This is a genomic window from Sphingobium sp. TomMM7A (assembly GCF_055397305.1).
In genome coordinates this window covers 2,467,870-2,524,966 of the sequence record NZ_AP027311.1, presented here as the reverse complement: position 1 = coordinate 2,524,966, position 57,097 = coordinate 2,467,870, and the positions used below count along the sequence as shown (strand labels likewise).

The 57,097-nt window shown below is 63.0% G+C and carries 49 protein-coding genes and 1 tRNA gene (1 of these 50 cut by a window edge); 22 read left to right on the top strand and 28 right to left on the bottom strand.

The genetic code is table 11. The annotated features are described in order from the left end of the window. The first annotated feature begins 6 nt into the window (after positions 1 to 6). From ACZ5ZH_RS12590 to ACZ5ZH_RS12560, 7 genes are all read left to right on the top strand, one after another. Positions 7 to 297, top strand: coding sequence for a hypothetical protein (locus tag ACZ5ZH_RS12590; protein ID WP_464771718.1), 291 nt, complete (start codon positions 7 to 9; stop codon positions 295 to 297). Then, a complete protein-coding gene (locus ACZ5ZH_RS12585; protein WP_464771717.1) occupies positions 294 to 899 on the top strand; it encodes an alpha-ketoglutarate-dependent dioxygenase AlkB in 606 nt (201 codons plus the stop codon). Before ACZ5ZH_RS12590 ends, ACZ5ZH_RS12585 begins: the two co-directional genes overlap by 4 nt. A gap of 60 nt (positions 900 to 959) precedes the next feature. Next, complete coding sequence (gene xth, locus ACZ5ZH_RS12580) at positions 960 to 1,748, top strand: exodeoxyribonuclease III (RefSeq protein ID WP_464771716.1); 789 nt, start codon at positions 960 to 962, stop codon at positions 1,746 to 1,748. Beyond that, complete coding sequence (locus ACZ5ZH_RS12575; protein WP_464771715.1) at positions 1,745 to 2,785, top strand: ATP-dependent DNA ligase; 1,041 nt, start codon at positions 1,745 to 1,747, stop codon at positions 2,783 to 2,785. The genes xth and ACZ5ZH_RS12575 overlap by 4 nt, the downstream gene beginning before the upstream one ends. Before the next feature lie 135 nt (positions 2,786 to 2,920). Further along, complete coding sequence (locus ACZ5ZH_RS12570) at positions 2,921 to 3,817, top strand: iron-containing redox enzyme family protein (protein WP_464771714.1); 897 nt, start codon at positions 2,921 to 2,923, stop codon at positions 3,815 to 3,817. After that, the gene (locus ACZ5ZH_RS12565) at positions 3,817 to 4,128 is read left to right on the top strand and encodes a response regulator (RefSeq protein ID WP_464771713.1); all 312 of its coding nucleotides are present in this window, start codon (positions 3,817 to 3,819) and stop codon (positions 4,126 to 4,128) included. The genes ACZ5ZH_RS12570 and ACZ5ZH_RS12565 overlap by 1 nt, the downstream gene beginning before the upstream one ends. A gap of 78 nt (positions 4,129 to 4,206) precedes the next feature. Beyond that, on the top strand, positions 4,207 to 5,427 hold the full coding sequence (locus ACZ5ZH_RS12560) for an MBL fold metallo-hydrolase (RefSeq protein ID WP_464772655.1): 1,221 nt from the start codon (positions 4,207 to 4,209) through the stop codon (positions 5,425 to 5,427). Position 5,428: 1 nt separating this feature from the next. On the opposite strand, the gene ACZ5ZH_RS12555 is transcribed toward ACZ5ZH_RS12560, so the two are convergent. The 5 genes from ACZ5ZH_RS12555 to ACZ5ZH_RS12535 all read right to left on the bottom strand — a co-directional run bounded on the left by ACZ5ZH_RS12555 (position 5,429) and on the right by ACZ5ZH_RS12535 (position 8,359). Further along, a complete protein-coding gene (locus tag ACZ5ZH_RS12555) occupies positions 5,429 to 5,902 on the bottom strand; it encodes a hypothetical protein (RefSeq protein WP_464771712.1) in 474 nt (157 codons plus the stop codon). Positions 5,903 to 6,032: 130 nt separating this feature from the next. Beyond that, entirely contained in the window at positions 6,033 to 6,533 is a 501-nt protein-coding gene (locus tag ACZ5ZH_RS12550) for a DUF3617 domain-containing protein (RefSeq protein ID WP_460987249.1), read from the bottom strand. A gap of 78 nt (positions 6,534 to 6,611) precedes the next feature. Beyond that, positions 6,612 to 6,887 carry an HNH endonuclease gene (locus ACZ5ZH_RS12545; protein WP_464772654.1) on the bottom strand — a complete coding sequence of 92 codons (276 nt, stop codon included), beginning with the start codon at positions 6,885 to 6,887 and terminating at the stop codon, positions 6,612 to 6,614. 4 nt (positions 6,888 to 6,891) lie between these two features. After that, the gene (locus ACZ5ZH_RS12540) at positions 6,892 to 7,428 is read right to left on the bottom strand and encodes a DUF3617 domain-containing protein (protein ID WP_460987248.1); all 537 of its coding nucleotides are present in this window, start codon (positions 7,426 to 7,428) and stop codon (positions 6,892 to 6,894) included. Between the two features lie 88 nt (positions 7,429 to 7,516). Beyond that, positions 7,517 to 8,359, bottom strand: a complete 843-nt coding sequence (locus tag ACZ5ZH_RS12535; RefSeq protein WP_460987247.1) for an acid phosphatase — start codon at positions 8,357 to 8,359, stop codon at positions 7,517 to 7,519. A 55-nt stretch (positions 8,360 to 8,414) separates the two neighbouring features. Here ACZ5ZH_RS12535 and uvrB point away from each other — a divergent pair, with 55 nt between their 5' ends. The 5 genes from uvrB to ACZ5ZH_RS12510 all read left to right on the top strand — a co-directional run bounded on the left by uvrB (position 8,415) and on the right by ACZ5ZH_RS12510 (position 12,745). Beyond that, positions 8,415 to 10,598: an excinuclease ABC subunit UvrB gene (gene uvrB, locus ACZ5ZH_RS12530; RefSeq protein ID WP_464771710.1), complete on the top strand. Its 2,184-nt coding sequence runs from the start codon at positions 8,415 to 8,417 to the stop codon at positions 10,596 to 10,598. A 47-nt stretch (positions 10,599 to 10,645) separates the two neighbouring features. Next, entirely contained in the window at positions 10,646 to 11,131 is a 486-nt protein-coding gene (locus ACZ5ZH_RS12525; RefSeq protein ID WP_464771709.1) for a disulfide bond formation protein B, read from the top strand. Then, entirely contained in the window at positions 11,128 to 11,682 is a 555-nt protein-coding gene (locus ACZ5ZH_RS12520; protein WP_464771708.1) for a demethoxyubiquinone hydroxylase family protein, read from the top strand. The genes ACZ5ZH_RS12525 and ACZ5ZH_RS12520 overlap by 4 nt, the downstream gene beginning before the upstream one ends. Positions 11,683 to 11,695: 13 nt before the next feature. Next, entirely contained in the window at positions 11,696 to 12,262 is a 567-nt protein-coding gene (locus tag ACZ5ZH_RS12515) for a hypothetical protein (RefSeq protein ID WP_464771707.1), read from the top strand. 87 nt (positions 12,263 to 12,349) lie between these two features. Continuing rightward, positions 12,350 to 12,745 carry a hypothetical protein gene (locus tag ACZ5ZH_RS12510; RefSeq protein WP_464771706.1) on the top strand — a complete coding sequence of 132 codons (396 nt, stop codon included), beginning with the start codon at positions 12,350 to 12,352 and terminating at the stop codon, positions 12,743 to 12,745. A gap of 46 nt (positions 12,746 to 12,791) precedes the next feature. Here ACZ5ZH_RS12510 and pip read toward each other — a convergent pair whose 3' ends face one another. Beyond that, positions 12,792 to 13,733: a prolyl aminopeptidase gene (gene pip, locus ACZ5ZH_RS12505; protein ID WP_464771705.1), complete on the bottom strand. Its 942-nt coding sequence runs from the start codon at positions 13,731 to 13,733 to the stop codon at positions 12,792 to 12,794. A 155-nt stretch (positions 13,734 to 13,888) separates the two neighbouring features. Here pip and ACZ5ZH_RS12500 point away from each other — a divergent pair, with 155 nt between their 5' ends. Together ACZ5ZH_RS12500 and ACZ5ZH_RS12495 are read left to right on the top strand one after the other, a co-directional pair. Continuing rightward, positions 13,889 to 16,408 carry a TonB-dependent receptor gene (locus ACZ5ZH_RS12500; RefSeq protein ID WP_464771704.1) on the top strand — a complete coding sequence of 840 codons (2,520 nt, stop codon included), beginning with the start codon at positions 13,889 to 13,891 and terminating at the stop codon, positions 16,406 to 16,408. A gap of 65 nt (positions 16,409 to 16,473) precedes the next feature. After that, positions 16,474 to 16,893, top strand: a complete 420-nt coding sequence (locus ACZ5ZH_RS12495; protein ID WP_464771703.1) for a response regulator — start codon at positions 16,474 to 16,476, stop codon at positions 16,891 to 16,893. An 88-nt stretch (positions 16,894 to 16,981) separates the two neighbouring features. On the opposite strand, the gene ACZ5ZH_RS12490 is transcribed toward ACZ5ZH_RS12495, so the two are convergent. Next, the gene (locus tag ACZ5ZH_RS12490; RefSeq protein WP_464772653.1) at positions 16,982 to 19,591 is read right to left on the bottom strand and encodes an EAL domain-containing protein; all 2,610 of its coding nucleotides are present in this window, start codon (positions 19,589 to 19,591) and stop codon (positions 16,982 to 16,984) included. Positions 19,592 to 19,772: 181 nt separating this feature from the next. Next, complete coding sequence (gene dnaN / locus ACZ5ZH_RS12485; protein WP_449470860.1) at positions 19,773 to 20,885, bottom strand: DNA polymerase III subunit beta; 1,113 nt, start codon at positions 20,883 to 20,885, stop codon at positions 19,773 to 19,775. A 150-nt stretch (positions 20,886 to 21,035) separates the two neighbouring features. Here dnaN and ACZ5ZH_RS12480 point away from each other — a divergent pair, with 150 nt between their 5' ends. Together ACZ5ZH_RS12480 and rlmN are read left to right on the top strand one after the other, a co-directional pair. Beyond that, the gene (locus tag ACZ5ZH_RS12480) at positions 21,036 to 21,524 is read left to right on the top strand and encodes a hypothetical protein (RefSeq protein ID WP_464775221.1); all 489 of its coding nucleotides are present in this window, start codon (positions 21,036 to 21,038) and stop codon (positions 21,522 to 21,524) included. Between the two features lie 58 nt (positions 21,525 to 21,582). Further along, complete coding sequence (gene rlmN / locus ACZ5ZH_RS12475) at positions 21,583 to 22,842, top strand: dual-specificity RNA methyltransferase RlmN (RefSeq protein ID WP_464771702.1); 1,260 nt, start codon at positions 21,583 to 21,585, stop codon at positions 22,840 to 22,842. Positions 22,843 to 22,851: 9 nt separating this feature from the next. Here rlmN and ACZ5ZH_RS12470 read toward each other — a convergent pair whose 3' ends face one another. The 5 genes from ACZ5ZH_RS12470 to recJ form a co-directional block, all read right to left on the bottom strand. Continuing rightward, complete coding sequence (locus ACZ5ZH_RS12470) at positions 22,852 to 23,319, bottom strand: MgtC/SapB family protein (protein ID WP_464771701.1); 468 nt, start codon at positions 23,317 to 23,319, stop codon at positions 22,852 to 22,854. Between the two features lie 45 nt (positions 23,320 to 23,364). Then, complete coding sequence (locus ACZ5ZH_RS12465; RefSeq protein WP_464771700.1) at positions 23,365 to 24,255, bottom strand: NAD(P)H-hydrate dehydratase; 891 nt, start codon at positions 24,253 to 24,255, stop codon at positions 23,365 to 23,367. After that, the gene (locus tag ACZ5ZH_RS12460) at positions 24,252 to 25,019 is read right to left on the bottom strand and encodes a histidine phosphatase family protein (RefSeq protein WP_449470854.1); all 768 of its coding nucleotides are present in this window, start codon (positions 25,017 to 25,019) and stop codon (positions 24,252 to 24,254) included. The genes ACZ5ZH_RS12465 and ACZ5ZH_RS12460 overlap by 4 nt, the downstream gene beginning before the upstream one ends. Before the next feature lie 105 nt (positions 25,020 to 25,124). Beyond that, a tRNA-Glu gene (locus ACZ5ZH_RS12455) sits at positions 25,125 to 25,199 on the bottom strand. 100 nt (positions 25,200 to 25,299) lie between these two features. Then, on the bottom strand, positions 25,300 to 27,066 hold the full coding sequence (gene recJ / locus ACZ5ZH_RS12450) for a single-stranded-DNA-specific exonuclease RecJ (protein WP_464771699.1): 1,767 nt from the start codon (positions 27,064 to 27,066) through the stop codon (positions 25,300 to 25,302). A 129-nt stretch (positions 27,067 to 27,195) separates the two neighbouring features. Here recJ and ACZ5ZH_RS12445 point away from each other — a divergent pair, with 129 nt between their 5' ends. Next, positions 27,196 to 29,298: an autotransporter assembly complex protein TamA gene (locus tag ACZ5ZH_RS12445; protein WP_464771698.1), complete on the top strand. Its 2,103-nt coding sequence runs from the start codon at positions 27,196 to 27,198 to the stop codon at positions 29,296 to 29,298. Then, positions 29,298 to 33,512, top strand: a complete 4,215-nt coding sequence (locus ACZ5ZH_RS12440; RefSeq protein ID WP_464771697.1) for a translocation/assembly module TamB domain-containing protein — start codon at positions 29,298 to 29,300, stop codon at positions 33,510 to 33,512. Before ACZ5ZH_RS12445 ends, ACZ5ZH_RS12440 begins: the two co-directional genes overlap by 1 nt. Here ACZ5ZH_RS12440 and ACZ5ZH_RS12435 read toward each other — a convergent pair. The 4 genes from ACZ5ZH_RS12435 to ACZ5ZH_RS12420 all read right to left on the bottom strand — a co-directional run bounded on the left by ACZ5ZH_RS12435 (position 33,506) and on the right by ACZ5ZH_RS12420 (position 40,065). After that, entirely contained in the window at positions 33,506 to 33,967 is a 462-nt protein-coding gene (locus ACZ5ZH_RS12435) for a GFA family protein (protein WP_460987228.1), read from the bottom strand. The genes ACZ5ZH_RS12440 and ACZ5ZH_RS12435 overlap by 7 nt on opposite strands. A 191-nt stretch (positions 33,968 to 34,158) precedes the next feature. Then, the gene (locus ACZ5ZH_RS12430; protein ID WP_464771696.1) at positions 34,159 to 37,761 is read right to left on the bottom strand and encodes an error-prone DNA polymerase; all 3,603 of its coding nucleotides are present in this window, start codon (positions 37,759 to 37,761) and stop codon (positions 34,159 to 34,161) included. After that, positions 37,758 to 39,353, bottom strand: a complete 1,596-nt coding sequence (locus ACZ5ZH_RS12425) for a Y-family DNA polymerase (RefSeq protein WP_464772652.1) — start codon at positions 39,351 to 39,353, stop codon at positions 37,758 to 37,760. Before ACZ5ZH_RS12425 ends, ACZ5ZH_RS12430 begins: the two co-directional genes overlap by 4 nt. Next, the gene (locus tag ACZ5ZH_RS12420) at positions 39,250 to 40,065 is read right to left on the bottom strand and encodes an ImuA family protein (protein ID WP_464771695.1); all 816 of its coding nucleotides are present in this window, start codon (positions 40,063 to 40,065) and stop codon (positions 39,250 to 39,252) included. Before ACZ5ZH_RS12420 ends, ACZ5ZH_RS12425 begins: the two co-directional genes overlap by 104 nt. Positions 40,066 to 40,224: 159 nt before the next feature. On the opposite strand from ACZ5ZH_RS12420, the gene ACZ5ZH_RS12415 reads away from it, so the two are divergent. Next, positions 40,225 to 41,595: a sulfotransferase domain-containing protein gene (locus ACZ5ZH_RS12415; protein WP_460987223.1), complete on the top strand. Its 1,371-nt coding sequence runs from the start codon at positions 40,225 to 40,227 to the stop codon at positions 41,593 to 41,595. A 163-nt stretch (positions 41,596 to 41,758) separates the two neighbouring features. On the opposite strand, the gene recA is transcribed toward ACZ5ZH_RS12415, so the two are convergent. The 6 genes from recA to dapA form a co-directional block, all read right to left on the bottom strand. Beyond that, complete coding sequence (gene recA / locus ACZ5ZH_RS12410; protein ID WP_449470841.1) at positions 41,759 to 42,832, bottom strand: recombinase RecA; 1,074 nt, start codon at positions 42,830 to 42,832, stop codon at positions 41,759 to 41,761. A gap of 102 nt (positions 42,833 to 42,934) precedes the next feature. Then, positions 42,935 to 43,291 (bottom strand): response regulator, encoded by a 357-nt coding sequence (locus tag ACZ5ZH_RS12405; RefSeq protein ID WP_464771694.1) that lies wholly within the window; start codon positions 43,289 to 43,291, stop codon positions 42,935 to 42,937. 80 nt (positions 43,292 to 43,371) lie between these two features. Then, positions 43,372 to 45,795, bottom strand: a complete 2,424-nt coding sequence (locus ACZ5ZH_RS12400; protein WP_464771693.1) for a hybrid sensor histidine kinase/response regulator — start codon at positions 45,793 to 45,795, stop codon at positions 43,372 to 43,374. Between the two features lie 44 nt (positions 45,796 to 45,839). Continuing rightward, complete coding sequence (locus ACZ5ZH_RS12395; RefSeq protein WP_449470838.1) at positions 45,840 to 46,448, bottom strand: DUF2062 domain-containing protein; 609 nt, start codon at positions 46,446 to 46,448, stop codon at positions 45,840 to 45,842. After that, positions 46,448 to 46,930, bottom strand: a complete 483-nt coding sequence (gene smpB, locus ACZ5ZH_RS12390) for an SsrA-binding protein SmpB (protein WP_196225111.1) — start codon at positions 46,928 to 46,930, stop codon at positions 46,448 to 46,450. Before smpB ends, ACZ5ZH_RS12395 begins: the two co-directional genes overlap by 1 nt. A gap of 45 nt (positions 46,931 to 46,975) precedes the next feature. After that, on the bottom strand, positions 46,976 to 47,854 hold the full coding sequence (gene dapA / locus ACZ5ZH_RS12385; protein WP_464771692.1) for a 4-hydroxy-tetrahydrodipicolinate synthase: 879 nt from the start codon (positions 47,852 to 47,854) through the stop codon (positions 46,976 to 46,978). Positions 47,855 to 48,008: 154 nt separating this feature from the next. Here dapA and ACZ5ZH_RS12380 point away from each other — a divergent pair, with 154 nt between their 5' ends. Both ACZ5ZH_RS12380 and greB read left to right on the top strand, forming a co-directional pair. Next, entirely contained in the window at positions 48,009 to 50,048 is a 2,040-nt protein-coding gene (locus tag ACZ5ZH_RS12380) for a lytic transglycosylase domain-containing protein (protein ID WP_464771691.1), read from the top strand. Between the two features lie 105 nt (positions 50,049 to 50,153). Next, a complete protein-coding gene (greB, locus tag ACZ5ZH_RS12375) occupies positions 50,154 to 50,636 on the top strand; it encodes a transcription elongation factor GreB (protein ID WP_464771690.1) in 483 nt (160 codons plus the stop codon). A gap of 234 nt (positions 50,637 to 50,870) precedes the next feature. Here greB and ACZ5ZH_RS12370 read toward each other — a convergent pair whose 3' ends face one another. From ACZ5ZH_RS12370 to aspS, 5 genes are all read right to left on the bottom strand, one after another. Continuing rightward, positions 50,871 to 52,220 carry a S41 family peptidase gene (locus tag ACZ5ZH_RS12370; RefSeq protein WP_464771689.1) on the bottom strand — a complete coding sequence of 450 codons (1,350 nt, stop codon included), beginning with the start codon at positions 52,218 to 52,220 and terminating at the stop codon, positions 50,871 to 50,873. 92 nt (positions 52,221 to 52,312) lie between these two features. Then, positions 52,313 to 52,498, bottom strand: a complete 186-nt coding sequence (locus ACZ5ZH_RS12365; RefSeq protein ID WP_196225106.1) for a hypothetical protein — start codon at positions 52,496 to 52,498, stop codon at positions 52,313 to 52,315. Between the two features lie 80 nt (positions 52,499 to 52,578). Next, positions 52,579 to 53,898, bottom strand: a complete 1,320-nt coding sequence (locus ACZ5ZH_RS12360; RefSeq protein ID WP_464771688.1) for a methyl-accepting chemotaxis protein — start codon at positions 53,896 to 53,898, stop codon at positions 52,579 to 52,581. Positions 53,899 to 53,983: 85 nt separating this feature from the next. Next, positions 53,984 to 54,766: a polyphosphate kinase 2 family protein gene (locus tag ACZ5ZH_RS12355; protein WP_464771687.1), complete on the bottom strand. Its 783-nt coding sequence runs from the start codon at positions 54,764 to 54,766 to the stop codon at positions 53,984 to 53,986. 164 nt (positions 54,767 to 54,930) lie between these two features. Then, positions 54,931 to 56,715, bottom strand: a complete 1,785-nt coding sequence (gene aspS / locus ACZ5ZH_RS12350) for an aspartate--tRNA ligase (protein ID WP_464771686.1) — start codon at positions 56,713 to 56,715, stop codon at positions 54,931 to 54,933. Between the two features lie 128 nt (positions 56,716 to 56,843). Between aspS and rnd the strand changes: the two genes are divergently transcribed. Next, positions 56,844 to 57,097: the 5' portion of a ribonuclease D gene (gene rnd / locus ACZ5ZH_RS12345; RefSeq protein WP_464771685.1), read on the top strand. The gene runs 913 nt beyond the window's last position; the window shows 254 of its 1,167 coding nt (coding positions 1-254); its start codon is at positions 56,844 to 56,846; its stop codon lies off the right edge, out of view.

Below are 57,097 nucleotides of genomic sequence, written 5' to 3'. Positions count from 1 at the left end.
CCCGTCATGCAGAAGATAAATCCGTTCGGCCTTATCATGGACAGCTGGCAACTGGGGCTGGAGGCCTGGACGGTGATCGGCCTCAGGATACCCAGGCTGCTGGCAGGCAACCCAGCCGCAGCGCGCGAAGCGCATCTCATGATCGCGGAGAAGATCGAAGCGATAGGCGTGCTGCAATGGAGGGCGATGACCGGCGATCTGGGCACCAGCCCCGATGCCGCGATGCGCGGTTCCATTGCCCATTATCGCAAAGCCGTTGGCCGCAATCGACGACGTCTCGCCCGGCGGAGAAAATGACCCAGCCGAGCCTGTTCGACGCGCCCCTGATTCCCGGACTGGATTATCGCGAAGATATGCTGACCCGCGATGAGGAAGCGATGCTCATCATGAAGATGGACGCGCTGCCTCTGTCGCCGTTCCGCTTTCAAGGATGGACCGGCAAGCGGCTAACGCTATCGCTCGGGTGGACTTATGATTTTGACAATGGCCGCTTCGGCCCAAGCGACCCTATTCCGCCATGGCTTCAACCAATCAAGGCGCGCGCTGCCCCGTTTGCGGGCGTGGCAGATGCCGACCTGGTGCAGGCATTGTTGATCCGATACGATCCAGGGGCGGGCATAGGCTGGCACAGGGACCGGCCGGTCTTCGAACATGTTGTCGGGATTTCATTGGGCAGTCCCACGACATTGCGCTTTCGCAGACGCACGGCGAAGGGGTTCGACCGCCTGTCCGTCCCCGTTGCCGCTCGATCCATCTATCATCTGTCCGGCGAAGCCCGGCATGAATGGGAGCATAGCATCGCGGACGTGGACGCACCCCGCTGGTCAATCACCTTCCGTTCGCTGTCCGCCAAGGGCGCTGAGATGGCGCGCGCCGGAACCACCCGGGCGGCCTTTTGATTGGACGAGTTTTTGGAAACCCTCGAACCAATCGGGTCGCGAAACGTCTTGTGAAAAGCCATGAGGATCGCGACCTATAATGTGAATGGCGTGAACGGGCGCCTACCGGTGCTGCTGCGGTGGCTGGAGCAGGCTGAGCCCGACATTATATGCTTGCAGGAGTTGAAGGCTCCGCAGGAGAATTTTCCCGAGCGCGCCATCCGGGACGCGGGATATGACGCCGTTTGGCACGGGCAGAGCCGGTGGAATGGCGTCGCTATCCTGAGCCGGGTTGGCGCCATCCATGAAACCCGGCGAGCACTGCCCGGCGATCCGGATGATGTGCAGAGCCGCTATATCGAAGCGGCGGTGAACGGGATCCTGATAGCCTGCCTCTACCTTCCCAACGGCAATCCCCGTCCCGGTCCCAAGTTCGACTTCAAGCTCCGCTGGTTCGATCGGCTGCACGCGCATATGGCCTCGCTCATCGACGTGGACGCGCCGGTGATCGTCGCGGGCGACTATAATGTGATGCCGACCGACCTTGACGTGTATGCGCCCGACCGGTGGCGCGACGATGCCCTGTTCGCGCCCGAGGTTCGCGCCGCCTACCAGCGCCTCCTCGATCAGGGATGGAGCGACGCGATCCGGCAGCTGCATCCCGATGAGGTGATCTACAGCTTCTGGAAATATTGGCGTGGCGCCTTTGAGCGCAATGCCGGTCTACGGATCGATCATGCGCTGCTGAACCCGGTTGCCGCCGCCAAGCTGGTCAGCGCGGAGGTCGATACCCGGCCCCGCGCCTGGGAAAAGACGAGCGATCATGCACCGGTCGTAATCACGCTCGACCTGGGCGGAGCGGAGCCATGACGCAGGCCAAGGACCCCAAGGGATTAGCCCTGCCGCTGCCGATGGAGGCTCGGCTTGTGTCCGAACTGCCCAAACCGCCGGGATGGCAATATGAGCCCAAATGGGATGGCTTCCGCGCGGTCGTGGGCCGCGATGGCCCGCAGGCCGACATCCGATCCAAATCCGGCAAGTCGCTCGCGCGTTTCTTTCCGGAAATCATGGATGCACTGCTCGCAACGACCGAGCGCCGCTATCTGCTGGACGGCGAGTTGATCCTGCCGCTGAACGGCGCGCTGTCCTTCGATGCGTTGCAGCAGCGGCTGCATCCGGCGGAGAGCAGAATAGCGCGCCTGTCCCGCGAAACCCCGGCGCACCTAATGCTGTTCGACTGTCTGGCGCTTGGCAGCAGCGACCTCATGCACGCACTGTTGCGCGAACGGCGAAAGGCGCTGGAACGCTTTCACGCGAAGAATGGGACCGAGACGCTGCTCCTGTCCCCTGCCAGCGAGCGGATAGAGGATGCCGACCGCTGGCTGGAAGGCAGCGGCGGCGCACTCGACGGGATCATCGCCAAACAACTGGACCTTCCCTATCGATCCGGCGAGCGCGCAATGATGAAGATGAAGAATTATCGCAGCGCCGACTGCGTGGTCGGCGGGTTCCGCCGCACGGCTGATGGGCATGGCGCTGCATCCTTGCTGCTTGGCCTCTATGATGAGGATGGCAAGCTCAACCATGTGGGCTTCACCTCCGGATTCAAGGCGGATGAGCGTCCTCTTCTGTTGCAACACCTTGAGCCGATTGCGGGAGGCTCCGGCTTCACCGGCAAGGCGCCGGGTGGGCCAAGCCGCTGGAACAAGGGCGAGGAAAGCGTCTGGGAGCCTCTAGCTCCGGAACTGGTTGTAGAAGTGATCTATGATCAGGTGACCGGCGGGCGCTTTCGCCATGGCACGCGCTTTTTGCGCTGGCGGCCCGACAAGGCGCCGCACCAATGCACATGTGATCAGTTGCAGATAGAGCTGCGCCCGGCCGAGATCGATCAATTGCTTGGCGGTTGAGTGAACTGCCAAAACCCCGGTCGACCCGCTTTTGTCCCAGTAAACGCTCTCATACTGATCCCTGTTAGGCATTTTTAAGGGAACGCCGCGCTCTCCCCCGAATTGAACAGGGGTACAATCAGGAGAGTATTTTCCGTGGCTACCCGTTTCGTCGCACCCGAGTGCGCATCGCAATTTCTTCAACAAAGTTTTCAGGAACGCCTCAGTCATTGGAACCGGCAACGTCTTGCCCCCTCCTATCCGGAGGATTGGGAAAGCCGGTTCCGTCAGGATGAAGCCATGCTGCGGTTGGAACATGGCTTCATGGAAGAGCTGCGCGCAACGGTGCGCGACCGCGCGGCAGAGGTGCCGCCCGATCCCGAAGGCTTCATCCAATGGTTCGAGGCGCTGGAGCGGACTGGCCCCGGCCAGCATGACGCGCTGTTTCCCTGGCTCGCCGACCATGCGTCGCGGGACGAAATACGCTGGTTCCTGACGCAGGAAGCGGCCGGTGAAGCTGGCTTTGACGATCTCGTCGCCCTGACGCAGGTGAAGCTCCCCGAGTCCGCCAAGCTGGAACTTGCGCGCAACTATTGGGACGAGATGGGGCGCGGCCAGGAAAAGGGCATGCATGGCCCCATGCTGGCGCAATTGGTCACGACGTTGGAACTGACGCCGACTATCGAGACGACTGTCTGGGAAAGCCTGGCGCTGGCTAACGCGATGACCGCGATGGCGACGCAGCGTTGCTATGCCTGGCACAGCGTCGGCGCGTTGGGCGCGATCGAACTGACCGCGCCGGGCCGATCGGCGCACACCGCGCGCGCCTTGCGACGAATTGGACTCAGCCAGTCGGAGCGACGATATTTTGATCTGCATGCGGTGCTGGACGTCAAACATAGCCGCGACTGGAACGAGCTGGCGATCAAGCCGCTGGTGGCGGAAGACCCTCGCCGCGCCGTCGCAATCGCGGAAGGCGCGCTGATGCGCCTTAGCTGTGGCGAGCGCTGCTTCAACCGCTACCGTAGCCATTTTGGCTTGGAGCAAGGGTGATGGCGCGATCCAACGGCCGCATCCTGATTGTTGAGGACGACCCGCTGCTGGCTGGCATGATGGTCGATTTGCTGCTGGCGGAGGATTATGAAGTGGACGGCCCCCACGCCAGCGTCGGCGACGGCATGGCCGCGCTAGCCACACATATGCCCGATGGCGCGGTGGTAGATTTGCATCATCCCAGCCGTAGCGTGAGCCTCTTGAAGGACGATCTTGAGACCTATGCCATCCCCTTGCTGGAAGGAGAGGATGGCGAGGTGCAGGACCTTCAAGGACGCTTGCTCCCTTGGCTTCGGCATATGCGGCATTGAGGCGCGCGGGATAAGCAACTCTTGTCCCGCGCCATATCGCGGCTATGACCCTGCATCGTGATCGAAGCAGGAGACGGCATGGGCCGCATCATCGGAAAAGTCTTTCGCGGAGCGGGCATCGGGCTACTGTTTCTCGTAATCGCCTTGTGTCTGGCGATCACGATCATCCCGCCCTTTCTCGACCGCATCTATTATGACGGGCCGGTCAGCGGCCATTATGACGGCGAGCACTTCTTCAATCCCGATGGCGAGATCGAGTTTTCCGGTCCTCCGGGGACGAACCGCCGGGGCTTTCTCCTTCGCTGGCTGACGGGACAGGACGAGCGCCCCGAATGGCCGCTGACGGTCGCAGTAAAGCCGACGCGCCCGCCAGCCTTCGCCGCGCCGCGCGGCATGGTGGCGACATGGGTCGGCCATGCCACGGTGCTGGTGCAGGCAGCGGGGGTCAATATCCTTACCGACCCCACCTGGTCCGACTATGCGAGCCCCTTCCCACCTTTAGGACCAAAGCGGGTCGCGCAGCCGGGAATCCGGATGGATGATCTGCCGAAGATCGACCTGATCATCGTCAGCCACAATCATTATGACCATATGGACATACCCACGCTCAAGAAGCTGTGGGAACGAGATCGGCCCAACATCATCGTCAGCCTGGGCAATGAGCGCATCCTGAAGGACAATGGCATTCCGGCGATCGCGCTGGATTGGGGCCAATCCGTGACGGGGGCTGCCCTCAACAATCTGGGGACGCAAACGGTCATCCAGTGTGAAAATTACGAACATTGCCCAGACTATCGCGTCCATGTGCTGCGCAATCATCATTGGAGCAGCCGGTGGGGCACTGATCGCAACCGCGCATTATGGTCGAGTTTCCTCATCGAAACGCGCGCGGGCAACATCTTCTTCGCGGGCGACACGGGGGCTGGCGACATGGCATGGCCCACTGAAGCGGCGCGGTTCGGCCCGATCCGCCTCGCGATGATCCCGATCGGCGCCTTCCGCTTCTGGCCGGGGCAGATGGAGGCGGACTCCCACATCGGGCCGCAGCGCGCGGTCGAGGTGTTCGAAAAGCTCAAGGCATCGACTGCCATTCCCATCCATTGGGGCACATTCCGGCTGTCTTATGAAAAATGGGACACGCCGCCCCGCATGCTGGAGCTTTTCCTGAAATGCGAAGGCATAGAGCGGCAGCGCTTTGCGCCGTTGCGGATCGGCCAGTCCATCCAGGTGCCCGCCTATTCCGCCGTGTCGCATAGTCCAAAACGATGCGACCAACGCGCCATCCGGGCATTGCAATAGGTCAGGCGGGAGGGCCTGCTTTCAGCATCGCGCGCCAATTTTCCGTCGTCATCGCCGTCAGATATTCGGCCTGCATCTCGGCCGTCAGCATCTCCACCATCTGCCGCCCTTCGATCCACAATTCGATCACGCCGAACACGCCGCCACGCTTGCGATATTTGGCGGGCCAGCCTTCGCGCTCCGCGATTGCCATGATCTCTTCGCGGGACAGGGGCGTGGCCAGCGCGGCATGTGTTGCGGTGTAACGGGTTTCGCCAGTCCGCTCCCCGAAGCTATCGGCGTCGCCTTCCTCTTCGCGCAAGACGGTGTCGATCGGATAGACCTCTATGGCGGTGCCCCGGTCATCGCCAGCCATGGCGATCCAACTTCCCGGCGTCACGGGCGGGAAATAGAGCGCCTCGCCGCGCCACATTTCAGCGATAACCTCCGCAACATGCTTTGGATCATGCGCGGCAATCGAAAGATGAAAGAGCATGTCTCGACTCTCCGACATTCTGATGGATGCCGGGCGCGACAATGGCACAGAATCCCGTCGTCAGCATTGGAGATTCCGGACAGGAGACCCTCCGCTGGCAGGCAGCGGAGGGTTTCTTAAGACAGGCTGTTCAGGCCTTGCTGCACTCTCCGGTGCGTTTGCCGGTTACGTCATGGGTGGTGCGCAATACGGGGCTACCTGCGGCGGTCTTCGTCATGGTGCTGCCCAGCGTCAGCGTATCGGCGGTGTAGTTGCCCTCCAGCACGATTTCCGATGTCGCCCCGCCTGACTTGCAGGCCAAGGTCGCGATCAACCGCCCTTTGCGCAGCAGCTTGTCCTTATAGGTGCAATCCTTGCCCTCATCCCCTGCCAGAGCATCGGCATCGGGTGTCCCCTTGGCATCGACGGCGATGCACAGCTTTTCCTCGTCAACCTGCTTCAGCGCGACCTGATATTGTTCGGGCGTGACAGTCGGCGTGTTGTAGCCCGTGGTCTTGCGGGTGATCGTCCATTCCCCCCCCTTGATCACGATGGGCGCTTCGACCGCTTCGGGTGCAGGCGCCTCATTGCCGCATCCGGCCAAGCCAAGCGTCATCGCCAGCGGCAACGCCGCGATTATCGTCTTTCGCATATCCTCTTCCCCTGTTCTCTTACGGAACGGGCAGAGGCTCGCTTGGCGCGCGGCGAAGCGCAAGAGAAAAAAGCGACGCTAGCGTTTCCTGTAGGTCGGCGCGTGGAAGTCGGGCGGCTTGGCCGCGACCCAGCCGAGAAAGCGGGCGATGCCGGGATGCGCGCGAAGGGCGGCGGGATCGCCCCGCGTTCGGGCAAGCTCAACGCTGAGCTGCGCATGGATGGCGCGATGGCAGATTGGATGGACGGGCACCGTTTCGCGCCCGCCTCGGCTTTTCGGCACCGGATGATGCCATTCAACCCGATTGCTTAACGGGCGCGCGCAGAGCCAGCAAAAGCCCTCCACGCCCTCCATCATATCAGGATGCTACGCAGTCCGCGCCAATCCACTTGCCCGTGGTCTTCGCCTTCATGCTCATGTTCATGCCGTTGGGCGCGCCGCTCATCTTCATGTCCATGTGCATTTCATAGCTTTCCGGCGCGTAGTCGCCAGACATGACGGCATTCATCGTGCCATTTTCCGACTTGCAGGCGATCTCGCCCTTCACCGACCCGCCGCTGACGTCGAAGCCCTTGTATGTGCAATCCTTGTTTTCCTGGCCCGAGAACATCTTGCCGCTGGGGTTCGCCGCTTCTTCGGGAGAGACGCAATATTTGATCAAGGTGCGGCTCATCATCTTCTTCATCTGCTCTTTCATCTGATCGCCACCGCCGGGCATGTTCGGCATGTCGATATCCTCGAGCGTATAGGCGCCTTCCCACTGGCCGGGCTTCAGCTGCACCTTCTGAACTTGGGCTTTCACTTCCTCGCGCGTCTGCGGTTCGCCAGAAGGCTTGTCGCCGCAGCTGGCGAGCAACAGCGTGGCAGGAATAATGACGGCCAAGGCTTTAAGCATGATCTTCCCCCGTTGATGCCGGAATGACCCGGCCTGTCTAACCATCAGCATATCAGGACAGGCATAGAATGAAAAATGGTCCTGCGGGCTATTGAGCCAGCGCCGCAGCTTCCTGCGCGCAATCGGGCGCGGTTTCCGAGGGTTTACCGCGCAACGCGGCGACTTCCTTGCGCGCGGCGGCGAGGTCTGCGGCAAATGCGGGTTCGGCGTTGAGACGCATCACGGTGGCGGAGGCGATAACGCGTCCTTCCTCGATATCGCTCAGCCAGTGCACATTGCAAATGCGGCGGCTGTCCCCAAAGGCTCGACCGCGCGCCACCAGCCTTGCCGCGCGATCGGGCATCACTTCTGCCAGGATAAGGCCATAGCCATAGCCGATGGCGCTGTGACCCGAGGGATAGGAGCCATCACGGCGCAGAAACTTTTCCCAATCCGGCGTACAGCTTGGCTTGCCATTATCCATGAAGGGGCGCGGACGCATGTATCGCTTCTTGACGTCGGCGGTGGACATGCCGAGGTCCCCCATCGCACGGGTCAGGAGGCGCGTCAGCGCGGGTGCATGGGCCTGATCGATCAGGAAGCCCGCCGCGCAGGAAAAGGCGGTCGCCGCATGGCCGGGGCGCAGGTCGGCATCGGCCTTGGCGAAATCCCAACGTGCGCTACCCTGCATCGCGACCGCTGCGGCTGCCCCTTCCCTATCGCGCGCCTCGGCCACTGATCCTGCGGCTGGCGGTGGCGGGGAGAGCAACAGGCTGTCAGGAAGCGCGCCGCCGCCAAGATAACCGCTGCCCAGTGGGTTCTTTCCCTGCATGGCCGATGGCGGCGTCTGCGCCGAACCGGCTCCACCGGTCGTCGTCGCGCATGCCTGCAACATGGCCAGCGTGGTAAACAGGAAAATGGCCTTGCGCATCGGGTCCTCCACTATCGTCATGTGGGATGCCTGCCCCACATTGCTGTGGTGCGGGACCATGCCCATATTGCCCCGCATGTCCATTCAGATTCGCACCACGCTGGACGAGCCCGAGACCGGCGAAGGCTTCGTCCCCCACCGTCCTGCACGCCCGGAAAAGAGCGAGGGCGGCAGGCCGTTCAAGCTGGTTTCCGACTATGAACCATCGGGCGACCAGCCCACCGCCATCGCCGAACTGGTCGAACAGGCAAGGGCGGGTGAAAAGGATCAGGTGCTGTTGGGTGTCACCGGCTCTGGCAAGACCTTCACCATGGCCAAGGTGATCGAGGCGATGCAGCGGCCCGCGCTGATCCTTGCTCCCAACAAGATTCTCGCAGCGCAGCTTTACGGTGAGTTCAAGAGCTTCTTCCCGGAGAATGCGGTCGAATATTTCGTCAGCTATTACGACTATTATCAGCCCGAAGCCTATGTGGCGCGATCCGACACCTATATCGAGAAGGAGTCGAGCGTTAACGAGGCGATCGACCGGATGCGCCACTCCGCCACCCGTGCGCTGCTGGAGCGGGACGATGTGATCATCGTCGCGTCGGTATCCTGCCTCTATGGCATCGGCTCGGTCGAGACTTATTCGGCCATGACCTTCTCGATGAAGAAGGGCGGGATCGAGGATCAGCGGGAGATTATCCGCAAGCTGGTGGCGCTCCAGTACAAGCGCAACGATGCCGCCTTCGCGCGCGGCAATTTCCGGGTGAAGGGGGATAATCTGGAGATTTTCCCTTCCCACTATGAGGATACCGCCTGGCGCGTCAGCTTCTTTGGCAATGAGATCGAGGAGATTGTCGAATTCGATCCGCTGACGGGGAAGAAGATCGCGACCCTCGAATATGTGAAGGTCTTCCCCAACAGCCACCATGTCACGCCGGGGCCAACGCTAAAGCAGGCGATGGAAGCAATCCGCTTCGAGCTGACCGAACGGCTGAAAGAGTTGCAGGCAGAGGGCAAGCTGCTGGAGGCGCAGCGGCTGGAGCAGCGGACCAACTTCGATCTGGAGATGATCGCCGCGACCGGCTCCTGCGCGGGGATCGAAAATTACAGCCGCTTCCTGACCGGCCGCCTGCCCGGCGAGCCGCCGCCGACCTTGTTCGAATATCTCCCGGAAAACGCGCTGCTGTTCGTAGACGAAAGCCACCAGACCGTGCCGCAAATTGGCGCGATGGCGCGGGGTGATCATCGGCGCAAGATCACACTCGCCGAATATGGCTTCCGTCTGCCTAGCTGCATCGACAATCGCCCGCTGCGCTTCAACGAATGGGACGCGATGCGGCCGCAGACGGTGAGCGTGTCCGCGACGCCGGGGCCGTGGGAAATGGAACAGACCGGCGGCGCCTTCTCCGAACAGGTCATTCGCCCCACCGGCCTCATCGACCCGCCGGTCGAGATCAAGCCGGTGGAGGATCAGGTGGACGACCTGATCAACGAATGCCGCAAGGTCGCCGCGCAGGGCTATCGCACCCTCGTCACCACGCTGACCAAGCGCATGGCCGAGGATTTGACCGAGTTCATGCATGAGGCGGGGATCAAGGTCCGCTACATGCATAGCGACGTAGAGACGCTGGAGCGTATCGAGCTGATCCGCGACCTGCGGCTGGGCGTCTATGACGTGCTGATCGGCATCAACCTGCTGCGCGAAGGTCTCGACATTCCGGAATGTGGCCTGGTCGCGATCCTCGATGCGGACAAGGAAGGCTTCCTGCGATCGGAAACATCGCTGATCCAGACCATTGGCCGCGCCGCGCGCAACGTGGATGGGCGTGTCATCCTCTACGCCGATCGCATCACCGGCAGCATGGAGCGCGCGCTCAACGAGACCAGCCGTCGCCGTGAAAAGCAGCAGGCGTATAATCTGGAACATGGCATCACGCCGACCACGATCAAGCGCAACATCGGCGACATCATCGCCCATGTCGCGAGCAAGGATCAGGTCACGGTCGATACCGGGCTGGACGACCGCCCACACCTCGTCGGCCATAACCTCCGCGCCTATATCGAGGATCTGGAAAAGAAGATGCGCGCGGCCGCAGCCGACCTCGAATTCGAGGAAGCAGGCCGCATCCGCGACGAAATCCGCAAGCTGGAGGCCGAGGAGTTGGGTCTGCCCGCCGACGAGCAGGTCGCGGCGCCGCGTGGGCGGGCGACCGAAGGCAAGCCGGGCACGCGCAAGCTGCGCTACGGCAAGACCCAGCGGAAGTTCGGGCGCTGACGCAAGTTCAGCATGACGAAAGGTTCGGGGCCGTTTAAGCGGGCATCATGAAGAACTTGCCTGTCGCCCGCGCTATCGCCCTTGCCATGCCGCTGCTGCTGCTGGGCGGCGCCTACGCTTCGCAATATGTAGGCGGCCTGCATCCGTGCGAGATGTGCTGGTGGCAGCGTTATCCGCATATGGCGGCGATCCCGCTCGCGCTGATCGCCTACGCCGTGAAAAGGCGGCCCTGCGTCAGTGCGCTGTTCGCGGGGCTGGCCGGGCTGGCGATCGGAATCAGCGGCGGCATTGGCCTCTTTCATGCGGGGGTCGAATATGGCTGGTGGCAGGGGCTGACCGCCTGCTCGACCACTCCCGCGGCGGGCAACCCTGCGGACATATTGAACCAGATCATGGCGACCCCGATCACCCGTTGCGACGTCGCGCCCTGGACACTCTTCGGCATTTCGCTCGCAGGCTTCAATGGGCTCTTGTCCGGAGCCAGCGCGCTCGCCATCTTGGCCCTGCTGATCAAGTCGAGGAAAGAGGCATGAACGCGCCCAGGGATTTCCCCCGCCCCGGCCGGAAAGTGACGGCCGATGATCGCGCGGCGATGCTGCGCGTCGATCAGGCGGGTGAGTTCGGCGCGACGCGCATTTATGCAGGGCAACTTGCCGTCCTTGGCGATCGCCACCCCGACGCGCGCGTCATCGCGGGCATGGCGGCGCAGGAAGAACGGCATCGCAAGATATTTGACGCGATGATAACGCGGCGCGGCGTAAGACCGACCGCGCTTCGGCCGATCTGGAACGTCGCAGGCTTTGCGCTGGGTGCTGTCACCGCCGCGATCGGCCCACGCGCCGCCATGGCCTGCACCGCCGCGATCGAAACGGAGATCGACCGCCATTATGGCGAACAGCTGGCGGAATTGGCGGGCGATGACCCGGAACTTGCCGCCACCATCACGGATTTTCAGGCGGAAGAAGTCGAACATCGCGAAACCGCGATCGCCCGTGGAGCGGAGCAGGCCCCCGCCTATCCGCTGCTTTCGGGCGTCATTCGCCTGGGGTGCCGGGCTGCAATCGCGCTGTCGAAGCGGATCTGAGGAGATAAGAACGATGATGAAGACCGCGACAGCCGCTATGCTGCTGATGGCCGCGAGCACCCTGCCCGCCATGGCGCAGCAGCAGGCCGGACCCGCGCAGGAGCAGGCACCGACCGCCGCCGCCGGCACGACGGGATCGGAGCGCGTCAATCTGGTCATCGTCTATGGCGACGACGCGTGCCCGCAAAGCGCTGGCACCGACATTGTCGTTTGCGCGCGCAAGGGCGAGGAAGAACGCTACCGCATCCCAGAACCGCTGCGCGGCGATCCCAACAAGCCGAGCAATCAGGCATGGGGCGAGCGCGTACGGTCCATGGAATATGTCGGCCGCACCGGCACGGAAAGCTGCTCGGCCACTGGCCCCGGCGGTTTCACCGGCTGCTTCAACCAGTTGGCAAGGCTTGCCAAGGCGGAACGGCAGGCGGCGGACAATGCCAGCTGGAAGGACTTGGTCGCCGCAGAGCGGGCGCGGCGGCTTTCCACCATCGATGCTGATAGCAAGGCGATCGAAGCGCGAGCCGTAGCGGAGGAAAAGGCGCAGGCCAGCCAACCGCAGCAGACTACACCGACGCAGCCCTGACGGTTGCTCCGGGCGCTTGGCGTCTGGGTAAGGCTGGCGGAATTGGGCACTCCGCCGGTGGACAGGGGCGAAAAGAGGATATCACCTATGCGCTTCCCGGTTCATGCCTTCCTCGCCATGGCCGCGCTTGCACCCATAGCCTTACTCGCCCCAGCCTGGGCCGAGCCGCCACAGCGCGTGTTCAACCTGATCGTCTATGGGAACGACCCCTGTCCCAAAGGCGAAGGCGACGAGATCGTCGTTTGCGCGCGCAAGCCTGAGTCCGAACGCTACCGCATCCCGAAGAAATTGCGCGAAAAGCCCGCCCCGTCCGGTGGGCCGGGCTGGGGTAGCCAAGTGGCCACCATGGAAGAGGTACAGCGCCAGAATCTGCCCGGCAGCTGCTCGGCGATCGGGAGCAACGGTTTTACCGGCTGCACCGCCAAGATGCTGGAACAATGGTTTGCCGAACGGCGGATGCAGGAGTCCAAGGGCGAGCCCTGAGCTTTTGATGCTCGACGATCGCCCATCCCCCTTCACCATCTGAATTTCAGATTGCGAAACTATCCGTAGCGCGGATCAGGGCGTCGAGGATGCCGGGTTCATTATAGGCGTGCCCAGCGCCATCGATCATCTCGAACCGTGCTTCAGGCCATGCCTTGTGCAGCGCCCAGGCGGTCTCGGCGGGACAGGCCATGTCGTAGCGACCCTGAACGATCACGCCGGGAATGTCGCGGAGCTTGCCCGCATCACGGATGAGCTGGCCTTCCTCCAGCCAGCCGCGATGCACGAAATAATGATTTTCGATCCGCGCGAAGGCGAGTGCGAACGCATCATCCTCATGCGTGGCTGACAGTGCAGCGTCTGGCAGCAAACGGATGGTTTCGCCTTCCCATACGCTCCACGCCTTGGCCGCCGCGACTTGCGCCGCACGATCCTCACCCGTCAGGATGCGGTGATAGGCATGAAGCAAGTCGCCACGATCCTCCTCCGCTATGGGCGCAAGGAAGCGTTCCCACTTATCTGGATAGATGCGGCTGGCACCTTCCTGATAATACCAGTCGACCTCCTGCTGGCGGAGCGTGAAGATGCCGCGCAGGATCAATTCGCTGACATTGGCGGGATGGCTCTGTGCATAGGCAAGCGCCAGCGCCGATCCCCAGCTACCGCCGAAGACAAGCCATTGATCAACGCCAATCAACTCCCGCAAGCGCTCTATGTCCGCCACGAGATGCCAGGTCGTATTCGCTTCCAGCGAAGCATGCGGCGTCGAACGGCCGCAACCGCGCTGGTCGAAGAGTAAAATGTCGTAGCGATCCGGATCGAACAGGCGGCGGTGATCGGGCGAGATGCCGCCGCCCGGCCCGCCGTGGAGAAAGACCGCAGGCTTTGCCCCCGGCGTGCCGACGCGCTCCCAATAGACGGAATGATCATCGCCAACGTCGAGGTGGCCGTGAGCGTATGGGTCGATGGCAGGGTACAAAGTGCGCATGCCCTCAGCCTAGGCGAGCCGATGAGCGAAGGGAACCGCAGCGCGTGAAGGCGTCTGCTACATTTTGCGACAAATTAGCCTTGGCCTTGCCAAGATTTTGAGACAGTTCGCCCCTAGTGACGGACCATCAAGAGTTCGCTTTTTCCAAAAGGGGTATGTTCGTGCGCCGACCGGCTTCGCTGATGCTGTTTTTCATGATGGGCGCATCGCCCGCTGCGCTGATGGCGCAGACTTCAGCCCAGGAGCCGCCTGCGCAGATGGACGAAGGCGACGAGATCATCGTCACCGGCCAGCCGCAGCGGGGCGCGGTGCTGGGCAATATCAAGCCTGAGCAGCAGCTTTCCTCCGCCGACATCCGCGCTCTGGGCGTCACCTCCATTTCGGAAATGATCACCGAATTGTCGGCACAGACGAACGGGACCCCGGTCGTGCTGCTGAACGGGAAGCGCATTTCCAGCTTTTCCGAAATCCAGGATATCCCGTCCGAGGCCGTGGCGCGCGTCGATATCCTGCCGGAACAGGTCGCCCTGTCCTATGGCTATGCACCAACGCAGAAGGTGGCGAACATCGTCCTGCGCCAGCGTTTTCGGGCGGAACTGGCCGATCTGCGCGCGGCCACGACCACCGATGGCGGACGGGAAAGCGGGTCGGCCGAGGCGGGCCTGCTGCGCATCCGGGGCGACAATCGCTTTACGTTGAACGTCAAATATAATGCCGCTGCTTCACTACTGGAAAGCGAACGCGGGATCGAACGGACGGCGATCAGTCCGGCGATGATCGACATCACCCGCTTTCGCACGTTGAGCCCGGCGACCGAGAGCGTGTCCGCGAACGCCACCTATGCGCGCGCGCTCGGCGGCGTATCGATGACCGTGAACGGCCGGGTGGAGCTGTCGGACAATGACTCGCTGCAAGGACTGTCTGCCGCCGCACTTGCCGCGCCTATCGGCAACGGGCCGCTCTATGCCGAATTTCTGCGGGACAACCGGCTCGATCAGCAGATTCGCGGAACGACCGGCCATCTGGGCCTGACCTTCAACGGGCTGCTCGGCAAGGGGTGGCAATGGTCCTTCACTGGCAATGGCGACCTGTCGGATACGCGCACGCGAACCGACCGATCGGCGTCGACCGACCGGGCGAGCGCGCGGTCGCAGGCGGTGACGGGCGACCTGCTATTGTCAGGCCCTGTGTTCGACCTGCCTGCGGGCGCCGCTACAAGCTCCGTCCGGGTGGGGGCGTCGGCCAATGGATTTGAGGGCTGGTCGATCCGCAACGGGTTCGAGCAGGACATCGACTATGATCGACAGATCGCCAGCGGACAGGTCACTCTGGACTTGCCGATCACCAGCAAGGTGAGAGGCGTGCTGGGCGCGGTCGGCGATATCGGCGTCAATGTGAATGCGGCGGCGCAAGAGCTTTCGGACTTCGGCACGCTCTCCACCCTTGGTTATGGCCTGCGCTGGCGGCCGATCCCTGCGGTGCAACTGCTGGTGTCCGCGAACCAGGATCGAGCTGCGCCGACGGGGAACCAGCTAAGCGATCCCGAAGTCAGGACGGAGAATGTACCCGTCTTCGATTATCAAAGCGGCCAGACCGTCTTCGTCACGCGGGTAACCGGAGGCAACGCCCAATTGAAGGAAAGCGTGCGCGACCAGTTCCGGCTGAGCGCAACGGTGAAGCCTTTCGACAAGCCCAACCTGACCCTGACAGCGACCTACCTCAACAGCCGGACAAGCAATCCGATCGCGGCATTCCCCGAGCCTACGCCAGCAATCTTGGATGCTTTCGAGGGCCGCTTCACTCGCGTTGGCGGTTTGCTGACCGAAATCGATGCGACGCCGATCAATTATCTGCGCTCGCAAAGCGAACAACTGCGCTGGGGCTTCGACCTCTCCTTCCCGCTGAAGTCGCGCATCCAGAAGTTGGCAGAGGCCTGGCGCGCCGCCGGTGCAAAGCCTGAGGATCGGCCCAAGGAACTGCAGGATATGCGCGCACTGTTCGGCAATCGCGGCGGACGGGGCGGAGAGCGTGGCGCGCAAGCGGGTCAGGATAGCGCTCCGCCGCCTCACGGACAGGAGGGCGGAGACCGACCGCGCGGCGAAGGCGGCTTTGGCGGCCCCGGAGGCGGCGGACGGCCAGGCGGCGGTTTTGGCGGGCCGGGCGGCATGGGTGGCGGACGTGGAGGCGGAGGCGGGCGCCTCAGCTTCAGCCTCTACCACACATGGCATTTTACCGAGAGCATCCTGATCGCACCGGGCGTGCCGGAACTCGATCTGTTGCGTGGCGACGCGACAGGATCATCGGGCGGCCAGCCACGGCATGAGGTGGAGGCGCGCGTCGGCTACACCAACAATGGCCTTGGTGCGCGGCTGGGCATCGATTGGGAAAGCGGCACCCATGTCGATGGCGCGCTGGGCGGCACTTCCCGGCTCAATTTCGACAGTCTGGCGACCGCTAACCTGCGACTATTCGCCAATCTGGGGCAGATGCCGTCGCTTGTGAAGAATCATCCCTTTCTGCGCGGATCGCGGGTATCGATCGGCATCAACAACATCTTCAACACGCGCCGCGATGTGACGGACGCGACCGGAGGAACCCCGCTGCGCTACCAGCAGGGCTATCTCGATCCGCTGGGCCGCACGATCAGCATTTCCTTCCGCAAGCTGTTCTTCTGACTCCTGCCTAAAACTCTCCATTTTCCGTCCGTTATGACCTTTGAAAACAAGGGTCGGAGGAATGCATGGCAAAGCCGATACGGATCGTGGTGGTCGATGACTCGCTGACCATTCGCGCCATGATCGAAACGCTGCTGGAACGCGATTGCCGGTTCGATGTCGTGGGCATCGCCCGCAACGGCGAAGAGGCGATCGACCTCATCCGCATGGAAAAGCCCGATGTGGTGACGATGGACGTCGCCATGCCGGGCCGGGATGGGCTCAGCATCCTTGACGAGATCATGGACATCGATCCCTGCCCCGTCATCATGCTGTCCAGCCTGATGCGCGACGGAGCGCCGATCATGGCCGAAGCGCTCGACCGGGGTGCGGCCGCCTGCTTCAACAAGGCGATGATCGCAAGGGAAGCGGGACGTTTCATCGCATTGGTCAAGGACGTCGCGCGTGGCCTCGTTCAGGCCGAACGGGTAGCGATCGCCGCCTGAAACATCCGCCCCGTACAACAAAAGGAGCTGTCATCCGACAGCTCCTTTTTTATGCGCTTTCGGGCGCCACCGCCCGAACCGGGTCAGGTCAGGATGCCAATGACCGAGGCAGGGCGCAGGCGGCGGCAATATCGATGGCGCTGGTAAATTCAACGCCCATCCGATCCTCGCGGGACCAGCGAACCACGGCGCTCACATTCTGACTGTCACTGAACTCGATCGACAACTGGGTGCCCTGGGGCACATGCCACAGCCCCTCGATCATCGCGCCAGTCGAGGAGATATTGCGGATGCGCCCGGTATAGGCGTGACCATCGGCACGCACCGTGATCGTCCGCAGCATCGTCTTGCGCTCTGGGCGGCTGGACTGGAAACCCTCCACCAGCGCCACCGTGCCGTGTGCACGGTGCCGGGCCAGCACATCGCTGACAATAAGCGGGCGGCCATAGACATAGCCTTGTATATGGCTGCACCCCAGATCGCGGATCAGCGCCAGTTCGTCCTGCGTCTCCGCGCCCTCCGCCGTGGTGTCCATGCCCAGCGCCTCGGCCAGACTGACGATTGCCTTGATGATCGCGCTGTTGCGGCTGCCGGTCATCACCGCGCCGCGCACAAAGCTCTGGTCGATCTTGATCTTGTCGAAGGGCGCCTTCTTCAAATAACCGAGCGAGGAGTATCCGGTGCCGAAATCGTCGAGCGCCAGACGGACGCCAATCCCCTTGAGCCGGGCGAACATCGAATCCGTTCCGTCATTGTCATTCAGGAACACGCTTTCGGTGATCTCCAACTCCAGCCGCTGGGGCGCGAGTTGGGAAGCGGCAAGCGCACTCATGACCGTCGCGGGCAATCCTGGATTGGCGAACTGGATCGGCGAGACATTGACGGCGACGCGAATATCTTCGTCCCAATCCGAAGCGTCGCGGCAGGCGGTGCGCAGTACCCAGTCACCGATCGGGCCGATAAGTCCTGTCTCCTCGGCGATGGGCACGAAAATGGATGGCGAAATCTCGCCACGTACGGGATGAGTCCAGCGAAGCAGCGCTTCATAGCCGGTGACCCGCTCCGTCCTTGAAGACACGACCGGTTGGTAGACAAGGTGCAGCCCATCCGAAGCCAGCGCGTGGCGAAGATCCTCCTCCAACTGCCGACGCCCCTCTGCATCGGCGTGCATTTCGGACGAATAGAAACGATGGACGCCGCGCCCGTCGCCTTTTGCAGCATAGAGCGCGAGATCAGCGTTGCGGATCAGCGCATCGGCCGTGTCGCCATCATGCGGGCAACAGGAAATCCCGATGGACACGCCGATGACGACCGCCTTCCCCTCAATCATATAAGGTTGCGACAGCGTGTTGATGATCATCGTAGATAGTTGGGACAGCAGCGCACGATCATGTCTGCCGGGCAGCAGCACCTTGAATTCGTCACCGCCCTGCCGCCCTACAAGCCCGCGATCGCCCGCGACACGTTGAAGACGCTGGCTCACCTGCCGCAGCAGCGCGTCCCCGGCGGGGTGGCCGAGCGTATCGTTGACGGTCTTGAAGCGATCCAGGTCCAGCATCAGCAGCGCGCAATCGCCCGACTTGCCGGGGGAGCCAGCCAGGGCATCTTCCAGCGCCCGCAGCATCTGTACGCGATTGGCAAGGCCAGTCAGCGAATCGAACTGGGCAAGCCGCTTCACCTCCGCCTGGCTCCGGCGGATTTCGGTAAGGTCGGCGCCGCTCCCGCGGAAGCCGTGGAACTGGCCAAATTCGTTGAAAACCGGCTGGCCGGATATCGACCACCAGCGCTCGTCGCGGGTAGCCGCGGCTCGAACATGGATGTCCGAAAAGCCGGTGCGGGTCGATAAATGGAAGCCGAGCGTGCGCTCACCCCCGCCATTTTTATGATCACCCGCAGAGACAATCTCGGTGATCAACTGGCCGACAAGTTCATCCTCCGCGATATCCAGTGTTCGCGCGAGCGTTTCTGATAGGTAGGTTAAGCAGCCTTGCCGGTCGGTTTCCCAGAACCAGCCCTGCCCCGACTGTTCATATTCCTGCAACAGGCGGTCGGATCGTTGCGCGCGAAGGTCCTGTTGATGTTGCGCGATTGCCCGTTCGAAATCAGACGTTGCCTGGCGCACTGCGGCGATCATCATGACCGCGATGCAACTCACCAACAAACCCAGTTGCGCAAAGCCCGCTTCCTGAAACGCTGAAACGATCAATGTGCCCAGAAAATAACTGACGCCCAGCAACCGCCGGTCGCCGAATATCGACACGGCGATCAACGCCATCGCGACTTCTGCCGCGAGAGAAATCGACAATGGTCCTGCAAATTGCGCTGGTCCCAGCAACATGCTGAAGCTCATGCTCGACAGCAATACCATCGGCAACATCAGCCATTTCTGCACATGCGGCCGTAGATTCTGAAATCGTTCCGCGCGCGGAGCGGCGATCAGCATGCCATCTATCAACAACATCGCCAGGAATGTGATGAAATGGAGAATGTTGTCAAAGGTGAACAGTGGCACATGGAGCAGCGTGATGGTGCACAGCTTGCCCAGCAGCACCAGCGGCCAGAGGCGGGCGATATGGGCGAAGGCTCCGGATATCCAGAAGGCCGACGCCTGCGTCCCGCCCTCAGCCAGACCCAGCGCGACCGCAAGATCGGCGGGTCGATACGATGTATCGTTCAGCTTGGTGCGCGACGGGGCCATATGCCGTGCGTAACGCACAGATGTTGAAAGAAACTTACCCGGTCGGCTGGCAAAGCGTGACGGGAGAGGGAAGGCCCCTCTCGCGACGCCAATACTGCCTCAATATTCGTTCAACAGAGGCCAAAACAGACTGAGCAGGATGAGGCATGCGGTCCCGCAGGACCGCTCACCCCGTTCCCGACTAAACGCGCATCGGCATCAGGACATAGAGCGCAGGACTGCGATCATTTTCCCGAATGAGCGTTGGCGCTGCCGCGTCGGCAAGGTGCAGTTCGACCGTCTCGCTGTCAATCTGGCCCAGAATGTCGAGCAGATAGCGCGCGTTGAAGCCAATATCGAAGCCCTCGCCCTGAAACGCACCCGGCACTTCTTCGGCCGCCGTGCCGTTTTCGGGGCTGGTGACCGACAGGGTGATCTTGTCGCGATCGAGCGTCATCTTGACCGCCCGAGTCTTTTCCGTCGCGATCGTGGCGACGCGGTCCACACCCTCCTCGAAGCTGCGCGGGTCGATCTTGAGCAGCTTGTCGTTCGCGGTGGGAATGACGCGGCTATAATCGGGGAAGGTGCCGTCGATCAGTTTGCTGGTCAGGATCGCGCTGCCAAGCCCGAAACGGATCTTGCTCGCCGAGAGGGTGATCTGCACCGAACCTTCGACCTCGTCGAGCAGCTTGCGCAGCTCGCCGATGCACTTGCGTGGAATGATGATGCCCGGCATGCCATCGGCGCCATCGGGACGCGGCACGGTGACGCGAGCGAGGCGGTGCCCATCGGTGGCCGCGGCCTTCAGGACCGGCTGACCATCATCCGACACGTGGAAATAAATACCGTTCAGATAATAGCGCGTCTCTTCGGTCGAGATGGCAAAGCGCGTCTTGTCGATGATTTGCTTCAGCGTCTCTGCGGGCAGTTCGAAGCTGGTCGGCAGGTCGCCTTCCGCGATCACCGGGAAGTCATCGCGCGGCAGGGTCGACAGGTTGAATCGCGCGCGGCCCGCCTGGATCAGCATCTTGCCTTCCGCCGCTTGCAGCGACACCTGCGACCCTTCGGGCAGCTTGCGGGCGATGTCGAACAGGGTGTGGGCCGAAATGGTCGTCGCGCCGGGCTGTTCCACCTGCGCGGACACGCTTTCGACGATCTGGAGGTCGAGGTCGGTCGCCATCAGCTTGATCGCGCCATCGGCAGACGCTTCGATCAGCACGTTGGACAGGATCGGAATCGTATTGCGCCGCTCGACCACCGACTGGACGTGGCTGAGGCTCTTGAGGAGCGTGGCGCGTTCGATGGTGGCCTTCATGTCCCTGTTTGTCCGTTTCTTTTCTGCGCAAAGCCCGGATGCGGTCGAATCCGGGCGACAATGATGGATGATCCTTCATAACCACTGTTGCGGCGGCGGCAAGCACCTGCTGATCGTTTCGTGACGGCAAGGGTTGCAAAAGAGGACATGATGGGCTTTGCCAGCGTCATGAAGCACGCCTTGCTCCTGCTCCTGCTGATCGCGACGCCGGCATTCGCAAGGGACTCGCTCGGCATGTTCGAGGCTTGGGGGGCGTTCCGTGACCCGGCGGCACCGCGTTGCTATGCCATCTCCAAACCCGTGAGCCGCGCTGGCAATGGTTTCGCCGCCGTTGGCAACTGGCCCCGCCAGCGCGTACGCGGACAGGTACATTTCCGGCTGAGCCGGGTGCGGGCAGACGATTCTCCCGTTATCCTGAATGTTGGGGACAGGCGCTTCCCGCTGGTCGCGGGACAGGCTGACGCGTGGGCGCCCGATCCTCGCGCGGACGCGGCCATCATTGCGGCCATGCGATCAGCAGGCAGCATGAGCGTACAGACGCAGGGCGCAAATGGGCGCGGTTTCGCGGACACCTACACACTGCGCGGCGCCGCAACAGCGATCGACGCGGCGGCTCTGGGCTGCGCACGGCTGCGGTGACAGGCGGGCGCTCGACGCTCCCTTTATAATTTTCGAAAAATCCGCTATGGGCGCTGCCATGCATTCATCCGCCAGCCCCCTGATGCCGATTCCCGGCGCTATCGACCCTGTGCCCGTGCCCCGCGCCGTGACGCCCCGTGAAGATGGGCGCACCGACCTGATGGGCCTGTCGCGCCCGCAGATTAAAAGCGCGCTGGAGGAAGCGGGGCTGGATGCCAAGCAGGCAAAGCTGCGGTCGAAGCAGCTGTTCCACTGGCTCTATCATCGCGGCGAGACCGATTTCGACGCCATGACCGACCTTGCCAAGCCGATGCGCGGCTGGATGACGGAACGCTTCATCGTGGGGCGTCCCGAGGTCGTCGAAGCGCAGGTGTCGAGCGACGGCACCCGCAAATGGCTGCTCCGGTCGGACGACGGGCAGGATTATGAGATGGTGTTCATCCCGGACGCCGATCGCGGAACCCTCTGCGTATCGAGCCAGGTGGGCTGCACGCTCAACTGCCGTTTCTGCCATACGGGCACGATGCGCCTCGTGCGCAACCTGACGCCTGGTGAGATCGTCGGGCAGGTCATGCTGGCCCGCGATGCGCTGGGCGAATGGCCCAAGGGCAGCATGGCGTCCGCCAATGATGACGAAGCGGACGATAGCTCGCAATATAGCCCCGATGGGCGGATGCTGACCAACATCGTGATGATGGGCATGGGCGAGCCGCTCTATAATTTCGACCATGTGCGCGATGCGCTGAAGGTCGTCATGGACGGCGACGGCCTCGCTCTGTCGAAGCGGCGGATCACGCTCTCCACCTCCGGCGTAGTGCCGATGATGGCGCGCGCGGGGGAAGAGATTGGCGTCAACCTTGCCGTGTCACTCCATGGCGTGACCAAGGATGTGCGTGACGAACTGGTGCCGCTCAACAAGAAATTCGGGATCGAACAGCTGCTGCAAGCCTGCGCCGACTATCCGAACGCGAATAATGCGCGCCGCATCACGTTCGAATATGTGATGATCAAGGACAAGAATGACAGCGATGAAGATGCGCGCGAACTGGTTCGCCTGCTGCGTCACTACAAGCTGCCTGCCAAGGTCAACCTGATCCCCTTCAACCCATGGCCGGGCACCGACTATGAATGTTCGACGCCCGAGCGGATCAAGCGCTTCTCCGAGATCGTGTTCGAAGGCGGCATCTCCGCCCCGGTACGCACGCCGCGCGGACGGGACATCATGGCCGCCTGCGGGCAACTCAAGTCGGCGAGCGAGAAGAAGAGTCGGGCGGAACTGGACCGGCTGGCGGCGGAAAAGCAGGCGGCACTGGGGTAACCCCGCGTCTCAGCGCGGCGCGCCGGGCTCGCTGATCTTTTCTTCCGCGTTCCGTTCATTCTCCTCGGGCTTGAGCGGCGCCATGACCCAGAAAGTCAGTAGCGTGAAGCCGGTGAGAACCACCGCCACATCATAGGCGCCAAGCCCCGCCGCAACGCCAATCGCCCCCGTGATCCACAGGCTTGCGGCGGTCGCGGTGCCCTTGACAGCATGTCTCTGCTGCAGGATCGCACCACCGCCCAGAAATCCGATGCCCGCGATCACGCCTTCCAGCACCCGGGCAAGCGCCGCCGGGTCCTGCGCCATCATTCCTTCCACCGTCTGGACAAAGCCACAGCTCGCGACGGCGACCAGCGGAAAGGTGCGCAGGCCAGCGCTGCGTTCCGCTCGCTCCCGGTTCCAGCCGATAGGCAAAGCCAGGCAATAGGCGATGACGATAGGGACCAGATGCGGCAGCACCGAAAAATTGTCGCTCATCCACCCGAAACGCACAAAGATGAATTCGGATGCGCAACGATGCAGTTAGCTGTTGCCGGGCGCTTCCAGCAGGCCGGGAATCAGCGGCAGCAATTCGCGCGCCAGAAATCCGACAGGCCCCATGGTGCGGGCGAGTTCGCGCCCTGCCTGGCCGTGCAACCAGCTGCCCCAGGCAGCCGCCCGCAAAGGGTCCGCGCCGCGCGCCGCCAAACCGCCGACGATCCCGGCCAGCACATCGCCCGAACCGCCGGTGGCCAGGCCGACGCAACCGCCCTCATGCAACAGGCAGGCGCCGTCCGGAGCCGCGACCACGCTGCGGTCGCCCTTCAGGATGACCACCGCCTGAAATTCCGCCGCCACTTGCAGCGCAATCTTCAGGGGATCGGCCGAAACGGCCTCGACGCTTTGCCCGGTCAGGATAGCCATCTCGCCATGATGAGGCGTCAGGATGATATGTCCCTCATGCCCGGCGACGGTGGATCGCAACTCGCGTGCGGATGTCAGCGCCGCCGCGTCGAGGACGATGGTAACCGGCGGATCGGTGGCGGCCAATATGGCCGCGACCAGTTCATCCGTCTGGGAACTCACGCTCATGCCCGGCCCCAGAACCAGCGCGTCACAGCGGGCGAGCTGCGGCGCCAGACGCTCAGCTGCTCCGGCGGCGATCTCGCCATTCTCCTCCGCAGGCAGCGCCGTCATCGCGGCTTCGGGAACCAGCACGCCCAGCGACATGGCGGCAGAACGGACAGTCGCCATCTGCAACTTGCCAGCACCTGCCCGCAGTGCCGCCTCGCCCGTCAGGCGCAGCGCACCGGGCACGAATTCCGCGCCACCGACGACCAACACACGACCCCGCCCATCCTTGTCGGAGTCATGGTCGGGAATCGGGAGGGGGTGCGTCCGCAACCATGCGCTATCGAGAGTCTCTGGCGTCATCCCCGTGCTCCGGCGATGGCATCGGGTTCGCGTGTGACAGGGGTTTCCTCTTCCTCCATCGGCGCGGTCACATTGTAACGGCGCAGTACCAGCCCGCCATTGCGCCCGTGGGAAGGGTCATAAACATAGTCGCTGATCGCGCAGTTCGCGACATCGCCAGCCCGGTCGATCGCCAGTATTTCCGCTTCATTCAACCCTTCGATGATATAGCGAAGGCACAGAACCACGACCTGATGCGTGAAGATCATCACGCGCCGTCCGGCATAGTGCAATGATATGGTGTCCATCACCGATCGGAGCCGCAGGATGACGTCGCACCAGCTCTCTCCGCCCGGCGGCCGGTGATAGAATTTTCCGAGCATCTGGCGGAATTCATACTGGTCGGCCTCCAGATTGCGGATGCCCGTCGTCGTCAGCCCGTCCAAAATGCCGAATTCCTTTTCGCGCAGCCGTTCATCGAAGCAGATCGGTTCCTCGGCGGCGGCTCCGCCAACCTCGCGGAAAATCTGCGCGGTCTGAAACGCCCGCAGATAGGGGGACGACAACAGAACCTCCGGCCTTTGATCTTCCTCCTCGCTGCCGAACCAATGGCCTAGCGCCTGCGCCTGCTCACGGCCCAATCCACTTAACGGAACGTCCGCATCCCGCACGGACAAGGCTATGCGATCGGACTGGGCTTCGGTGGCGGCGTCGCGCGCCACATTTCCGGCGCTCTGGCCATGACGTACGATGATGAGCTGGCTCGGCCAATGAAGTGACGCCACGAGTCCTGCTGCCTTCCATGCCGGTTGCTAAGGCATGAAGAACGGCCGCGTCGCCGCTTTGATCCCGGCGGAACGCGGCTTATGATGAAGGCTGCGCTTGGAAAATGGTGACCCCTACGGGAATCGAACCCGTGTTTCAGCCGTGAAAGGGCCGCGTCCTAACCGCTAGACGAAGGGGCCACATGCAGAACCGCTTGGGCGGCGCTGCGAAGCGAGGGCGGCTTTAGGGGGGGAGCTTGCGGCGGTCAACCCCTTTGGGGCAGGAAAACGACCACTTCTTTCAATCGACCCAGGCGGCATCTTCCAGATGCAGTTCAGCGGCGGGCCGGCTGCCCCAATCGTCGATCTTTGCACGACCCGCGACCCACAGGCGGCGGTCGCGCGGTGCGCCCAGGATAGCTTGCCCCAACTCACTCTCCGCCTGGCGGAAGGCGATGGTTTTGATGGAGCGGCCATCGTCCCCCGCCATAACGGCGCGCAGATGACCATTGCCGACGACATCGGCCTTGATGACGCGCATCGGCCCGGCCGCGATGAGCGGAGAGGGCCAGCCAGCGCCATAGGGGCCGCCTGCCTCGATCGCGGCCACGAAGTCCGGATTGACGCCCGCGGGGGCAAGCACGGCGTCGATCAGCAATGCTCGATCATCGCGGGCGCGGGCGACGGCGGGGGCAAGCCTTTCGTCCAGAAAATCAGCCAGCGCGTCCAGCTTGTCAGCCGCGACGGTCAGCCCTGCCGCCATGGCGTGGCCGCCACCGGCAACCAGCAGCCCGCTGTCCTTGGCCGCCAGCACGGCCGCGCCCAGATCAACGCCGGAGATCGAACGGCCCGATCCCTTGCCCGTGCCCGCATCATCAATCGCCACCACGATCGCCGGGCGGCCCGCCTTTTCCTTGATGCGTCCGGCGACGATGCCGATCACGCCCGGATGCCAGCCAGACCCGGCTATGAGCGCCACGGCCCGGTTGCCCTGCGCCGCCAGCAGTTCCTCCGCCTCGGCCTGTACCGCCGCCTCGATCACGCGACGTTCCTCGTTGAACTGGTCCAACTCGGCAGCGATGCTCGCGGCCTCGATCGGGTCTTCCGTAGTCAGCAGGCGCACGCCCAGATCAGCCTTGCCTACCCGCCCGCCCGCGTTGATGCGGGGACCGAGCGCAAATCCCAGGTCGTGGCAAAGCGGCGCGCGGCTAAGGCGGCTGGCGTCGATCAGCGCGGCGATGCCGATGTTGCGGCGCTTGGCCATGACCTTGAGGCCCTGTGCGACAAAGGCGCGGTTAAGCCCCTTGAGTTGTGCCACGTCTGCCACGGTGCCCAGCGCCACGATGTCGAGCAATTCCATCAGGGCAGGCTCGGCACGCTGCGCGAACCATCCCCGCTTGCGCAACACGCGGATAAGCGCGGCGCCCAACAGGAAGGCAACCCCCACCGCCGCCAGATGGCCATGAGCGGCCGCCTCCTCAACCTCGTCAAGCCGATTGGGGTTCACCAGTGCAAAGGCTTCGGGAAGCGCGGCGGCGCATTTATGATGATCGACCACCACGACATCGACGCCCACAGCCTTCGCCATGGTAAGCGCCTCGAACGCCTGGGCGCCGCAATCGACGGTGACGATCAGCGTTGCCCCCTCCCCGGCCAGCCGCACCAGCGCTTCGCCAGACGGCCCATAGCCTTCCATCAGCCGATCCGGGATGTAGGGCCGGGCGGACAGGCCAAGATCACGCAGCAGGCGGATCAGCAAGGCCGCGCTGGTTGCGCCGTCCACGTCATAGTCGCCGAAGATACGGACATGCTCGCCGCTCTGCACCGCATCCGCCAGCCGTTCGGCAGCGCTGTCCATGTCGCGGAACAAGCTGGGATCGGGCATGAAGTGTCGGATGGTCGGATTACGATGCGCTTCCACGGCTTCGCGCGGACAGCCACGGGCCAGCAGCAACTGCGTAACCAGGTCGTCGGGCAGATAGCCCCGCTCGCGCGCATCCGCGCCTGCGCCCCGCCAGCGCCACGGTTGTCCAAGGATAGAGCGGGATACATTCAGCGCTATGGTCATTTCTGATCCCTAAACCGGGCCGACGCTCGAGGGAAGCGGTTCGCGGCCAGCGGCGGAACCGAAACAAGGCCTTGCGCGTATTCGTCTTCCCCGCGTGCACGGCGGACGGAAAGGGGCAGCTGAATTTACATGGGTTTCAGGCAGGCGAAACGCGCCCGGCGTGCCTTGGGCGTTCTGATGATCGCTGCGTCACCCTTGCCGCTGCAGGCCCAGACATCCGCAGGCACGGTTGCTGCCGGGCAGGAGCCGCCAATACTGCCCGACGACGAATTCGAAGCGCGATTGCCCAAGGCTGGCGAAAGCGACCCTGCCAACCCTTCTACTCCGCTACCGTCGATAGACAGCTGGATCGATCAGCAAATGCCGCAGGCCAGCGCGCCCGCCGAACTGCCGCCCGCCACCGAACCAGCGGCGGAAGCGGAGTTGGCACAGCCCCTGGCCCCGCTCGACAGCGTGACCGTGCCTGCGCAAGTGGCAAACGACAGCCCTCACGAGAAGACGCCGGAGATCCGCTATGCGGTCGAAATCGAAGGCTTCGGCAAGACCGGCCTTGAAGATGAGTTCCGGGGTGAGTCAGCGCTAGTTGATGGCAAGGGACGCGCCGACACTGCCGCCATGGTGCAGGCCCGCGCGCATGAGGATGAAGCGCTCGCCGTGCGGCTGCTGTATTCGGAGGGTTATTATGACGCGACCGCGCTCGCCTCGCTCGACCAGACGGGCGACGGAACGCTGAAGGCGGTGCTGTCGGTCACGCCGGGCAAACGGTACAAGATCGGCGACATCGTCATCAACGCTGGCCCAACGGTGCCGCCCAGCCTTGTCCGCGACAGCCTTCCGCTCAAGACCGGCGACTATATCGTGGCCGCCGATGTCGAAAGCGCGGAGGCCAATGTCGGGGTGAAGCTGCCCGAAAATGGCTACCCCTTCGCCAAGGTCGGGGAACGGGACATATTGCTCGACCCCGCGACGATCACGGGCGACTACACCCTGCCTGTCGAAGTCGGCCCGCGCGGGTCGTTCCGGGGGATCACCACCTCGGGCCGCAAGCAGGCCTTTGGCGCTGATCATATGAAGGTCATCAGCCGCTTCAAGCAGGGCGAGCTTTACGACAGCCGCAAGGTGGATGACCTGCGCCGCGCCCTCGTCACGACGGGCCTCTTCTCCAGCGTCGCGGTCGATCCGGTGCGCACGAACGAGCCCGGCCCCGATGGCGCCGAATATGTCGACCTGCATGTCGATCAGGAGGCGGGTCCGCCCCGCACGCTGGCGGGCGAGCTTGGCTATGGCACGGGGCAAGGCTTCCGCGCCGAGGGCACATGGACGCACCGCAACCTCTTCCCGCCAGAAGGCGCGCTGATCGCGAAGGTGATCGCCGGCACGCAGGAACAGGGCGTTTCCGGCACCTTCCGCCGCTCCAACGCGGGCAAGCGGGACAAGACCTTCCAGGCTGGCGCCCTGCTCAACCACCAAAATTATGATGCCTATGAAGCCTTCACTGCGGGCCTCAACATCAGCTGGTCGCGCCAGTCGACGCCCATCTTCCAAAAGCGCTGGACCTACACCTATGGCGCAGAAATCCTGCTGTCGAACGAGCAGACGACGATCGACCCCGCTACGGCGGAAAAGCGGCGGCTGACATATTTCATCGGCTCGCTGCCGGTGCAGCTTGGCTATGATCGGTCGGACGATCTGCTCAATCCCACCAAAGGCTTCCGCGCCAATCTGCGCCTGTCGCCCGAAGCATCGTTCCAGGGCAATCTGTCACCCTATGTCCGCGGGACCTTCGACCTTAGCGGCTATTATCCCGTTTCCGATGCGCTGGTGATCGCGGCTCGGACCCGGCTCGGCACGATCAGCGGTGCATCACGCGACCAGATCGCACCCTCCCGCCGCGTCTATGCAGGCGGCGGCGGATCGGTGCGCGGCTTTGGCTATCAGGAATTGGGACCAAAGGACGTCAATGACGATCCGGTCGGCGGCCGATCCGTCAACGAGTTCGCCGTCGAAGGTCGCTACCGCTTCGGCAATTATGGCGTGGTCGCCTTCGTCGATGCGGGACAGGTCTATGAAAGCGCCATCCCGAAATTCTCCGACATTCGCTATGGCGTAGGCTTGGGCGGCCGCTTCTATACCGACTTCGGCCCCTTCCGGGCGGACATCGCGATGCCGATCAACCGGCAGCCCGGCGAGTCCAAATTCACCCTCTATATCGGCATTGGACAGGCATTCTAATGGCCGAAGACCCGTCTCCACCCGCTCCCAAAAGCCAGACGATCATTGTCCGCGAAGGACGGCCGCTCTGGCAGAAGATCGTGCTGGGCGTTGCGGCCTTGATCCTCGGCTTGGTCGTGCTTGCCGCCGGATTGCTGCTTTCCCTGAACACGCAGCCGGGCAAGAAATTCCTCATCCGCCAGATCGCGGCGCTGAAGTTGGAATCCGGCATGGCGATCGAGGTCGGCCGTATCGAGGGGTCAGTCTATAGCGACATGGTCATCCATGACCTCGTCCTGCGCGACCCCAAAGGCCCGTTCGCGGCGTCCCCACGCGTCCATGTCGTTTGGCGTCCCTTCCGCTACCTCAACAATCATATTTCCGTGCGGCTGCTGGAAAGCCCGCTGGTCGTGCTGGCCCGCAGCCCCCAATTCAACGTCACGAAAAGCGACCCCAACGCGCCAATCCTGCCCGACCTCAACATCGACGTCGATCGCCTGAAGATCGCCAAGTTCGTGCTGGCGAAACCCGTGATCGGCCAAAAGCGCGAGATTGCCATCGACGGCGTGACCCACATCGCCGATGGCCGCGCGCAGCTTAGCGCCAATGCCGTCGTGGACAGCGGCGACCGGCTCCAGGCCTCGATTGACGCCGTACCCGCACAGAACCGCCTCGCCATGAAGGGCACGCTGACCGCTCCAAAGGGTGGCGTCATCGCAAAGATGAGCGGGCTCACGGATGGCCTGACCGCAACGCTCGATGGTCGCGGCACATGGCAGGCGTGGAACGGCCGCATCGTTGCGACCTCGCCCAAGGGGCAGCTTGCGAACATCGCGCTCGCCGCGCGAGACGGCAACTTCACCGCCAAAGGTCCGGTGCGCCCCGGCCTCGTCTTTGCCGGAACCGTGGACCGGCTGACTGCTCCGGCCCCCGATTTCGATCTCTTCGCCGGGCTTAACGAGCGGCGCGTGAAGCTGAAGGGCACGCTGCGCTCCAGAGCACTCGCCGCCACCGCGCAAGGCCTCATCGACCTCGGCAAGAGCCAGTTCAGCGGCCTCAAGATCGACGCCGCGCTACTGACCCCCGGCGCGATCATGGAAAAGGTGCGGGGAAAGGATGTACGCGCCTCGATCATCCTTGACGGCCCGATGGCGACGCCGTTCATCGATTATGATCTGAGCGCCGCAATGCTCGCCTTCGACCAGACCGGCATTGAAGGGCTGAAAGCCAGTGGCCGGGCGGTGATTGACGCCGATCGCATCCGCATCCCCGTCAACGCGACCGCGCGGCGGGTCACCGGCCTTAACGCCGCAGCGGGCGGGCTCCTTCAGAACCTGCGCGTCAAGGGCGACTTCGCCTATGCTTCTGGCAAGCTGATCAGCGACAACCTCAAGATCGACAGCGACCGGGTGGACGCCACCGCCATCGTGCTCGCCGACCTGGACAACGCCATCTACCGGGGGGCGCTCAAGGGGCGAGTAAACGACTACAAGATCGACGGCGTAGGCATCGTCAACCTCAACACCGATGTGAAGCTAGTGCCCGGACCGAAGGGCGGCTGGGGCTTTGCGGGCAAGTTCGGCGTCCGCACGGCGCGCTGGGAAAGCGCCTCCGTGCGCGATTTCCTGGGCGGCAATGCCGTCGCATCGGGCCGCATCGGCATGACGCCGGAAGGCAAGTTCACCCTTGCGGACCTGAAGGGCGCGGCACCCAATTTCCGCGTCCATTCCGGATCGGGCAGCTACGACACCAATGGCGCCATCACCTTCGACGCCTCCGCCACGTCGAACCAATATGGCCCGCTGGCGCTCAGCGTGCGCGGAACAATGGAGAGGCCTCAAGCGGTCCTGCGCGCCGCCCGGCCCAATGTCGGCGTGCAGCTCTCCAATGTCGTCGCAAAACTGAATGGCGAGGCTGGCGGCTACCGGCTGGAGGCAACCGGCGGCTCCGCCTATGGCCCCTTCTTCGCCAATATGCTGATCCGCACGGCTCAAGGTCCGCTCACGATCGACATCACGCGCGCGCGCTTCGCGGGCGTCGATATGAACGGACGCCTCCAGCAGACCGCCGCTGGACCGTTTGCCGGACAGCTTGCCATGAATGGCTCTGGCATAACCGGCGCCGCGCAACTGGCAGCCGTAGGGAAGGCTCAGGGTATCGCCGTCAACGCCACGGCCAGCAACGCCCGCCTGCCCGGCGAAGCCGATGTGGTGATCGGCCGAGCGATCGCGACGGCGGACATCATCCTCACCGACCAGCCGCGTATCATCGCGGATATCCAAATGGCGAACGCTGCCTATGGTGACTATGTCGTGCGAAAAAGCCGCGCCCGGATCAATTATCAAGGCGGTCGGGGCCGCGCGCAGCTGGTTGCCGACGGATCGACGGGCGTGCCCTTCTCGATCGCCGTCAATGCGGCGCTCCGCCCCAACCTCTACGCCGTCGCGCTGGAAGGCAAGGCAAGCAACATCCCCTTCCGCTTCGCCCAGCCCGCGATCATCCGCATCGAACCGCAAGGCTACCGGCTGGAACCGGCGACCCTAGTCCTGCCTCAAGGACGGGTTGATCTCGCCGGGCGCTTCGGCAACCAGACCGCCCTCCAGGCGCGATTCAAGGATTTCGATCTCGCCATCATGAACATCGCCAGCCCCGGCCTTGGCATCAGCGGCAAGGCGACCGGCGCGATCGACTTCAACCAGAGCCGCAACGCCTTCCCCAACGCCACGACGCGCTTAGCAATCAGTGATTTCCGCCGCTCCAGCCTGTCCGCCGTCTCCGATCCGGTCTCCATGGCGATCGAAGGCCGCCTCTCGAACCGCGGCGGCGACCTGCGCGGACTCATCCGGCGCGGCAACGCGCCATTAGGGCGCTTCATCGCCACCCTCGCGCCTCCCGGCTCTGGATCAAGCTGGACAGAGCAGCTCCAATCCGCCCCCCTCGGCGGCGGCATACGCTATGCCGGGCCTGCCGACGTGCTCTTCTCCTTCGCGGGGCTCGCTGACCAGCAACTGACCGGCCCCATCGCCGTCGCAGCAGATTTCAGCGGCCGCCTCACCGCGCCGCGCCTTAACGGCCTCGTCCGCGCCAACGCGCTGACCTACGAGAATGAAACATTCGGCACGCGCCTGACACAAATGCGTCTCGATGGCCGCTTCACCAACGACCGGCTGGAAATACGCGACTTTTCCGGCCGCGCTGGCGACGGCACCGTGCAGGCGAGCGGCTCGGTCGGTCTCGCGGCCGAAAGCGGCTACCCCATGAACATCGCCGTCAAGCTGGACCGCGCCCGCATCGCGCGCAGCGAAGCGATCACCAGCGTCGTCACCGGCACGATCAACGTAACGAACAGCGTGGCAGACGGCGGACTGATCAAGGGCAACCTATCGCTTCCCGAAACCCGCTACCGAATCGCCTGGCAGGGCGGCGCCGACATCCGCCAGCTTCAGGGCGTTCGGCGTAAGGGCGAGGGCACCGACCTGCTCGACCAGCGCGTCGCGTCCCGGCAGGCGGCTGCCAAGCCCGCCGACTGGAAGCTCGACATCCGCGTCCGCGCGGACAATGAAATCTACCTGACCGGCATGGGTCTCGATTCCGAATGGAAGACCAACATGCGGGTGACCGGCACCACCAAGGCCCCAAGCGTAGTCGGCAAGATCGAGGTGATACGCGGCCGCTACAGCTTCTCAGGCCATCAGTTCGACCTTGAACAGGGGATCATCACCTTCAACGGGCCGATGATGAACCCGGTGCTGGCGATCCGCGCCGAAACCCGGATAAACACGGTGGCGGCAGGCATCGCCGTCGGCGGCACGGCGCAGAAGCCGGACATCAGCTTCATTTCGACACCTACCCTGCCTCAGGACGAGATATTGGCACGCATCCTGTTCGGCGACAATGTCGCGAACCTGTCCGCCACGCAGGCGATCCAGCTCGCCGCCGCGCTCAACGGCCTGCGCGGTGGTGGTGGTGGCCTCAACCCCATGGGCAAGCTACAGAACGCGTCCGGCGTCGATCGCATAGGCATCGTCGGCGGCGACAAGGATACGGGGCGCGGCGCATCGCTGGCTGTGGGTCAGCACATTTCCAACAATATCTATGTGGAGGTGATCACCGATCCCAAGGGCTTCACCGCCACTCAGCTGGAAATCTCCCTGTCAAAGACGCTCAGCCTGCTGTCGAAGACCGGCACCAACGCCGGATCATCAGCGAACCTGCGCTATTCGAAGGATTATTGAAGCCGCTCGGCGCGGTAGCGGGCGATCAGCCCTTCATATTCGCCCATTCCGGGGAAGCGTTCAAAGCTGACCACCGCCCCGGTCTGCGCCCAAGGCAACTTCTCCGCCGTCTGCGTCTCCATCCACGGCGCGAACCAGCTGGCATCGTCCAGCATGGTTGCCCGCACATTGACGAAGCCCATGTCGGCGGCGGGCTTGGTAAAGACCCAGCTCTTGCACCAGTCGCAATGATGATGGTGCACGTCTTCGCCATGCAGCCCACCGATCACAGTCTCTCCCGCAATCAGTTCAAAGCCGCCCGAAGGCATGATGATCGTGGTGGAAAAGGCGCTGCCGGTCATCTTCTGGCACCCGGTACAATGACAAGCCGCCTCACCCCAAGGCGCTTCGCTCAACCGGAAACGCACACGCCCGCACCGACAACCGCCTTCGATGGGGAGATCGGGAATGGACATGGGATTCTCCTTGGCTTCGGGATGAAAGTTTATCCTCCCCATCGACAGATGGGGAGGGGGACCAGCCGCAGGCTGGTGGAGGGGAGCGCCCGTAGGCGCCGCAGGTCATGCCAGTTGCCCTCCACCACCGCTGCGCGGCGGTCCCCCTCTCCACGCTCTGCGCAGGGAGGATTTTGCTCTTATCCTCACCCTCAATGAAAGTCCCGAGACCTCGGTAATATCCGCACATTGCGCGGATGGCTGGACGTCCGGGGATGCTGAGGATGCACAAACTCATCCGCCCTCGACAAGGCGATCTGTGGCCTATGCGTATCCGACAGGCGCGATAGCTCCGCGGTGCGATCATGCACCCGGCTCGCCATCAGGTGGACGACGCCTTCCTTGCTCCGTTGCACCTCACCTTCGACCAGCATCAGCCGCGACGCCATGACCGGTCGCCGTTGCATTTCGAACAGGCGCGCCCAGAGCAGGATGTTGGTGACGCCCGTCTCATCTTCTATCGTGATGAAAACCGCATTGCCCTTACCCGGTCGCTGCCGCACCAGCACCACACCCGCTGTCCGCACCTTCGTCCCGTTCTTCGCGGCCGTCGTCTGCGCGCAACTCAGCACCCCTTCAGCAGCAAAGACCGGCCGCAGGAACTGCATCGGGTGCCCTTTGAGCGACAGGCGCGTCATCTGGTAATCGGCCGCGACCTGTTCAGCGAGCGGCATGGCGGGCAACATCGCATCCGGCTCCTCCCCCAATTCTCCCGCCGCCTTCTGGTCCCGCTTTCGCGCAGCAGCAAACAGGGGCAGTTCATTGGACGGCGTGCGCCGCGCTTCCCACAGCGCCGCCCGCCGGTCCTGCCCGAGAGACCGGCAAGCGTCCGCATCCGCCAGTAAGCGCAGCGCCCGCGCAGGTAACCCAGCCCGCCGCGCCAGATCCTCCAGGCTGGTGAACAGACCCCCCTCCCGCGCCTCGACCATCTGCGCAGCCCAAGCCTCGCGAAAACCATCGATCTGGCGAAAGCCCAGCCGCAGCGCCAACGCCCGACCCTCCCCTTCACCCCGCCTCCTATTGCGCGACCGCAGCAGCGGTTCGAGCGCATTGTCCCACCCGCTCATATTCACATCCACATCGTGCACGGCAACGCCATGCTCCCGCGCATCACGCACGATCTGCGCCGGGGCATAAAAGCCCATCGGCTGAGAATTCAGCAGCGCACAGGCAAAGACGGCAGGCTGGTGGCATTTGATCCACGCCGACACATAGACCAGCCGCGCAAAGGAAAGAGCATGGCTTTCGGGAAAGCCATAGCTGCCGAACCCCTCGATCTGGCTATAGCAACGCTCGGCAAAATCGCGTTCATACCCCCTCCGCACCATACCGCCGATCATCTTCTCCTTGAACTTGTCCATGCCCCCCACTTGCCGGAAAGTCGCCATCGACCGCCGCAGCTGGTTAGCCTCCGATGGCGTAAATTCAGCAGCGACGATGGCGAGCTTCATCGCCTGTTCCTGGAACAGGGGGACGCCGTAGGTATCCTTCAGTAACTCCCGCAACTCATTGGGATTATGTGGATAACCGGGGGAAGGAAATTCGGCCTTTTCGATGCCCGCCCGCCGTCGCAGATAAGGATGCACCATGTCGCCTTCGATCGGCCCAGGCCGAACGATCGCAACCTGCACCGTCAGGTCGTACAGGTTCTCCGGCTTCAAGCGAGGCAGCATGTTGATCTGCGCCCGGCTTTCCACCTGAAACACACCGATGCTGTCTCCCTTCTGCAGCATGGCGTAAACAGCAGGGTCTTCGGAATCGAGATCGACGGTCAGGTCATGATTGCCCAGCCCATGACGCCGCATCAATTCATAAGCCCTGCGAATGCAGCTCAACATGCCGAGCGCGAGCACATCGACCTTCATCAGGCCCAGCGCATCGATATCGTCCTTATCCCATTCGATGAAGCTACGATCAGACATCGCGGCATTGTGAATGGGCACCGTTTCATCCAGCCGGTTCTGGGTCAGCACAAAACCGCCGACATGCTGAGACAGATGACGGGCAAAAGGCGCTCGGATCAGTTGCTGAACCAGCAATCGCAATCGCACGATTTCCGCATTGTCGAGGGAAAAGCCCGCATCGCGAAAACGCCCATCGCCCAGATCGCTTGAGTAGCTGCCCCAGACCGTACTGGACAGGCGCGCCGCGATATCTTCGCTAAGACCCAGCACCTTCGTCACTTCACGCAGGGCGCTGCGGGACCGGTAATGGATGACGGTCGCGGCGATCCCCGCCCGTTCGCGCCCATAGCGGCGGTAGATATATTGCATCACCTCCTCGCGCCGCTCATGTTCGAAATCGACGTCGATGTCGGGCGGTTCGTTGCGTTCTTCCGACACGAAACGGGAAAAGAGCAGGTCATGCTTCATCGGATCGACGGAAGTGACGCCCAGCAGGAAGCAGACGATGGAATTGGCGGCAGACCCCCGCCCTTGGCAGAGGATAGGCGGTTTTTGCGCGCGGGCGAAGCGCACAAGATCGTGAACGGTCAGGAAATAATAGGCATAATTTTGGCTGCGGATGAGGCGCAACTCCTGTCCGATCAGCGCTCTTGCCTTAGGAGGCAATCTGCGCCCGTAACGGCGCTTTGCCCGGCGACGCACCAAATCCTCCAGCCAGCCATCGGGTGACCAGCCGGACGGCACCGGCTCATGAGGATATTCATATTTTAGGTCGGTGAGGACGAAATCGATCTCATCAACGAACCGGATCGTTTCAGCCAGCGCTTGCGGATAGGCGGCATAAAGGCGGGCCATTTCCTGCGGAGATTTGAGATGCCGCTCGCCATGCGCTTCCAGCCGCCGCCCCGCTTGCTTGAGCGTCACGCCATCACGAATGCAGCTGAGCACGTCCTGCAATGGCCGCGATGTCGCTTCGGCATACAGCACATCATTGGTCGCGATGACTGGCATGCCCACCTCACGGGCAGTCTGCTGAATAGCGGTGGCATGTCGGCGGTCGCACCCATGATAGCGCAAGGTCAAGCCCAGCCATACGCGCCCCGGCGCTTTGTTCTGCAACCCGCGCAATGCATCCTGCCATGTGGGCGGAGATGCGGGCGGCACCAGTTTCAGGTGGGAAATGGACACTTCCTCGTCACCGGACGGATAGGCCGGGGGAGCCTTGTGCGCCTCTTGGGGACGGGCCGTGGATAGCGGCAGGACAATCAACAGAAGGTCGTCAAGATGATCCATCAGATCGCTGAAGGTAAGAATGCAATCTCCCTTCACCGCCTCCATATTGCCCTTGGTCAGCAGACGGGTGAGCCGTCCCCAACCAAAACGGCTTTTGGGATAGGCCAGAATGTCAGGCGTGCCATCGACAAAGACTAAGCGAGCGCCAACCACTAGGCGCAGATCGGTGTGACAGGCCGCCTCTTCCTCGGCCGTCAGCTCGACTGATTCACCCCTCTCCTTCTTTTCTTTGGTCATGGCGGCGCGCGCCTTGTCTGGCGCGTCACGCAAAGCGACATAGGCGCGCACCACGCCAGCCACACTGTTCCTGTCAGCAATACCAATGGCGCGAAGCCCCAGATGATTGGCTTGTGCGACAATATCTGAGGGGTGCGAGGCGCCGTGTAAAAAGCTGTAATTGGACATGACGCCCAATTCGGCGAAGGCTGGGCCTTCTCTTGACACTGCCGGCCTTACAGGCTGCTCCTGCCGCTTCTTCTCCCTTGCCTTAACCGCATCCAACTCCCGCCGGTCGGGGGACTTGGGCTTGGACGGATCAGGCCCCTTGCCGCGTTTCATGCGAACAGGCCGTGGATGTACCAGCCGGGATGCCGCGCCTCCGTGCCGTAAAGGCCGTGGCGGAAGATCCAGTAGCGGCGGCCGCGCGCATCCTCGATCCGGTAATAGTCGCGCGTCATGCCTGTGCTTTCGCCCGCCAACGCGCCGTCCTTCGCCTTCCACCATTCAGGCGCGATCCGCTCTGGCCCTTCATAGCGGGTCACTTCATGCGCGCTGCGCCGCCAGCGGAAATGATGGGGCGGGCCGTCTGGCACCTCAGCCACCACCTCGATCGGTTGGGGCGGATCGAACAGATGGATGGGGCGCATCGGCGGATCGCCGGGCTCTCCCTGACGTGGCCAGCTGGACGGGGTGCGGCCTTCGATCGCGGGCAGCGCAAGCTGCGCCTGCTCGGGAATATGGCTGTCGCGCGGTTCCAACCGCTGGATGCGGTTGCGGCCAGCGCGGACGGACAGCCGATCGACCAGCGCCGCGACAGCTTCCTCGCGCTTTGCCTCGCCCCCTTCCAGCGCCAACTGGGTCGCGGCCATCGGCTCGGTCTGCGGCACGGTAAGGCGCAACATGTCGAAGCCGAAACCGGGATCGAGCGGATCGGACAGGCTGTCGATCCGCTCCTGCACCAACCGCATGATCGCGGGCGCATCGCGCACCGGCAGGCCGGTTTCCACCCGCAGCGGAAAGGCGAGGCCATCGGTGCGGAAGAACAACAGCTCGAACCGCCGCCCGCCCTCGCCCCGCTCGGTCAGCCGTTCGCCCGCTTCGGCCGCCATCTCCTCTACCCGTTGCAGCGCATAGGCGGTGCTGCCCACAGGCTCGGCGAAACGACGCTCGATCCGCAGGACAGGGCGCGGGCGGCGGGGGCTAAGCGGGCGATGCCCCAGACCCAGCAGGCGACGGAGCGCATCCACCGCCTCCTCGCCAAAGCGCGCGGCCAGCGCTGCGGCGGGCCGGGCAGCAAGATCGCCGATGGTGCGCAGCCCCGCGCGCCGCAACGCCACCCCGCTCTCCTGATCCAGCTCCAGCGCCTCGACCGGCAAGCGGCGCAGCGCGGCCTCCTCATCAGGCGCTGGCCCTGCGGAAAAACGGCACAGCGCATGCGCGCCCTCCGGCGTGCCCGCTACTGCATGACGCACCTCCATGCCGTGCCGCTCGAACCGGTCCACCGCCTCGCGCGCCAGTGTTTCCTCCCCGCCCCACAGATGCGCGCAGCCAGTAATGTCCAGCATCAGCCCATGCGGCGGATCGATCGCGACCGCAGGCGTATAGCGAGCGCACCCATCGCACAGCCGTTCCAGCCAATCCTGATCGGCATGATGATCGGCCTCGAAGCTGACAAGGTCAGGCTCTTGCGCCCGCGCATCGGCCAGGGTCATGCCCGCATTCAGGCCCAACGCCAGCGCATCGGCATCCGGTGTCACAAGACGCATGGCCCCGCGCACGGCCTCCACGATGGCGACCGGCGCGGCGCCGGCCTGCGCTTGCCACAGGTCAGGCCGCGCGATGCGCAGCCGATCGACCGGCAGGAAGGGGAACCACAGCGCCAGGTAGCGCCGCCTCGTCAGCGCGTCCTCCGCTTGCCCATCCATGCTCATGGCGTTCATCGCACTCTTCTCCAAAATCTCCCCGCTCGGCATTCCACACCATTCGCCACGTCATGCCGTCTGCCCCCGAACGGCGGCGCAACAGGTGGAGCGAAAAGGCGCTCATGCCCGGCGCATTGCCCGGCAACGGCACGGATGGGGCAGCCTCCACCCGCCACCGCGTCTCCGCCGCGCTCGGAACCGGATCGCCACCAATCCGCAGCACGAAGGCGGTAACCCCCGACGTCTCCGCCGCCAGCGCCAGACGGCGGCTCGCGGTCAAGTCCAGCAGCGGCGCGCGCCCGCGCAATTCGATGACCAGCGCGCCCAGCGCCGGGCATCGCAACGCATCGACCGCCGCGCGCAGCAGCAGCGCCTCATCCTTCATCACGCCGATCAGCAAATGGGCTGGATCTATTCCAAGCGCGGAAAGCCCCGGGCCATAAGGTTGTCCCGCCGTTCCATCTGGAAGGCGCAACCAGAACAGAGGAGCCTCACGCGCCGCAAGATGGGCAAGGATCAGGGAAAGACCGGCAGTGGCGCCCTCATCTTCAGCATTCCCGAACAATTCATGCACCCGACCCCTGGCAAGGCCACCCTGCAATGCCTGATCAAAAGCCGCATGTCCGGTCGCAATACGCGCATCTGTTTTGACGGCCGGAATCCCTTCCAGTGATGCAATGTGCCGCCTGAGGGCTGCAAGCCTGTTCACCGAATCCACCATAGAATGTTCTCTATATGTTCTTTTCGGCGATAGCGCACCCCCTGTCAATCAACTTGGCTGCCATCAGAAAAAAGGGAGGATGGTTTCAGCTTCTTACACACATTGGCCATCATCCGGAAAAGTTTCACACCCGGCTTTCTGCCAAGCTAATCTGTGTTGATGGACACGCCCCACATCGCTTCGCTGGCTCATGCGCCCTTCATTCTGGCGCGCCGTATCGCTTCGGCTCGCAGCCTGCGTCTTGTTTCCAGCGCTGCGACTGCGCTCCTCGCCTCCTACCCGAAGTCGGGCAGGACCTGGCTCAGGTTTATCCTGGCGCAATATTTCCTCGCGTCGCGTGCATATCCGCCCATTACGACCCAGAGCATGTTCACCTTTGCTCCCAATTTCGACTTGGATCCGGTGCGCGGCATACCGGCCTTTGTCCGGAGATCAGAGGAGGCCTCTTTCCCCCTGATCCCTTCCACTCATCTGCGCTTCAAACCAACCCTGCCCGGCCGCCTTCCCATCATATTCCTGATCCGGGATCCGCGGGCCGTACTCATTTCCGACTATCACCATGTGACTCGGCACAAGATGTCGTTTCAAGGCAGCGTTGATGATTTTCTCATGGATGAGAATAGGGGCCTGCCGCACTATATTAAATATATGAATAGCTGGGCCAATGGCCTCGAACGGCATGATCATCACATCATATATTATGAGGATCTACTGCTTCAAACGGAGGTAGAAGTCGAAACGATGCTCAGTTTTCTGGATGAGCCGGTCAATAGCCGTGCTCTTGGATATGCGGTGGAAAACTCATCCTTCGAAAAGCTCAAGGCACTGGAACTCGCCCAGGGCATTCCCGGCCATGAATATGACAGATCGGATTCAGATGCCCTGCGGATCAGAAAGGGGCAATCCGACAGCTTCCGGCAGGAGCTGACGATAGAGCAGCAGAAATTCATCGAGGATAGCTGCAAGTCTCAGTTGAACCCCCGAATGTTGGCCAAGCTGGATCGATACGGATTTTCGGACCCGCCTTCGTCATCCACTGTGAGACCGATCGAGATATCGCAATCCGCAGCGCCCGAAAGGCAGGTGCATGATCCTGTAACCAAGCGCCGCCTCCCCTCTCTTGGCGTACAGCTCTTGAGCGAAGCGATGGTCATGATCGGCCTCGCCGCCATGCTCATCGCCCCGACCATTCTGGCGATAGAGGTAGGCGAATGGCTTTTCCGGCGAGAATGGGATGGTCATTCCCTTGAAGACGGCCTCGCCCTGTTCGGGATCGACCGGGTGGGGCCTGTGGAAACGCCGACCGAACAAATACTCGACGTCTTTCTCGCGCTGCCTCTCACCATCGCCTTGTTCATGAACGGCCTCCTCATATTCCTGGCTGCCGTACATTTCGGAGACTGGGGTCTTCAGGGCGTACGGCTCAAGAAAAAGCTCGCCGTCGAGCAGAGCAAAAGGCGCCAGCGGACCCACGCCAAAAATCCGCCCTCCGACCTCAAACCGGCAGGAATGGTGAGCCCTAGCCGCTGATCAATGTTCATCTGGCCCTGTTGAGCAAGCCTCGCCCTTCTATAACGGTAAAAGGCCCGCCCCGCGAAAATGCGCGGGCGGGCCTTTTCAGTGCGTGAAACGAAAGGCGAGCAGAGCCGCGCGGCTATCCTGCGGCTGATCCGGCCGCAGGCATTAGCCGTGCTTATTCGCCATCATCCTCCGCTTCGGGTCCGGTCATCATTCCTTCGGCAACCTCTTCGGTCTTGCCCCGGATCACCTTTTCCAGGCGCTCCGCCATTTCGGGATTTTCCTTGAGGAAGGTCTTGGCATTCTCACGACCCTGGCCAATGCGGACGGAGTCGTAGGAGAACCAGGCGCCCGACTTTTCGACCACGCCAGCTTTGACGCCCAGATCGAGTATCTCGCCGATCTTCGAAATCCCCTCGCCATACATTATGTCGAATTCCACCTGCTTGAACGGCGGCGCCACCTTGTTCTTCACCACCTTCACGCGGGTCGCGTTGCCGACGATATCGTCGCGATCCTTGATCTGGCCAGTACGGCGGATGTCGAGGCGAACCGACGCATAGAATTTGAGCGCGTTGCCGCCCGTCGTCGTTTCCGGATTGCCGTACATGACGCCAATCTTCATGCGCACCTGGTTGATGAAGATCACCAGACACTTAGAACGAGAGATCGAGCCGGTAAGCTTGCGCAGCGCCTGGCTCATCAGGCGCGCCTGCAGGCCGACATGGCTATCGCCCATCTCACCTTCGATTTCCGCACGGGGCACCAGCGCCGCGACGGAGTCGATCACCAGCACGTCGATGGCGTTCGACCGCACCAGCGTATCGACGATTTCCAGCGCCTGTTCACCGGTATCGGGCTGGGACACGATCAACTCGTCAATATCGACGCCCAGCTTCTTGGCATAAGCGGGGTCGAGGGCATGCTCGGCATCGACGAAAGCCGCAACGCCGCCGGTCTTCTGCGCCTCTGCAATGGCATGCAGCGCCAGCGTGGTCTTGCCTGAGCTTTCCGGGCCATAGATTTCGATGATGCGGCCGCGTGGCAAACCGCCAATGCCAAGCGCGATGTCGAGCCCCAGCGATCCCGTCGAAATCGCCTCGATCTCGATCTTCTCGCGGCTGCCCAGCTTCATGGCCGAACCTTTACCGAAGGCGCGGTCAATCTGGGAAAGGGCCGCTTCCAATGCTTTCTGTCTGTCCATTGTCCCTGTCTTCTTGGAATCGATGAGTGAGAGCATTGCTGTCATCGGCCTATCCCCTGTCAAGCGGAAGCGCCGATTAAGTGGCGCCTGGGCCACCATGTATCCCCTTTGTTCTCAAAGAACAAGAGGGGAACGGAAATTTCCTATTTAGGCGGAAAGAACCTTCGTCAACGCCCGCTCAACAGCGCCAATCGTATAAGGTTTTGCCAAAGTCGGCCGATCCGAATGCCCTGACGGCACATCGTCAGCCATGCCGCCCGTCGCGAAAATAAAGGGGATGCCGCTTTGCGCCAGCAGGTCCGCGACCGGCCAGCTTTTCTCACCTTGCAAATTGCAGTCCACCAATGCGGCGTCGAAGCCGCCCTGACGCGCATGCTCACACGCCTCATCCACCGAGACGGCGATGGCATACAGGCGATATCCCAATGTTTCGAGATAATCTTCCAGCATCATGCCGATCATCGCTTCATCCTCGACCACCAGGATGGTCTTGCCGTCCGACATGTGCGATCCCCTATTTCGTTACGCTCGCTATCTTATCATCGGCGCGCGGACCAGCATAAACGCCTGATCGTTCAAGAAGTTCATTCCACCCCTGCGCCCATGGCTAGCGCGTCACGTGCGGCCTCCGCCAACTGACTGACGGAAAAGGGTTTTGGCAGGAAGGCGACATTGGCAAGGTCGATCGACTTGCGCAGTTGCTCCTCGGCATAGCCCGACATAAACAGCACGGGAAGGTCGGGATGCGTATCCCGTGCCCGCGCGACCATGGACGGGCCATCCATATTGGGCATGACCACGTCGGAAATCAGCAGGTCGATCTTCTCACCGCTCGCGAGCACCTCCAGCCCCTGCTCGCCATCATTGGCGGTCAGCACCTTGTAGCCCTGACGCGAAAGGGCGCGTTCGGCGACGGCGCGGACCATATCCTCGTCCTCGACCACCAATACCGTGCCCGTGCCCCATGTCTCGCTGCGCTTGATGGGCAGCTTGGCGGGAACCGCCTGCTCCATGTCCGCGCCCTGATAGACGGGCAGATATATAACGAAGCTCGCTCCGCGGCCAATTTCAGACTCTGCGAAGATATAGCCGCCCGACTGCTTGACGATGCCATAGACGGTCGAGAGGCCGAGCCCCGTGCCCTTACCCAGTTCCTTGGTAGTGAAGAAGGGCTCGAATATCTTGGAAAGAATGTCGGGCGGGATGCCAAGACCGGTGTCGGAGACGCGCAACGCGGTATAGTCGGCGGCAGGCAATATCTCCTGCCGCATCTCGCGCACCTTGCCGGCCGGAACCGCATAGGTCTGGATATTGAGGATGCCGCCTTCCGGCATAGCGTCGCGCGCATTGACCGCCAGGTTCACGATCACCTGCTCCAGTTGGCCCGGATCAGCACGCACCGCGCCCAGGTTGCGGCCGTGGCTCACCTCCAGCTTCACGCTCTCACCCAGCAGGCGCTTCAAGAGGTTGGAGACGTCGGCAACGATGTCGGGCAGTTGCAGCACCTGCGGACGCAGTGTCTGTTGCCGCGAAAAAGCGAGCAGCTGGCGCGTCAGCCCGGCCGCGCGATTGCTGTTCGACTTGATCTGCTGAATATCGTCATAGTCGCTGTCGCCCGGCGTATGGCGCATCAGCATCAGGTCGCAATGGCCGATGATCGCGGTCAGGATATTGTTGAAGTCATGCGCGACGCCACCAGCCAACTGGCCGATCGCCTGCATCTTGGTCGCCTGCGCGACCTGCCGCTTGAGCTTGCTTTCCTCGCTATTGTCCTTGAGGCTGAGCAGAACCGCCGCCTCGCCAAGGCCCCGCACACCCGCCAGGCTGAGCGCCGTCGGCTCCTCCGGTTCGTTGCGCAGCCTGATGGCGATATCGCCTGACATTTGCGGGCCAACGGCAAAGCGGCGCACGGCGTCGGCAACCGCTGCCTGATCCTCGCGCACGACCAGATCACCGGGATAGCTCGGCCGTTCGCTACGCTTGAGTCCCGCCGCGCGGGAGAAGGCATTGTTGAGGAACAGCACCCGACCATCGCGATCCGCCATGGCGAGGCCGAAGGGCAGCAGGGACAGCAGCGTTTCGATATAGGAAAGCGCCGATGTACCGCCCGCGCTGCCCGCTGGCTCATCGATCAGCAGCAGCAGCATCGGACCATCCTGGCCCACTTGGCTACCAGCAGGCTGAGCCGTCCGACGCAAAGGGACCTGCAACAACCGCAGCGGCAACCCGCCCGACTCCTCACGCGCCAGAAATAGCCGCCCCTTGTCATCGACGCGCATATGGGCGGCAAAGTCACGGCCGGTAATATTGGCGTCGATCCGGCCAGCGGCACGCAGCAGGAAAGCCCCGTTCGCCGCGCGGATGCGCCCTTCACCGCCGATCATCACCGCCATGATCCCGGCCTCGCCCATCTGCCGCCCCGCGTCCCCGGTCAGCAGGCGGTGCACATCATCCAGCGCGTTGGGCTGGCGAACCGGAGTAAAGCGCCACAGCAGATAATCTTCCGACCGGCCCGTGCGGCACAGATCGACGTCCAACCGGAGAGCGCCCTGCGCCACGCCTTCGACCCGCGCCTCACCATCGCGCCAGGCCGCGCGGGCGGCAGCGCTCAGGCTTTCCGTTAAGCTAGGCTCAGCGGTGAGATTGGGGGGCGTCGGAAATCCAGGAAACCATTCGCCGAACAGGTCACTGGCGCAAACAAGCCGCCCTGCCCGGTCGGTCACGGCAATCGCCATGTTGGACGCATCCGCTGCGGCGCGCGCTACCGTCCAATCCGGCACCGCCTCGCCGTCTGCCGCCTCTTCCGGGAAAATACGCCGATACCAGCTGAGCAGCGCGGCGATGGCAAGGATCATCGCGCCGAACCCTGTGGCCATAGCGGGGTTGCCGGTCGCATAGATGACGAGAACCGCCGAAAGCAGCGCCGCCAGTATCAGCAGCGGCAGGGACAGCCGGGAAGGGCGCTCGCCCGTCCACGCTTCCTCATCCCTTTTGACGCGCGAGGCCATCGGCCGGCCTTCCCCCTGAAAACGCCTGGACTATTCGCCCTGCGTCAGACGCGGGCGACTTCTTCCAATGCGCTGCTTTCGGGTGCCTTGCCAATCCTCAATTTACGCGCATGCCATTTCCGGCCCATCCGATGGCGCCAGATCCAGTCGGCAAGGAAATATCCCACCACCGCGAACGCGATCGAAATCAACGCCAGCCCAAACAGCATGGCGGGCGCCGCTTCGGAAAAGAGCCAGCCGCACCATTCGCGGATCGACGCATGCTTATCGACCAGCGCCATGAAACCGGACGCGTCAGCGCTGCGGCCCAGGAACCAGTTGCCGATATAGACCGAAGCCATAAGGAACAGCGGTGTAGTCGCCGGGTTGGACAGGAACGTCATGGCTGCCGCCAGCGGAATATTGGCCCGGAAAGGCAGCGCCAGCAGCGCCGCGCCCGCAATCTGCACGCCGGGGATCAGCAGGAATATCCCGACCAGCAATCCCAATGCCACGCCTCGCGGCACGGAACGGCGGGTGAAGCGCCACAGCGAGGGTTCCAGCACACGATGCGCCACGGGGGCGATGAAGCGGTTGTCCTCCAGCGATTCACGGGTCGGCGCGTTGGCGTGCCACCAGCGGGCAAGACGGCCCATGCTCGCCTTCGGACCCATCAGCGATGGTCCTTCATGATGCGCTGCTGATCACGTTTCCAGTCGCGTTCCTTGATCGTTTCACGCTTGTCGTGCGTCTTCTTGCCCTTGGCCAGAGCCAGTTCGACCTTCGCCTTGCCCCGGCTGTTGAAATAGACGCTCAAGGGGACGAGCGTCATGCCCTTGCGCTCGACCGCACCATGCATGCGCGCGATCTCCCGCTCGTGCAGCAACAGCTTGCGGGGCCGCTTGGGCTCATGATTATAGCGATTACCGTGGCTGAATTCGGGGATGTTGCTGTTGACCAGCCACACCTGATCGCCCTTCACCTCGGCATAGCTCTCGGCGATGTTGCCCTCGCCGAAACGGAGTGATTTCACCTCCGTGCCTTGCAGCGCGATGCCCGCTTCGAACACATCCTCAAGGAAATATTCAAAACGCGCGCGCCGGTTCTCGGCGACGATCTTCTTCTTGTCGAACAATTCGGGACGAGGGCGGGCCATGGGACTCTTAATTAACTCACTTCACCATATAAGGCCGCAGCCCATTTAGACGAGACCCGCAATTTCCAAAGCCCGATCGACAGCGGCGCGGCTCGATTCCGATGGCCAGGTGATCGGCAGGCGTAATTCACCGGGCATGTCGGACCGCACGCGGCTGAGCGCATATTTAACCGGCCCAGGTGAAGAATCGCTGAACAGCGCGTCGTGCAGCGGGTAGAGCCGGTCCTGTAGCGCCAGCGCACCAGCCCAGTCACCCGACGCACAAGCCGCCTGGAACTCCGCGCAGAGACGCGGCGCGACATTGGCCGTGACGGAGATGCAGCCCTTGCCCCCCATGGCGTTAAATCCCAGCGCGGTTTCGTCATTGCCGGACAGCTGGCAGAAATCATCGCGGCAGGCGAGCCGCTGCGCGGTGACCCGCCCCAGATTCCCGGTGGCGTCCTTTATGCCCACGATCGTCTGATATTCTTCCGTCAGGCGGTGGATCACTGGCACGCCAATGTCGGTGATCGTGCGGCTCGGCACATTGTAAAGGACGATCGGCAGCTGACAGCGCTCGGCCAGATAGGCGAAATGCTGATAGACGCCTTCCTGGTTCGGCTTGTTATAATAAGGCGCGACCACCAGCGCCGCGTCCGCGCCAGACGCCTGCGCCGCGAACATATGCTCCAGAGCGATTCGCGTGTCGTTGGACCCGCAGCCCGCGATCACCGGCACCCGGCCCGCGGCCTGATCGACACAGATCGCGACGACGCGATTATGCTCCTCGACCGTCATGGTCGCGCTTTCGCCGGTGGTGCCGCAGGGCACCAAGGCACTGCTTCCCTCCTCGATCTGCCAATCCACCAGCGCGCGAAATGCCGCCTCATCCACGGCTCCGTCGCGGAAAGGGGTGACCAGCGCCGGAATCGACCCGGAAAACATCAATAAACTCCTTCAATTCACCGGCATTCCGGGGCACACTGTCGAGTGTAGGCGTCGGCGCGCTATAGCGCGTCATTCAGGGCCTGATAAGGATGGAATTGCGATGATGTCCAGTAGGCTGTCAGCTCGCCGCCCCGAAACAGCAATGGTCCGCATGCCCTTGATCGCTCTTCTTCTTTTTACCGCTGGCGCCAGCGCCCAGACCGAAGCCCCCGTTGCGACGCCCTATCCGGGTGGCGCGGTGGTCCAGCAACTGCCCGCGTCGACTCAGTCATCGCCTCAGCCGTCGCCCTGGAATCAGGTCAGCAGCCGAATCGGCGTGGCGTCCGATCCGTCCATCTCCGCGACGATCAGCCAGTGGCGCGCCTTGCAGCAGAGCGACGGCTTGGGCTTCTCCTCCTATGCCAGCTTCATCCTCGCCAATCCCGGTTGGCCGGGAGAGGACCGGATGCGGCGGCTGGCGGAAAACGGCATCAATCCCAACAGCTATGATCCGCGTCAGGTTACGGCCTTCTTCGCCCGCTTCCCCGCGCGCACCGCCACCGGCCATGCGCGCAATGCGCTGGCGCTGATGCAGATGGGCCGCATGCCCGAAGCCCGCATCGCCGCACGCAGCGCCTGGGTCGGCGGCACGCTTTCGCCGGATGACGAGGCTCGGCTGCTATCGCTCTTCGGCAGCAGCTGGACGAGTGCGGACCATGATCAGCGCGCCGACGTGCTGCTGTGGGGCGGCGACATCGCCGGGGCGCAACGGATGCTCGCTTATGTGACGCCCACGCGACGGCCGGTCTACGAAGCGCGCATCGCCTTCCGCCAGAAGGCGCCGGACGCCGCCGCCCGGATGCAAGTCGCGGAACCGGTCGGCATATCCGACGCTGGCTTCGTCGCGGACAAGGCAACTTGGCTGTTGAACACGGGCAGTTGGATCGCCGCACGGCAATATCTCGCCAACCGGCCCCAGCTGACCTTCCGCCCGGGCAATGCGGAAAAATGGTATGAAACATTGCTCGGCCAGGCGCGCGCCGCCGCCAACGACAGCCAGTGGAGCTTCGCCTATGGCATCGCCAGCAAGCTCGACGACGCCTATGCGCCCGGCACCGACGTTTCCAGCCGCCCGATCGGCGAGCGTGATGACTATACCAGTCTCGCCTGGCTGGCCGGAACGACCGCCTTCTACAATCTAAACCGACCAGCGGACGCGGCGGCGATGTTCCGCCGCTACGCAACGGCTGCCAAATCCCCCCAGACCCAGTCTAAGGGCTATTATTGGGCAGGCCGCGCAGCGCTGGCAGCCGGTGATACGGCCACCGCGACCAGCTATTTCGCCCAGGCTTCGGTGTTCCCGGATCAATTCTACGGCCAACTTGCTCTGGAACGCGTCGGAAAGCCGGTGCCCGCGCCTGCCCTCGTTGAACGGGCCGTGGAGATTTCCGCCGCCGATCGCACGTCCTTCAATAATCGCTCGGTCGTCCGCGCCGTGAAGGCGCTGGGGCAGATGGGCTATTGGGAAGATCAGAGCAAATTCGCCCGCGCCATCGCCAATAATGCCGACAGCGACAGCGATCATTATCTCGCCGCCGAACTCGCCAAGAGCATCGGCAGGCCCGACATGGGCGTGATGGTCGGCCGCCGCGCCGTGTCGAGCGGCCTCACCGGCTATGGCGAAAGCGCTTTCCCCCGCGTGCCCGTGCCGCCCACCGCGCAATCCAACTGGACGATGGTGCATGCCATCGCCCGGCAGGAAAGCCAGTTCGACCGCCAGATCGTCAGTCACGCAGGCGCGCGCGGCCTGATGCAGCTTATGCCCGGCACCGCGCGGGAACAGGCGGGCAAGCTTGGTCTCGGCTATGACCCCGGCTCGCTCAACGACCCGAGCTACAACATCATGCTCGGTTCATCCTATTTCCAGCGCATGCTCAACTATTATGGCGGCAGCTACCCGCTGGCCGTCGCGGCCTATAATGCCGGCCCCGGCAATGTGAACCGCTGGATTTCGGCCAATGGCGACCCGCGCCTGCCGGGCGCCGACATGTTGCGCTGGATCGAGCAGATCCCGCTTTTCGAAACGCGCAACTATGTACAGCGCGTGCTGGAAAATGCGGTCGTCTATGAAGCGATGAACCCCGAACGCGCCCGCTTCCGGGGTTCCAATACCCCACTCTCCAAATATCTGGGCAAGCAAACCCCGGGCTGACTGCCCTTATTCTCCGTTCGGGCTGAGCCTGTCGAAGCCCCCACTTCTCTTCGTTGAGATGAGGACTTCGACAAGCTGCATTCGAAGGGATAGGAAAGTCCGGTCATGACCCCTCACCCCAATTACATCAGCCCTGAAGGCTTTGCGAAGCTACGCGCCGAATATGATCAGTTGCTTGGCGTCGAGCGGCCCCGCATCGTGGAGATCGTCAGCTGGGCAGCGGGCAATGGCGACCGCAGTGAGAATGGCGACTATCTATACGGCCGCAAGCGCATGCGTGAGATCGACGGCCAACTGCGCCGCCTGTCAAAGAAGATGAAGGATGCGAAAGTCGTCGATCCTCGTCAGCAACCCGACAAGAGCCGCGTCTTCTTCGGCGCGACCGTGACGATCGCCGACGAAGACGACAATCACCGCACCGTCACCATCGTCGGCAATGACGAAACCGACGCCAGCGCGGGCCGGATCGGCTGGAGCTCCCCCATCGCACGCGCCTTGCGCAATGCCGCGGTAGGCGATTTACGCCGCGTCATGCTGCCCGCCGGGGAAAAGGAATATGAGGTGATGGAGATCGGTTATCCGGAGTGACGCGAAGCTCGTTAAGGGTTCGAACCATTCCCTCTCCCCTGAAGGGGAGAGGGTGCCGAGCTTAGCGAAGGCGGGAGAGGGGACTGTTAGGACGCCGTTTCCTCATTCCCCTCTCCCCAGCCCTCTCCCCTGAAGGGGAGAGGGAGGAAGTCCGCTACTCGTCCAACGCATTCCTCGCCCGCTTGCCGAAAGGGAAATGACTGGCCCCTCGAAAGGCGAAACCAACCAGCCCGCTCACCGCACCACGTTCTTCCCCACCGGCTGAGCCTGCGCAATCACCGCACCGGGCTTCGCCGCCAGCCGCGCGATCGTCTTCAGCGCATAATCCAGCTGGAAATCCTCAATCCCCTTCTTCTTCAGCTCGTCAGCCGACATGGCGAAGCGCGGATCTTCCTTCGTGTCTTCTTCCAGCGCGGCATTATCCGTCTTGATCTCGTTGATCAGGTGACGGCGCAGGTCGCTTTCGCGGAATTTCGGCCGGTTCTTGTAATCGGGATCGGACAGCTGCGGGACGCGGACGTCAGGCTCGATCCCGCCTTCCTGAACCGAACGCCCTGACGGGGTATAATAGCGCGCCGTCGTCAGCTTGAGCGCGGTCGTATTGGTCAGCGGCAGCATCGTTTGCACGCTGCCCTTGCCGAAGCTGCGCTCACCCATGACCAGTGCGCGATGCTGGTCCTGAAGCGCGCCCGCGACGATTTCGGACGCTGAAGCAGACCCCGCATCGACCAGTACAACGACCGGCAGCCCCTTCGCATCGTCGCCGGGCTTGGCATAATAGCGCTCGACATCGCCCTTGTTGCGGCCGCGCTGCGAAACGATCTCGCCACGCTCCAGAAATGCGTCACTCACCGATACAGCTTCATCCAGCAACCCGCCCGGATTGGACCGGAGGTCGAGGATATAGCCCGTCGGCTTATGCCCAAGGCTCTTGTCGATGCTGCGGATCGCCTGTCGCAGGTCGGCGCCGGTATTGGCGGAGAAACTGACGATATTGATCACGCCAACGCCGTTCTTCACTTCCCACTTTACCGGCTTCAGCTGGATGATCTCGCGCGTCAGCGTCACTTCGATCGGCTTGTCACGGCCCGCGCGCACGATGGTCAGCTTGATCGACGTGCCCGGCGCGCCGCGCATCTTGTCGACCGCTTCATCCAGCGTGCCGCCATAGATGAGCTGCCCGTCGAGATGGGTGATATAATCCCCAGCCTTGATCCCCGCGCGCCAGGCGGGAGTGTCCTGCGTCGGCGCGATCACCTTGACCGCGCCATCCTCCTGCGTGACGGACAGGCCCAGGCCGCCATAGCTGCCCTCCGTCTGGGTCCGCAGATTCTGGAAATCGCGCGCGTCGAGGAAGCTGGAATGCGGGTCGAGGCTGGCCAGCATGCCGTCGATCGCGCCCTTTATCAGCTTCTCGTCGTCCACCTTCTCCACATAGTCGCTGCGGACTTTCTGGAAGACGTCCATGAACTCGTCGAGCGCCTTGTAGCTACTCGCTTCCCCGTCCGCGAGCGCGGCGGTGGTGGCGGGGATGAGCGCGAGTGCGCCAAGGGCAACGGCGCCCCGGAAGAAATTGGATTTCATTGCTGTCCTGAGTCCTGGCATCAAGCCATCAGTATAGGATGCTTCTCAGGCATACGCAAAGCATCGGTTACGGCGTAGCGCCCGCAGCGACGCTATTCGTGCGGCCGCAATGCCTGATTGAGATCCTCCATCACCTGGGCGATCGGTTCCACCACGGTTACGCTGCGGCCTTCGCCAAAGCGGATGCGGGTGCCGTCCGTGACGGATGATACGAAGGTGACCTGCGCGGCATTGATGGCGGTTTCGGTCCGGTCGGCGCCCACGAACATCACGAGCATGGCTGTCCTCTCCTTCTTGTTGGATGGAGAGGTTAGCCGCATTTGCGCATGGCGCCAGCCATTTTTCCCTGAAGTCGGCGTCAATCCAATCGAATAGCCTCGATAAAAAGGCTGGCCCGCGCGTCCAGGCGCTGCGCTTCGCCCGCCAGTTGGCTTGCCGCATGACGGATGTTGCGCGCGCCATCGACCGCCGCGTCGGCATTCGCGCTGATCTGGCTGGCGCTCGACCGGACATGATCGCTGGACTCGCCCGCTTCGGACAGGCTGGCGGCGATGCCCCGGCTGAAGGCGCCATGGCGCGCCACCGCGTCGAACACGGAAGCCGACAGCTGATGCGCCGTCTCAATCGCCGACCCCATCAACGCATGGCCCTGCGCCACATGACCGACAGTCGCGCGGATATGGTCTATCCGGTCGGCAATTTCCGCCGCGGCGTCGCGGGTCTGCCCCGCGAGCAGCTTCACCTCGCGCGCGACAACGGCAAAGCCTTGCCCCGCCTCCCCGGCTCGCGCGGCCTCTATGCCCGCGTTCAGGGCCAGCGTGGCCGTCGCCCGAGCTACCGCGTCGATCAGCGCCGTAACCTCTCCGATGCCATCTGCCTGAATACGCAATTGTTGGGTCTGTGCTGACCCCAGCCGCGTCTGTTCGACCGCCGCCTTGATCGCGGCACCAGCCTGACGCACCTCATCCTCGATTGACTGGAACAGCAGGCCAAGGTCGTTGGCCGACCCTGCGATGCCGGACAGATTGTCAGCGGTTTGCGCGGCGGCCACCGCCATGCCTGCTGCCGCCTGCCCGTTATGGGCCGCGCGTTCCGCGGCGTCGCTCGCCAGCCGGGACAGCATATCCGCCATCCCCACCAGATCGGCGATCAGCGTTGCGATATCGTCGCGAAAACTGCCGCTCTCCCGCGTCACGCGCTCCAGCCGCTCCGCCCGCGCGATCGCCACGCGCGCATCCCGCTCCGCTGCCAGCTTCAGCAGCAACTGCCCGCCGACCATCCCGGCATAACGGCCGCCTTCTATGACAATCAGCCCTTCGCACTTTTGCCCCTGCGCTGCGTAGAGGTCGATCAGCATCTCGATCGTGGCGCTCCGCTCGACCGAGGCACAGGGCCGGATATGATCATCCAGCCGCCCGCCAAAGCTGGGGTTACGCAGCAGCGCATGGCCGAACGGATTGAACAGAATCCGTCGCATGTCCCGCTCGTAGATTGCGCCCTTGGGCCGATCCGCATCGTCCAGAACGGGCAGGAGCCGCAGCGAAGGATTTTGCTGAAAATGCTCCACCGCTTCGCTCAACGGCCGTCCGATCCGGATCGCCGGACTGGTGGAGACGAAGGGCAAGCCCTGCCAGCGAGGCAGCGACGGCGAAGGATCGAGCATCATGGGCGCGTACATGAGTTGCTGGTAGCGCCCGAATGGTAAATGAGCAGTTAGATTTTGATGACAGATTTATGACAACGCACTGTTTTGTCTTGGTTTTTTACGGCATTTGATAGTTGAATGCTTCCTTGGCGAGCTTGACCACCTCCGGGTCGGCCTCAGGAAAATCCATCGGCACCAACTTTTCCAATGACTTGGCCACATATTTCAGTGCGGCGATACGCCCGGCCGCACGGTGATTATTGTCGATCACCTGCCATGGCGCATATTTGCTGTCCGTCTTCTTGAACATGTCGTGCATCGCGTCGAGATAATCGTCGCGCCGCGCCCGGTTGCGATAATCCTCCGCGCCCGTCTTCCACCGCTTCCACGGCGTATCGAGCCGCTGCGCCAGCTGCTTGTCCTGCGTTTCCTGGGTAATGTGGACGAACAGCTTGATGATGTTGGTACCCGCATCCTCCTGCTGCTTTTCAAAGGCGTTTATCTCGTCATAGGCGCGCTTCCATTCGCCCTTGGAGCAGAGCCCCTCCACCCGCTCGACCAGCACGCGCCCGTACCAACTGCGGTCGAACACCGCGATGTTGCGGCCCGCAGGCAGCCGGGTCCAGAAACGCCAGAGAAAATGATGGTCGCATTCTTCGGCGGACGGCGCGGCGATGGGCCAGACGCGATAATAGCGCGGGTCCCATTGCGCCGTCATCCGCTTGATGATGCCGCCCTTCCCCGCCGCGTCCCAGCCTTCGAACAGGATGACCGACCGCCGGTCATGGATCACATGGGCAACCTGAATCTTCGCCAGCCGCTCCTGCAGCTTTTCCAGCTCCGCCTCATAGTCGCCCTTGAGAGGCTTGCCCTTCTCATAGTCGGCAAGGTCAATCGCCATGCGCGTCATCCTTCCTGTTCAGATGAGGAAAGCAACGCCCGAAGCGGCGAAAAGTCAAATCTGCCTTGCCCCTGCCCCGTCATCCCAGCGAACGCTGGGATCTCAGGAGGCGAAGTGCAATCTCGACCGAGATCCCAGCTTCCGCTGGGATGACGATAGGGTGATCAAGCCTTGGCCTGCGGCTCCACCACCCGAACATGCAGTTCACGCAGCTGCTTGAACTCGGCCGGGCTCGGCGCACCCATCAGCAGGTCCTCGGCGCGTTGGTTCATCGGGAACAGCGTCACCTCGCGCAGATTCTGCGCCCCGCACAGCAGCATGACGATGCGATCGACACCAGCCGCCATCCCGCCATGCGGCGGCGCGCCGTACTGGAACGCCCGGTACAGACCGCCGAAACGCTCTTCCACATCCTGCTGCGACAAGCCGACCTTCTCAAAAGCCTTCACCATCAGCTCCGGCGACTGATTACGGATCGACCCCGAAGCAATCTCATAGCCGTTGCAGACCATGTCATACTGATACGCCTTGATCGTCAGCGGGTCCTGATGCTCCAGCGCGTCCATCCCGCCCTGCGGCATGGAGAAGGGGTTATGCGCAAAGTCGACCGATTTCGATTCCTCATCATATTCGTAGAAGGGGAAGTCGACGATCCAGCACAGTTCGAACCGATCCTTGTCGATCAAGTCCAGCTGCTCGCCCACGCGAATGCGCGCCAGCCCCGCCAACTTGGCGGCCTGCGATTCCTTACCCGCCGCAAAGAACACGCCGTCATTGGGGCCAAGGCCCAGCGACTCGATCAGCTTCGCCGTCCGCTCCTCGCCATGGTTCTTGGCAATGGGACCGCCGGGCACGCCATCCTTGATGTTGATATAGCCAAGGCCCGAATAGCCCTCGCCCCGCGCCCAATTATTCATGTCATCGAAGAATTTACGGCTGCCCGCACCAGCGCCGGGAGCCGGGATCGCACGAATGACGCTGCCGCTCTCGACCAGCGACGCAAAGATGCCGAAGCCAGACCCATGGAAATGCTCGGTCACGTCCTGAATCAGGATCGGGTTGCGCAGGTCCGGCTTGTCCGACCCATATTTCAGGATCGCTTCATCATGAGGAATGCGCGGGAAGCTGCCCGCGGGCGTCACCGGCTTGCCGTCGGCGAACTGCTCGAACACCTCAGCAATCACCGGCTCCATCGTGTTCCACACATCCTCCTGCGTGACGAAGCTCATCTCCAGGTCAAGCTGGTAGAACTCGCCCGGCAGGCGATCAGCACGCGGGTCTTCATCGCGGAAGCAAGGCGCGATCTGGAAATAACGGTCGAACCCTGCGACCATCAGCAGCTGCTTATATTGCTGCGGCGCCTGCGGCAGGGCGTAGAATTTCCCAGGATGGATGCGGCTCGGCACCAGAAAGTCGCGCGCGCCTTCCGGGCTGCTCGCGGTCAAGATCGGCGTCGAATATTCGGTGAAGCCAGCCCCTTCCATGCGGCGGCGCATGTCGGAGATGACCTTGGTCCGCTTGACGATGTTCGCATGCAGCGTTTCGCGCCGCAGGTCGAGGAAGCGGTAGCGCAGGCGGATATCCTCGGGATACTCCTGCTCCCCCGCGACCGGCAGCGGCAATTCGGCGGCGGTCGACTGCACCGTCACGCTGTCGGCCACGACCTCGATCGTGCCGGTCGGCATCTTGGGGTTGGTCGCTTCGGGGCCGCGCGCCACGACCGTGCCGTCGATCGTCACCACTGATTCGAGACGCAACGCCTCAAGCACCCTCAGCGGATCGCTGTCCGCCTTCGCGACGATCTGGGTGATGCCATAATGATCGCGCAGGTCGATGAACAGCACGCCGCCATGATCGCGCTTGCGATGTATCCATCCCGACAGGCGGACAGTCGCGCCGACATCACCTTCACGAAGGGCGCCGCAGGTGTGGGTGCGATAGGCGTGCATGGCGTTTTGGTCTTTCAGCTTCGTTTTACGGAAATGACAAATTGTTGCAGCCCCGCTATGGGCACTCATGTCGAACATCGACGAGCCCGCCAGGGAGCGGGCCAGCCCATAATAAGATCGAAGACCATATGCAAATCCATCCGCTGATCACCGACAGCAAGACACTCGCCCAATTCTGCGCCCGTATCGCCAAATCACCCTACATCGCGGTCGATACGGAGTTCATGCGCGAAAACAGCTACTGGCCCGACCTCTGCCTCGTCCAGGTGGCCGACAGCAACGAAGCCGCCGCGATCGACCCCAAGGCGCCGGGCCTTGACCTTAGCCCCCTGCTCGACCTGATGGTCGATAATGAGGATGTGCTGAAGGTCTTTCATGCCGG

Excerpts from the sequence above, each read along its gene's own strand:
- ACZ5ZH_RS12560 (WP_464772655.1), top strand. The coding sequence starts at position 4,207 with ATGGGCCGCATCATCGGAAAAGTCTTTCGCGGAGCGGGCATCGGGCTA.
- ACZ5ZH_RS12445 (WP_464771698.1), top strand. The coding sequence starts at position 27,196 with ATGGGTTTCAGGCAGGCGAAACGCGCCCGGCGTGCCTTGGGCGTTCTG.
- xth (WP_464771716.1), top strand. The coding sequence starts at position 960 with ATGAGGATCGCGACCTATAATGTGAATGGCGTGAACGGGCGCCTACCG.
- ACZ5ZH_RS12550 (WP_460987249.1), bottom strand. The coding sequence starts at position 6,533 with ATGCGAAAGACGATAATCGCGGCGTTGCCGCTGGCGATGACGCTTGGC.
- ACZ5ZH_RS12515 (WP_464771707.1), top strand. The coding sequence starts at position 11,696 with ATGATGAAGACCGCGACAGCCGCTATGCTGCTGATGGCCGCGAGCACC.
- ACZ5ZH_RS12440 (WP_464771697.1), top strand. The coding sequence starts at position 29,298 with ATGGCCGAAGACCCGTCTCCACCCGCTCCCAAAAGCCAGACGATCATT.
- ACZ5ZH_RS12360 (WP_464771688.1), bottom strand. The coding sequence starts at position 53,898 with ATGTACGCGCCCATGATGCTCGATCCTTCGCCGTCGCTGCCTCGCTGG.
- greB (WP_464771690.1), top strand. The coding sequence starts at position 50,154 with ATGACCCCTCACCCCAATTACATCAGCCCTGAAGGCTTTGCGAAGCTA.
- ACZ5ZH_RS12490 (WP_464772653.1), bottom strand. The coding sequence starts at position 19,591 with ATGGCCCCGTCGCGCACCAAGCTGAACGATACATCGTATCGACCCGCC.
- ACZ5ZH_RS12395 (WP_449470838.1), bottom strand. The coding sequence starts at position 46,448 with ATGGGTCCGAAGGCGAGCATGGGCCGTCTTGCCCGCTGGTGGCACGCC.
- ACZ5ZH_RS12565 (WP_464771713.1), top strand. The coding sequence starts at position 3,817 with ATGGCGCGATCCAACGGCCGCATCCTGATTGTTGAGGACGACCCGCTG.
- ACZ5ZH_RS12405 (WP_464771694.1), bottom strand. The coding sequence starts at position 43,291 with ATGTCGGACGGCAAGACCATCCTGGTGGTCGAGGATGAAGCGATGATC.
- recJ (WP_464771699.1), bottom strand. The coding sequence starts at position 27,066 with ATGACCATAGCGCTGAATGTATCCCGCTCTATCCTTGGACAACCGTGG.
- dapA (WP_464771692.1), bottom strand. The coding sequence starts at position 47,854 with ATGTTTTCCGGGTCGATTCCGGCGCTGGTCACCCCTTTCCGCGACGGA.
- ACZ5ZH_RS12525 (WP_464771709.1), top strand. The coding sequence starts at position 10,646 with ATGAAGAACTTGCCTGTCGCCCGCGCTATCGCCCTTGCCATGCCGCTG.
- ACZ5ZH_RS12365 (WP_196225106.1), bottom strand. The coding sequence starts at position 52,498 with ATGCTCGTGATGTTCGTGGGCGCCGACCGGACCGAAACCGCCATCAAT.
- ACZ5ZH_RS12555 (WP_464771712.1), bottom strand. The coding sequence starts at position 5,902 with ATGCTCTTTCATCTTTCGATTGCCGCGCATGATCCAAAGCATGTTGCG.
- ACZ5ZH_RS12535 (WP_460987247.1), bottom strand. The coding sequence starts at position 8,359 with ATGACGATAGTGGAGGACCCGATGCGCAAGGCCATTTTCCTGTTTACC.
- aspS (WP_464771686.1), bottom strand. The coding sequence starts at position 56,715 with ATGCACGCCTATCGCACCCACACCTGCGGCGCCCTTCGTGAAGGTGAT.
- ACZ5ZH_RS12545 (WP_464772654.1), bottom strand. The coding sequence starts at position 6,887 with ATGGAGGGCGTGGAGGGCTTTTGCTGGCTCTGCGCGCGCCCGTTAAGC.
- rlmN (WP_464771702.1), top strand. The coding sequence starts at position 21,583 with ATGCATTCATCCGCCAGCCCCCTGATGCCGATTCCCGGCGCTATCGAC.
- ACZ5ZH_RS12400 (WP_464771693.1), bottom strand. The coding sequence starts at position 45,795 with ATGGCCTCGCGCGTCAAAAGGGATGAGGAAGCGTGGACGGGCGAGCGC.
- pip (WP_464771705.1), bottom strand. The coding sequence starts at position 13,733 with ATGCGCACTTTGTACCCTGCCATCGACCCATACGCTCACGGCCACCTC.
- ACZ5ZH_RS12425 (WP_464772652.1), bottom strand. The coding sequence starts at position 39,353 with ATGAGCATGGATGGGCAAGCGGAGGACGCGCTGACGAGGCGGCGCTAC.
- dnaN (WP_449470860.1), bottom strand. The coding sequence starts at position 20,885 with ATGAAGGCCACCATCGAACGCGCCACGCTCCTCAAGAGCCTCAGCCAC.
- ACZ5ZH_RS12435 (WP_460987228.1), bottom strand. The coding sequence starts at position 33,967 with ATGTCCATTCCCGATCTCCCCATCGAAGGCGGTTGTCGGTGCGGGCGT.
- uvrB (WP_464771710.1), top strand. The coding sequence starts at position 8,415 with ATGTCCATTCAGATTCGCACCACGCTGGACGAGCCCGAGACCGGCGAA.
- ACZ5ZH_RS12495 (WP_464771703.1), top strand. The coding sequence starts at position 16,474 with ATGGCAAAGCCGATACGGATCGTGGTGGTCGATGACTCGCTGACCATT.
- ACZ5ZH_RS12420 (WP_464771695.1), bottom strand. The coding sequence starts at position 40,065 with ATGGTGGATTCGGTGAACAGGCTTGCAGCCCTCAGGCGGCACATTGCA.
- ACZ5ZH_RS12585 (WP_464771717.1), top strand. The coding sequence starts at position 294 with ATGACCCAGCCGAGCCTGTTCGACGCGCCCCTGATTCCCGGACTGGAT.
- ACZ5ZH_RS12590 (WP_464771718.1), top strand. The coding sequence starts at position 7 with ATGCAGAAGATAAATCCGTTCGGCCTTATCATGGACAGCTGGCAACTG.
- ACZ5ZH_RS12380 (WP_464771691.1), top strand. The coding sequence starts at position 48,009 with ATGCCCTTGATCGCTCTTCTTCTTTTTACCGCTGGCGCCAGCGCCCAG.
- ACZ5ZH_RS12575 (WP_464771715.1), top strand. The coding sequence starts at position 1,745 with ATGACGCAGGCCAAGGACCCCAAGGGATTAGCCCTGCCGCTGCCGATG.
- ACZ5ZH_RS12540 (WP_460987248.1), bottom strand. The coding sequence starts at position 7,428 with ATGCTTAAAGCCTTGGCCGTCATTATTCCTGCCACGCTGTTGCTCGCC.
- ACZ5ZH_RS12355 (WP_464771687.1), bottom strand. The coding sequence starts at position 54,766 with ATGGCGATTGACCTTGCCGACTATGAGAAGGGCAAGCCTCTCAAGGGC.
- ACZ5ZH_RS12510 (WP_464771706.1), top strand. The coding sequence starts at position 12,350 with ATGCGCTTCCCGGTTCATGCCTTCCTCGCCATGGCCGCGCTTGCACCC.
- ACZ5ZH_RS12430 (WP_464771696.1), bottom strand. The coding sequence starts at position 37,761 with ATGAAACGCGGCAAGGGGCCTGATCCGTCCAAGCCCAAGTCCCCCGAC.
- ACZ5ZH_RS12470 (WP_464771701.1), bottom strand. The coding sequence starts at position 23,319 with ATGAGCGACAATTTTTCGGTGCTGCCGCATCTGGTCCCTATCGTCATC.
- ACZ5ZH_RS12370 (WP_464771689.1), bottom strand. The coding sequence starts at position 52,220 with ATGAAATCCAATTTCTTCCGGGGCGCCGTTGCCCTTGGCGCACTCGCG.
- ACZ5ZH_RS12480 (WP_464775221.1), top strand. The coding sequence starts at position 21,036 with ATGGGCTTTGCCAGCGTCATGAAGCACGCCTTGCTCCTGCTCCTGCTG.
- ACZ5ZH_RS12500 (WP_464771704.1), top strand. The coding sequence starts at position 13,889 with ATGTTCGTGCGCCGACCGGCTTCGCTGATGCTGTTTTTCATGATGGGC.
- ACZ5ZH_RS12465 (WP_464771700.1), bottom strand. The coding sequence starts at position 24,255 with ATGACGCCAGAGACTCTCGATAGCGCATGGTTGCGGACGCACCCCCTC.
- recA (WP_449470841.1), bottom strand. The coding sequence starts at position 42,832 with ATGACAGCAATGCTCTCACTCATCGATTCCAAGAAGACAGGGACAATG.
- ACZ5ZH_RS12415 (WP_460987223.1), top strand. The coding sequence starts at position 40,225 with ATGGACACGCCCCACATCGCTTCGCTGGCTCATGCGCCCTTCATTCTG.
- smpB (WP_196225111.1), bottom strand. The coding sequence starts at position 46,930 with ATGGCCCGCCCTCGTCCCGAATTGTTCGACAAGAAGAAGATCGTCGCC.
- ACZ5ZH_RS12520 (WP_464771708.1), top strand. The coding sequence starts at position 11,128 with ATGAACGCGCCCAGGGATTTCCCCCGCCCCGGCCGGAAAGTGACGGCC.